This is a genomic window from Bacillus cereus group sp. MYBK95-2 (assembly GCF_051915225.1).
Taxonomy (GTDB): Bacteria; Bacillota; Bacilli; order Bacillales; family Bacillaceae_G; genus Bacillus_A; species Bacillus_A cereus.
Window position 1 is genome coordinate 115,343 of record NZ_JBQAEH010000007.1, and the last position, 56,811, is coordinate 172,153.

The following is a 56,811-nucleotide window of genomic DNA, read 5'->3' on the forward strand; positions in this document are numbered from 1 at the left end:
GAGCTATTTCATGATATAACCACCAAGCATTTTCAAAGTTTTCCGGCATAGAACAATTTGTTACTCCTATAAAGGTTACTTCAAGTTTATCAAATTCACTAAAAGTACCACTGCAATCTAATACGATAGACAAAGTATCTTCTGATTCTCTCTTTATTACTTTAATTACACTATCGTGTAGTGATGTCTTGTGTAACTGAGCGACATTTGACGGAAGTTTTTTCTCAATGGAATTAAAATATTCTACGTATGATTGATCTAATTGTGCCATTCTTTTCTCATAATCTGTTGTCCACTCTTGCATACGTTTTTTCAGTTCACCTGATGGATATTCTGAATTAATTGTGATGTTTTGTATAATTGAGTATATCGATTCAGGAAGGAATTTTAATAAATCTATTTTCCTTTCCTCTATTTCTTCCTTTAAACTTTGTATATCCATTTCCGACCATTCTTTTATAGACTCTATAAAACTTACAAATTCTAAAACTTGCATTTTTTTATACCATTCTCTTGTAAAATATTTCAATGACACCTCTCCTAAAATATCTTTACATCCAGTAAAAGCAATACATCCACTTATTATATCATTCCAATAACCATTTTTTCTAAAGAAATAATGTAAAAATGTAAATATTCCGCCTATTATTTCTAAAACTTCAGAATATTTACAAAAGTATAAAATTAGAATACATTTTAGCTGTACAAGATTCACCTGTACAAAAATTCAAACAAAAAGGGATGGTTATATGTTGAAGAAATTAGTAGCAGGGACATTAGTAGCGGGTTTTGCACTAACTGGAGGACTAGGTGCGGTAAGTGCTGAAGAAAAAAGTAACACAATTAAGTCATTTGATTATTTAAAAGTGGATGAACAAAATGTTAATTCATTTGCAAAATTAAGTGATCAGGATAAGAAAGATATCCAAATTACTATGGTATTACCTAAGCAAAATGAAAATGGAGATTGGCTAGCTTATGGTTTTACTAGCCGTGAAACATTAGATGCGTATATTGAAAAGGATAAAAAAGCAATTAAAAATAAAATTAATCCTTTAGGTAGCGGTGCTGGTAGTACTGATTTTTATGAACATAAAGATAAAGGTGGCCAATATATTTACTGGAGTAGCGGCTTTAAAAACTTACCATCTAGCTGGAATGACAGAATTTCTTCTGTAAGTACAGCGTCACCTTCTGCAAGTTATTCAACGACACTTTGGGAGCACACTTCAACACAAGGATATGGAAAAGGCGTTTTATTTAAACATGCTGATTGGTACGGTAAAACTGCTAATTTAGCTGCTGATTGGAACGATATTACTTCAGCGATTGAAATTAAATAGTAATAAGATATTTAATTTCTTCTATAAAAATTCAAACCACTATTCTCTCTTTCGTTTAGAGAATAGTGGTTTATCATATTTCCATTTAAGCATGTACAGCATGTCCTACCGCTTGCATTAACGCTTCATGAATCGCCTCAGATAAAGTTGGATGTGCTACAATATAATCTCTCATTATATCAGCGGTAACTTCTGTATGAATCATTACGGTTCCTTGACCAATAAGTTCAGTTGCATAAGGACCGATAATAGAAATCCCTACAATTTCTTGGTATTTAGGTTCCACAATGACTTTTACTTTCCCTACTTGTTCTCCTAAAATAAGAGCTTTTCCGTTCGCTGTAAAAGGAAATTCTCCGATGAGAATATCACCATATTGTTCTCTTGCACCTTTTTCACTTAACCCGACACTAGCTATTTCTGGAGCTGTGTATATACATCGAGGCACAGCGTGATAATTTACTTTCACGTCTTCTCCGCTTGCGTGTAATGCTGCTGTCGTTCCTTCATGGAAGGCAACGTGAGCAAGCTGAATTCCACCGATTACATCACCAGCTGCGTAAATATGCGATACGTTCGTTTGCATATGTTCATTCACAGCAATCCCTTTATTTGAAAACTGAACCCCTGCCTTTTCTAATCCTAATTGTTGCACTCGTGGTTTTCTTCCTACAGAAACAAGAACAAATTCTGGAGTTACTTCGTGAGTAATTCCCTCGTACTCAAATGAAGCTTGCTTCTTATAGTTATTTAATCCTTTTAAAACTGCTCCCGTAAAAATTTTCACACCATCTTTTTCTAATTTCTCTCTTAAAATATTCGCGATATCTTCATCTTCACCAGGTAGTAATTGCGGTGCCATTTCAACTATCGATACTTTTGTGCCAAGTCTACTATAAATACTTGCAAACTCACATCCTATTACACCACCGCCAACGATTAACAATGAAGATGGTACACTCTCAAGAGACATGGCATGGCTACTATTTAAAATCCATTTTCCATCAAACGGAGCGAATGGTAATTCTGTAGGTTCGGAACCAGATGCGATAATAAAGCTCTCTCCATCAACTACTTCTTCTTTATTTCCTTGTACAACTCGCACACGATGATCCGTTTCGAATTTCGCTTTTCCTTTTACAACTTTAATTTTATTTTTCTTCATTAAATATTGTATTCCTTGGACGAGTTGCATTACGATTTGTGATTTTCTCGCCTGTATTTGATCCCAATCAATTGATATACTTCCTGTATTAAGCGTAACTCCATAATCATTCGCTTTTCTCACAATGTCATGTATTTCAGCACTTTCTAACAGTGATTTCGTAGGCATACAACCAACATTTAAACACGTTCCGCCAAGTTCAGCTTCATCAATAAGAGTGACACCTTTGCCATTTTGAGCCGCGGTAATTGCGGCTACATATCCAGCTGGTCCGCCTCCAATTACAACTAGTTTACTCATTCTCTCACCTTCTCTTTATAAAAGAATTGTTATAGGTTCTTCTAAATAATGTTTAATTGTGCGTAAAAATGCAGCTGCTGGTGCACCGTCTAGTACACGATGATCGAATGTTAAACTTAAAGGTAACATACTACCTTTTTTTAATTTTTTCCCTTTATATACAGGAACATGTTCAATTGCGCCAATACCTAAAATGCCAGTCTCAGGTGTATTTAATACCGGTGTGAAATATTCAATACCAAAGCTACCTAAATTACTAATTGTAAATGTCGTTCCGTGCATATCATCACTACTTAAGCTACCTGCTCGCGCCTTTTGTGCCACATTCTTAATCTCTTTAGACAATTCTACTAAAGATAAATTATTTGCAAAGCGAATAGCTGGAACGATTAACCCTTTTTCTAATGCGACTGCCATGCCTAAATGCACATGTTCAAATTGATGAATTGCATCATCTATATAAGCGCTGTTCATTTCTTTATGCTCTCTAAGTGCTAATACAGCAGCACGCGAGACAAAATCCGTAATGGTTAATTTATTATCATCTCTTTTTTGTACAACTTTCGCTATTTCTTTATGTAAAGCAACTAAATCTGTTACATCTACTTTCATCGTTAACGTTAATTGTGCGCTATTTTGTAAGCTTGCGTGCATACGATTTGCGATCGCTTTACGCATACCAGTAACAGGAATCACGTTACTTTCTTCTTGTTCAGATATTTCCAGAACGTTTACTCTTACCTCAAGTGCTTTTAATACATCTGCCTTTGTAATCCTTCCGCCAGGACCTGTACCAACTAATGCCTTGATATCCAGATTTTCAGACTTTGCAATTTTCTTGGCTACAGGTGAAATTTTAATTCTTTGCTTCGATACTTCTTTCCCATTTGCTTCTTGATTTTGTACATTTTGTACTTCTATATTAGATGTTTTTTCTTCTACAACATGTGTGCTTTCCTGCATTTCTACCTTTTCATTCGGTTTACCGATGTAGCAAATTACAGTACCAGGCGGCACTCCTTCATCTTCACTTACAGCTATATCAAGTACTGTACCATCAGCTGGCGCTTCAATTTCCGTTTCAATTTTTTCTGAATTAATACTAGCAATTAGTTCTCCTTTTGCTACATTATCGCCTGCTTTAATATTCCAGCTCGTAATAATACCTTCTTTCATCGCCATACCTAACTTCGGCATTACAACTTCTACAGCCATGTCTCTCTCTCCCTTCTCATCGTTTTATTACACATGTAATAAAGATTGGTCTCCGATCATTTCTGATACGGTTTCAATTACTTTTTCTGGTGTTGGCAAATACAACTTTTCAAGTGGTGGTGAGAACGGAACGGGTGTATGTGGTGCTGTAATTCGTTTAATAGGTGCATCTAACAAATCAAAACCTTTATCCGCTACAATTGCCGCAATATCTGTTGCAATACTACATCTAGGATTCGCTTCGTCAATGACGATAAGACGATTTGTTTTTTCAACAGATGATAAAATAGTATCTTCATCAAGTGGTGATAAAGATCGTGGATCAATTACTTCTACTTCAAGCCCCTTTTTCGATAATTGCTTTGCAGCTGCAAGCGCTGTATGAACTTGCTTTCCGATTGCGACAATTGTTACATCAGAACCTTCCCGTTTAATATCTGCTTTTCCTAATGGAATTGTATAGTATCCTTCTGGCACTTCACCTTTCATATTGTAAAGTGTTTTATCCTCAAAGAAGATTACTGGATCATCATCTTCAATTGCCGCTAATAATAAGCCTTTTGCATCATACGGTGTGGAAGGAACAACAACTTTAATACCTGGTATGCTCGTAAATAATGCGTACAAACTTTGTGAATGTTGAGCTGCTGCACTAAAACCAGCGCCATGCATCGTACGTACTGTAACGGGTACTTTTGCTTTACCTCCAAACATATAACGGAATTTCGCACCTTGGTTTAATACTTGGTCAAGACAACTACCGATAAAATCATTAAACATTAACTCAGCTATCGGACGTAACCCAGTTGCAGCAGCTGCCATCGCAGCTCCCATATAACCCGCTTCAGAAATTGGTGTATCCAATATACGATTTCGGCCAAACTCTTGTACAAGTCCTTTCGTAACACCAAGAACACCACCCCAAGCTTCATCATCTTGCAGGTGATCAACTTGTGCACCGCCTGCAACATCTTCACCTATTAAAATTACATTTTCATCACGACGCATTGAGATTTTCATCGCTTCATTAATTGCAGTTGACATACTTACTGTTCTAGTCATAATTTTTCACCCTCCTCTTATTTGTAAGAAACGTATACATCTTTTAATAATTCTTCATCGTCTGGGTATGGACTATTTTCACTAAATTCAATGGATCTTTGTACTGCATCATCTACTGCTTTTTCCATATCAACAAGTTCAGATTCTGTTAATAAACCTTCATGAATTAAATGCTTACGGAAATTCACAATTGCATCTTTTTCGTTTAAATGTTCTTCTTTTTCTTCTGATGTTTTATATGTTTGCGCTTCACCTTCGAAATGACCATAATTACGATATGTCATACATTCAATAATTGTTGGACCATCACCATTACGCGCACGTTCAACTGCTTCTGCAGCAGCTTTATATACAGCTAGAAGATCTTTTCCATCTACTTGAACACCTGGAATATTATAAGCTTTTGCGCGATCAGCGATAGAATCACAACTTGAAGCATATTCAAATGTAGTTGCTTCACCGTAACCGTTATTTTCTGCAATAAAAATAACTGGTAACTTCCAGATCGCCGCTAAATTAACCCCTTCATGGAATGTTCCTTCATTATTTGCTCCGTCACCGAAGAAGCAAACACTTACATCTTTTGTTCCTTTATATTTAGCTGTTAATGCTGAACCGCAAGCAAGTGGGAAACCCCCGCCTACAATGCCATTCGCACCAAGCATTCCTTTATCTAAATCGGCAATATGCATGGAACCGCCTTTACCTTTACATAATCCTGTCGCTTTCCCGAAAAGTTCAGCCATCATACCATTTAAATCACAACCTTTTGCGATACAATGTCCATGACCTCTATGTGTACTTGTAATACTGTCACTATCCGTTAAGTGGGCACATACACCAACTGCTACCGCTTCTTCACCTGCGTATAAATGAACGAAACCTGGCAAAACGCCTTGCGCGAACAATTCATGCACCTTATCTTCAAACTTACGAATTTCTAACATTTTTTCGTACATCCAACGAGCTTGTTCTTTCGTAATTTCATTCCCTTTACTTTCAGTTGTTTTTAACATGTCCAGCCCTCCTATTTTCTTGTTCGTCCTTTATATTGCAAGTATTGTGCCAATTTCGAATCCTTGTTTTAATAGGTTTTCTCTATCTTTTAACAATAAAAAAGTGGACAAAATGAGACGTTTGTCTCGTTTTGTCCACCTTTGTTCCCTTAATAAGAGAATTGTTACTTTATTCATTATCAAAGTTTTTCTGTAATTTTCGGATGTAAATAATTTGACCAATATGATATGCATTATGAGTTGTTACATTCGCTAGCACTTCCCACCACTTTGCAGAAACAGGAAATCCCACTACATCACTTTCAACCTTTTCTTCATTTATGAGATTTTGCCATTGTAACAGTTTTTCTAGTAGTTTTTCCCGTAATTCATCGAAAGTTTGATTATCTGAGAGCATAAAACTTTTGTTATTATCTCCTATAGCGGGTACTGCATTCACATTTGATTCTTTATACCTAGTTTGCCACGTAGAGTTCCAATACAGTAAATGTTGTACGATTTCAGCTATACTATTACTCTCTTCATTCGGTTTCCAGAAAGCTTCCCTCTCAGATAAATCCTTAACTGCATCTGAAAATGGCATATACCAACTGGGATCATTTGCATTCGCTAATAGCTGATCTGCTAATACAGCTTTTACATGGACCATTTTTCTTCCCTCATTTCATTATCATATTAATATACACTACTCTATATACGCTGATTCCCTATAATCCCCTTTTTTTACATACAAATTGATTTCATAATGAATGTAAGAATAATAGATTTTCTTATCATAACTCGTTATGATAAAAGAAAAAGAAAGCTGGCGAAAAATGAATAAAAAAATCGCAATAATTACTGGAGCCTCAAGTGGATTTGGACTATTAACTACACTCGAACTCGCAAAAAAAGATTATTTAGTTATCGCTACAATGCGAAACCTTGAAAAACAAGGAACCTTACTATCCCAAGTTACTCAACTTAACTTACAGCACAATATAAAAGTTCAACAATTAGATGTAACAGATCAAAATTCTATACATAATTTCCAATTATTTTTAAAAGAAATTAATAGAATAGATCTCCTTATAAATAATGCAGGATATGCAAATGGGGGCTTTGTAGAAGAAATCCAAGTAGACGAATATCGAAAGCAATTTGAAACGAACCTTTTTGGAGCTATATCAATTACCCAGCTTGTTTTACCATATATGAGAAAACAAAGAAGTGGAAAAATCATTAATATAAGCAGCATTAGCGGCCAAGTTGGATTCCCTGGTTTATCTCCTTATGTATCTTCAAAATATGCATTAGAAGGCTGGAGTGAATCCCTTCGCTTAGAATTAAAAGCTTTCGGAATAGATGTCGCTTTAATTGAACCTGGTTCTTACAACACAAATATATGGGAGGTTGGTAAACAACTAGCTACAAACCAATCTGATACTACTTCTCCTTACAAAGAATATATGGACAAAATACAAAAACATATTAATAGCGGCAGTGATACATTTGGTAATCCAATAGATGTTGCTAAAAAAGTCGTTGATATTGCTGAAGCTAAGCGCACAACATTACGATACCCAATTGGAAAAGGTGTAAAATTTATGATCTTAGCAAGAAAAATTCTTCCTTGGAGATTGTGGGAATATCTTGTTTTGAGAAGCTTTAAGAAAATATAATTACCTTTATTGAAAACCATTTTGAAAGAGGTGCTAAACAAATGCTAGGTTTACCGTACGGGAAAGTATTTTTAGTTCCGTGGACTGAGGAATGGGAATTTGAGTTTATGAAAGAGAAACAATTCATTGAGAAACAAATTGGCGAACATATTTTAGCCATACACCATATTGGCAGTACTGCTATTCCGCATTTAAGTGCAAAGCCAATTATTGATATTGCAATCGAACTAGAAGATTATAAAGACGGTTTAAAATGTATTCAAAAGTTAGAACTATTAAATTATAAATATAGAAAGGATGTATTACCCGAAAGATATTATTTTAATAAAGGTGAACCAAGAACTCATCAAATTCATATGTATGAACAAAGGAATAAACATTTAATAGAACAATTACAATTTCGAGATTACTTAATAGACAATAAGACTGCTCGTATACAGTATGAACAGTTGAAGATTCAACTTTCAAAAGCTAATCCTAATGATAAACATCAATATGCAGAGGATAAAACAAATTTCATTAAATCCGTATTAGCGAAATTAAATGTTTAAATTAAATAAGAAACCATTTAGCAGTAAATGGTTTCTTATTTATTAGTTATCTCATTATTTATAATCAAATTTTTAATTATACAGCAGGTGGAACGAAATAAAATAGTATCGAGAGCATCAATATAAAAGAAACCATTCCCGTTATCGAAAGTATATATTCTTTTGATTTTCTATCATATTTCCATTCCATCCATGCTCTTAAAGTCCATGATATCCCTAAATAAGTGAACATGACATGAGCCATTTTAGCGTTTTCAAATTTAAACATATAATAACAACTACTTATTACATAAATAATAATAAGACCTATTTCTAATTTTACATGTAAACTATTCACATGCTTATATCCAAAGAAGCCTCTTTTCTCCATATTTAATTTTCTTCTTAAAAACTGTTCTAAAAAGTAACCACCTATACCCAGTCCAATAATAATAATTAAAATTGTAGAGGTATCCATTGTTATCCCTCCAATTACTTTATATATTTTTAGAAACAAAGTGGACTATATTATGGTTATTCTCTTCTAAATAACTTACAATTCCTTCAGGATATGTTGGCTTCTCCTTTAATTCCTCTATGCTCATCCATATTAATATAATATTCTCATGTTCTTTATGCCTTATTTCATTTGTAACCATCTCTTGAACAGTTCCCCAATGTATCAATGTACAATGATGTCCTTTTTCGTTGTTCCACTCGAAAATATGCTCATTTACAACAGCTAGCTCTTGGACATCAATTTTCAAATCGTATTCTTCCATTAATTCTCGTATTATCGCTTCTTTTGCTGGTTCCCCAAATTCAATAGAGCCTCCTGGAAAACGATAAAATGTTTCACTTAAATCACATTGTACTAGTACTTTAGTATGATCTTTATTTACAATCATTGCTTCAGCACGTAATTTAGGCATTTTCATTTTGTCTCCCCATTCATTCCATATATAATTAAATCCAATATCTATAAAAGAAAAGATTAAGCATAATTCCTGTTATTATTAATAACGGAACCGTTCCTAAAGAAATGACATATTCCCTCGATTCTTTATCAAATTTCCATTCCATATATGATTGAAAGCAGTATAAGGTTATTAAAAATAAAATGGGTAAATTACTAATATAAATAGGATTTAAAGTAGCACATATCAGCGTAACAATTATATAAGAAACGATAAGAGCCCTAGTGCCCCATTTATGAGCGTTGTTTACATATTTACTATTCCAGTCTGTTTGTTTCGGTATATTTAATTTTTTTCTCACTACTTTTTCCAAAACAACTAAGAATATGATCCATACTATTAATAAAATTCCTTTAACTAAAAACAGTGATGTCTCCTCCTTTACTTTTTATCTGGCTGATCACTCGGATAAGTAGCTTTTCCTTTATTATCAATGTCCCAACTAATAATCGTCGCACTATCTCTTCCTAATTGCAGGTGAACGTGTTCTAAAACATTATGGATATTTACTTTAAGTACGTTATTATTTCTATTCATATCACTATACAGATTTACAGGAGTTTCATACCGACGTTCCCCGCATTCTAATACTCCATCTGTCACCATTACAATTCGATTCTTTCCATTACGTAATTCACGAATGCCTGTTGAATAACAAGGAACAGGTAAATCAAATGTGTTTACATTTCCAATCCATTCGTAAAAATGACGTTGATTTAATGCATATTGTCCTAACTTATGTAACTCTTCATGAAATACATAAACTAAACAGTCTCCAATAGATAGCCACCATATATAATTTTCTTTTCTTACACATAGTAAGCAAGCTGTTTCACCTTTAATTCTTTGACACTTTTCCTTAAATGAAGAAGATTGAAAGATAGTAAGAATATGATTTTCAATAGATCGAAATACTATATCAATTGATTCATTCATCATTTCTTTTATATTTTCATATTCTTTTTGAATTGTATTTACTACTAAATCAACACTTTCTGCACTATTATGTCCATCTAATATAGCTGCAAATTCCCAATCACCATTTGACCAAACTAACGCACCATCTTCGTTCTTTTTTGCTCCAGCACTTATATTCCCACCATATGTACCGAGCACGATGTCACCATATTGTTTTACTGAAACTTCGTCTAAACACATTTCACTACTTCCAACCCATGAATGTTGTCTATTATTTGTTGTATGCATATTCACTCACCATATACTTTCGTAATCTTTCGCATAGTTTTTTGATTTTTCCTGCGTCACCATAAGGCGCACCGTTCCATTTCGCTACTTCAGTCGGTGACCAAAACTCTTTTGGTGTATTTTCATAACGCGGTATGATGTGCATATGCATATGTGGTACACCATTTCCTGAAACAAAAGTGTAAATATGTTCCGCACCTTCACTTGCTTTTAGCGCTTTACTTACTCTACTTGTTATAAGTCCGAACGCTTTCGCTTCTTCATCTGTTAGTTCAGCGAGGCCAGGTACATGCCTTTTTATATCTATCATTACATAACCCAAGTATGTTTCTTCACTACCCCAGTGGACATGTCCAACGTAAACCAGTTCATCTTCGTAAATAGCTCCACCTGGAACTATAATATTTCCTTTATGCTTTTCACAAATAAAACAGTTTAGTTTTACTTGATCGTTTGTTGACATATTCATCACCATCCTTTTCATATATAATATCATAAAAAAAGGAAAAACAGGATTTATATTCCGAAGATTCACTCTTTTGATACAGCAATTTTTGAAATGAATTTAAACCTCATTATTTCTTCAAAACCACAACTCCAATTACAATCCCAATCACAATTCCGATTACTAAATTATTTGTAAAATAACCTTGGACTACACCGATTACAACCCCTATACCGATGCCTATTGCCAAGGCATCATTGCTTTTTTTCTTTTTAGACAAAATAGCATCTCCTCTCATAATTTCTTCTAAAATAATATCTATTTACATGACTTCACTGTCTCCTAATATATTCGCTATTCCACTTAATAATTTCCAAAAAATGTACTTTATTACTTATACTTTTCCAGCACATAATCCTCTTCTTAAGAAGAGATTTTCAAGTCGCTATTAAACAAACATATCGTTATTCATCGAAGAGTTAAATCAATGAAATAAAAAAACAAGTTTGTGCGCCAGCTGGAGGTTCTGTTATCGTTCGTATGTGATCTGGATGCAATAAAAAACACACTTTGTATTATAAAAGTGTGTTTTTTGGTCATTATTTTCTTTTCGTATGGAACCCTTGTGTAATACGGTCTAATATAATTGCGATTACTACGATAGCTAATCCAGCTTCAAAGCCCATTCCGATATTAACTTGTGTTACAGAGCGATATACATCAACTCCAAGTCCTGGAGCTCCTACAAGTGATGCTGTTACAACCATCGATAACGAAAGCATAATGCTTTGGTTCACACCAGCCATAATCGTTCCGGTTGCAAGTGGTAATTGTACTTTAAATAGTTTTTGTGATGCAGTGGATCCAAATGCATTCGCTGCTTCAATTAAATCTTCTGGAACTTGTCTAATTCCTAAGTCAGTAAAACGAATTGTCGGTGGCATTGCAAAGATTACTGATGCAATAATTCCAGGTACTACACCTACTCCGAAAAATGTGATCGCTGGAATAAGGTATACGAATGCAGGCATTGTTTGCATAAAATCTAGTGTTGGTTTTAAAAATTTTGAGAAACGTTCATTTTGAGATGCTAATATACCAATTGGAATTCCGACAATAATTGAAATAATAACAGACGTAAGTACGAGTGCTAATGTTTGCATCGTTTGTGCCCAGTAGTTAATATTCAAAATGAATAATAATCCAATAAGCGTAAAAATGACTAAAGATAATTTCCTCGTTGTGTACCAAATGAAGAAACACAAGATAATAATCATCAATATGGCTGGTATTATTGTTAAAAAATTAGTGAGTAAATCAACGAATCCACCAATAATATAAGAGAATCCTCGGAATAAGCCTTCAAAGTGCTCATATAAACTTGCAACAAATGAGTCGACCCATTCCCCTAATGGAATACGTGGTATACTATTCATCGTCTTTCACCTCTTCCTCAATGTTTCCTGCAAGAGCTTGAATGACACTTTCACGTTTAATAATTCCTCTTAGCCTTTTCTTCTCATCGATTACTGGTAAGGGATATTTCATCTCTGCCATTTTTGCATATGTCTCTTCCAGTAAAGTATCCAAATACACATGCGGAATATCATTAAGTAATAAATCAGCAATCGGCCACTGTTTTTGTACTGCTTTACTCGCATCATCCGCAGTTAATATACCTAAAAACTCATACTTTTTGTTTACAACATATACAGTTGAGACGCCTGCATTCCTCATAATTTGAAGAGCCACACGAGGTCCACGATCAATTAATAAAGTTTCTGGTCGTTTTAAAATAGACTCAGCCGTAATTACTTTTCCTAAATTCACGTCCGCAACAAACTTTTCTACAAATTCATTTGCGGGGCTCATCATAATTTCTTCTGGCGTTCCAATTTGGACGATTTCTCCATCTTTCATTAATGCAATACGATCTCCAATTCGAAGCGCTTCATCTAAATCATGCGTAATAAATATAATCGTTTTTTCCATTTTATCTTGTAACTCTAACAATTCATCTTGCATTTCTTTTCGAATAAGTGGATCTAATGCACTAAATGACTCGTCCATTAGTAATACATCTGGATTATTCGTTAGTGCCCTTGCGATTCCAACGCGCTGCTGCATACCACCACTAAGTTGACTTGGATAATTATCTTTATGATGATCGAGTCCTACTAACTGTAGCGATTCTAACGCTTTTTTCTCTCGCTCTTCAACCGGAACTCCTTGTATTTCTAAACCATATGCAACATTTTGTATAACTGTACGATGCGGAAATAGAGCAAATTTCTGAAATACCATACTCATTTTCGTTCTTCTTACTCTCCGTAACTCTTCTTTTCCCATCGTTGCGATGTCTTCACCATCTATGTATATATGACCTGCAGTTGGTTTAATCAATTGATTTAACATACGAACTAGCGTAGATTTCCCGCTACCAGACAAACCCATAATAACGAAAATCTCTCCAGAGTAAACTTCAAACGTTGCTTTTTTCACCCCAACGTTCATTCCTGTCTCTTTTAAAATTTCCGATTTACTTTTTCCTTCTTTTAATAAGGAAAGGGCTCTTTGCGGATGTTTCCCGAATACTTTTGTTACGTTTTCAACACGCACCTTTGTATTATCCATGTCACTACTCCTTTTCTACCCATCTATTCACATAGTGTTGCGATTTTACAAAGAAATATTACATAAAAATGACATTCATAAGATTTCTTTAAAATTCTCGTTTCCGTTCATAATAAGAATGCTTACTTATACATTTATTTTATAAGGCAAACGTTACTTAGGAGGTTTTCGATGCGAAAGAAAATTTGGTTTATATGCCTTGCATTATTTATTACTATGATTTTCACTTCATGTAATGCAACAAATGCAAATTCGAAAGGAAAAATTAAACTTGGTGTAACAAGTTGGAAAGAAAATATTGCAACTGCAAACATGTGGAAAGTTTTATTAGAAGAAAAAGGCTACAAAGTTGAGCTCATGTATTTAGAAAAAGCCGCAATTTGGACTGGTGTCGCTCGTGGCGATGTTGATGCGAATTTAGAAGTATGGCTACCAGTTACAGATAAACCGCTAAACGATCGTTATAAAGATGATATTGTCTTAAAATCAAAATGGTACGAAGGTACTGGACTAGGTTTAGTCGTCCCTTCTTATATGAAAAACATAAACAGTATCGAAGATTTAAATGCTCATAAAGATGAACTAGATAATAAAATTGTCGGTATCGAACCCGGTAGTAGTCTTATGAATTTAACGAATAAAGCAATGAAAGAATATGATATAAAACTAAAACTTGTCCAATCCTCTGAAGCTGCGATGATGAGTGAACTAAAGAAAGCATATACAAAAAAGAAACCAATCGCTGTTACGCTTTGGAATCCGCATTGGGGGTTTTCAGAATTTGACTTGAAATATTTAAAAGACCCTAAGAAAGTATATGGTGAAAAAGATGACATTTATTACTCCGTTCGTAAAGGTTTCGAAAAAGATTACCCAGATGTTATAAAATACTTTGATAAATGGAAAATGAACGATGAACAGCTCGGTACGTTAATGGTCATGTTAAATAAAACAAAAGATCCTGAAGAAGCTGCGCGAAAATGGATTAAAAAAAATCAAGCATTAGTTGATGAATGGGTAAAGGATTAATAAAAAGGCTAGAGAATTAACATATCCTCTAGCCTTTTTCATCTTATTTTTTCGTAACAACATCATCTACAATCCCATATACCTTCGCTTCTTCTGCAGTCATAAAATAATCTCTTTCTGTATCATGTGCTACTCTTTCAATCGGTTGGCCTGTTTTTTCTGCAATCATTTTATTAATATCATGCTTTAACTTTAATATTCTTTTCGCAGTTATTTCAATTTCTGTTGCTTGCCCTTGTGCACCACCAAGCGGCTGATGAATCATAATTTCACTGTTAGGGAGCGCAAACCGTTTTCCTTTTGCTCCTGATAATAATAACAATGCACCGAATGATGCCGCAAAGCCCATGCATAGCGTTTGCACATCTGGTTTAATTAAATTCATCGTATCTAATATTGCAAAACCTGCTGTCGTTGAACCTCCTGGGCTATTGATGTATAAATATATATCTTTTTCTGCATCTTCTGCTTCTAAAAATAATAATTGCGCTACGACACTACTCGCTACTTGATCGTTAATTTCTGAGCCGATAATAATAATACGGTCTTTTAATAACCTTGAATATATATCATAAGAACGTTCTCCTAATTTTGTTTGTTCTACTACATATGGAATTGCATTCATTTTAAATCCCTCCAATACTTGTTATGCTGCGCAAAGCATACAACTGTAGGAAGAAGGTTTTTTCACATTAAATAATAACACTGGCTGTTTAGATGGTAACTTAGTAAAATCTATTGTCGGAAGAAGTTTCGTTAACAATTCTGGTCTTTCCTCACGAATAGATGTTACAACAACTTCAATATCCTCTGTGAATTCGACTATCTCAATCCCTTCTTCACTTACAGTTTTCAGCCTATTTCTACTCCGAAATAAAGAAGCCTTTACTGCACCTTCTGATACAGAACACACTTTAGCAATATCAGCGATACTATATTGAAAAACATCTTTTAATAATAAAATTGCGGATTGCTGTACATTTAATGAAGACAATACTTTCCCTACCATTTCATGCAAATCTGCAATGTTCTCATGTGGTTCTTCAAAAGTGATTTGTTCTCTTATTTTTTCATGAACAGACTTAGACTTTATCTGATCTAACCAACGATTTCTTGCTATTTTATAGACGAGTGTCATACAAATATCTTTATTTCTATATTTTTGAAGCACTTTACACACTGTTTCTTGGGCGAGATCTTCCCCATCCCATTTGTTTTTCGTTAAAAAAGTACAGTATCTTTTTAACTCTCCATATTGTTCAATTAAAAAGTTTATATTTGAATGATTCATATCGATATGGTTCTTTAAAACATGAGTTACTTTTGTGCACAAAATAACCACTCCTTTTCAGCGCTTACTTAATAAACGATTCAACATTAAAAAAAGTTACGGGGATATAAAAAAATAATGTTTATGTTCAATAATTCGCGGTCATAAATATGTTATGTACAATTTTACGTGAGGAGGAACAAATTTGCCAAAATTAACAATTGAAGGTGCGGGAACTTTTGATGTGAAAGAAGGAACAAAGTTAGTATTAGCAATTGAAGATAGCGGTGTCAACATTCTTCATCGTTGCGGCGGGAATGCACGTTGCACAACTTGTAGAGTAGAAATACTAGCAGGTGATTTCTGTGAAGCGAGTGCGAATGAGAAACATGCAATGACGGAAAAAGGAATTGAAGATCATTTACGATTATCTTGTCAAATGCGTGTACATAAAGATATAGTCGTTCGTCCGGTACTTACAGTTGAAAATTCAGGTCTTGATGCTGGGCCACGTCCGGCGGAGTAAAGCGATGAATTTAAAACAGCTCGCTGGCGAATATGCTGCTAACTTTGTAAACGATGGCATGAAAATTGGGCTTGGTACAGGTTCTACTGTATATTGGACAATACAAAAATTAGGTGAGCGTGTAAAAGAAGGATTATCATTTCAAGCTGTACCAACATCAAAGGAAACTGAAGCATTAGCACAGCAACTAAATATCCCCCTAATTTCGTTAAACGACGTACAAAGTCTTGATCTTACAATTGATGGAGCGGATGAAATTGATTCAAATTTACAACTTATAAAAGGCGGTGGCGGTGCATTACTTCGTGAAAAAATCGTTGCCTCTTCCTCTAAAAAACTAATTATCATTGCTGATGAATCGAAACTTGTAACACATTTAGGTACTTTTCCATTACCTATTGAAATCATCCCTTTTTCATGGAAACAAACCGAAAATAAAATTCAGTCTTTAGGATGTCAAACAACATTACGTTTGAAAAACAATGAAACCTATATAACCGATAACAATAACATGATTATCGATTGTATATTCCCTAATCATATTTCTAATCCTGCCCATTTACACACTCAATTAAAAATGATTACTGGTGTAGTTGAAACAGGGTTGTTTATAAGTATGACGAGTAAAGTAATTATCGGCGCTAAAAATGGGATAAAGGAATTGTAATAAAAGCTAACTTTTTAAAGTTGGCTTTTTAGTATGTTCTTCTCTTTATAGTGCATTATTATGATATACTATGAAAACACAAGCTGATTACACTAGAAAGGACTGAACATTTTGCAATCCAAACTTATAACAGAACTTACTGATTTAGAAACTGCCTTTCATATTCGAAAAGAAGTATTTGTAAAAGAACAAGGTGTTCCTCTTGCAGATGAATTCGATACATTCGATGAAATCGGAGAGCAATGTAAACATATTTTAGTTTATTATCATGAGCTTCCTGTAGGTACAGGGCGTATACGATTTGTTGATGGCGTCGGAAAATTAGAACGTATTTGCATTTTAAAAGATTATCGTACATACGGATTAGGTAAAGTCATCATTCAAACGTTAGAAGAACTTGCTCGTAACAAACAAGTTATAAAAGTGAAACTACACGGTCAAACACAAGCTGAAGGATTTTATACAAAACTAGGTTATCAAACTTCTTCTGATATATTTATGGAAGATGGCATTCCACATATACTTATGACGAAAGTATTATCATAATAAAAAGGTAGTGTATGAATCTTATGTATTCATACACTACCTTTTTTTATTAATAGAAAAGTGAATTCTCAAGATTCCCTTTTGCATCAAAGCCCATCATCTCTTAGTTCATACCTAAGTAAAGCTTACACTGTTTTCCATAATGATAATGCATAAATCCAGTTTGGATCACCATTTCCTTGATAACTCTGGACTGCTTCATATACTTTTCCTTCGTGCAGAACTCTATCTCCCTTTTTATATGCTTTTTTTGCATCCCACGCTTCATATGAAGCGTTTTCAGTTTTTGTAGTAATTGTGAATATATCACTCTGTACGGATTCATTTCCAGCTACATCAACAGCTTTCACTACATATTTATAAGTAGTATTAGCGAGCAGATTTTTATCCAAATAAGAAGTTGTATTGGATGTTGCAATCTTTTTCATTGCCCCTTCTGTTTCTCTATAAATATCATAATGGTCTACACCAATATTATCGTCAGATGGACTCCACATTAAATCCACACTTGACGCTGTCGTTCCCATACTATGTAATCCTTTTGGTTGTGTTGGTGCTTCTGTATCAGGAGTCTCAACTGTCGTTTTTACTGTAAGCGCTGCACTTTCTTTCGATACATTTCCAACTGCGTCAATTGCTTTTACAGTATAAGAGTATTCTGTACTTGGTTGTAATTTCTTATCAATAAAATGAGTGCCTAGTACTGTATCAATCATCTCTCCGTTACGGAAGATTTGATATCCTTTTACCCCTACATTATCCGTAGAAGCGTTCCATGTTAGTTCTACACTATTCGCTGTTACTTTTTGCGTCTGAAGTCCATTTGGAATACTTGGCGCTTCTATGTCTGGTTTCACATCATTAATAAGATTAACATCAATTACATTATAGAATGCATTTGCTGTATCAGCTACATCCCATACTGCTAAAATCACATGATATCCACTACGATCAGTAGGTACATTGATTTTATGAGTTAAATTATTTGAAGCTGCAGAACCATCATGTTGTACAGTTCCAATTGGTTCAAAATCTGCTCTTGTTAGCGCTTTATTTGGATTCCATCCTTTTTTAGTAATATAGTAATGCCACTTACTCGTTAAGTGAGGCGCAGTATACTTCCAAGTAAATGTATTTTCCCCACCAGTGATTGTATTTTTAAACCAACGATTTGCTGTTTGTTGATCTAAAATACCACCAAATTTTCCGCCTGCTGAAGCAATTTGTCCATCTACTGGACCACCTTGTGGGAACCCTTTTGGAGCTTCTAAACTTTGTGGTTCATACATAACACTTCCACAGTTTACATTTAGCGCACCATAAGTTGGACTACATAAAGCAGATCGGCTACCAGGCTTTTCAACAAAACCGTGCGCATAAGCATTTTGAGGAATAAGTGTCGTACTAATAATTCCAGCTGTTAATGCTACAGCTCCTAAACTTTTTTTGTTCATTTTCATATTTTGTAGTTGTTTTAAAAATCGATTATTCATGTTCATGTCTCCTTCTTGTTATACTTTGTAGTGGAATATGGGCTTTGATGTAAAAGAATAACAAGAGACAAACTTGTACCGATGTATGTGTTAATTATGCATACACCGCAGTGAAATTATATTTTTCTTGTGAAATATTTCACTTTATGAATATATCATGACATAGAAATTACCTGAGTATGTGCAGAAGTTGTGCAGAAACAGTGAAATTATTACTAACATGTAAAACTAAGTCCTAACATTTTAAAATAAAATTTGAATATATTTATCTATCATCTTTACTTCATAATTGACAATACATTTAACTAGTTAACTTTTATTCTTATACTTATATCTCTCAGTGCCTTAGTTTTAACCATACTAAATATTAAAAATAAGAATTATAAAGTTAAATAAAAAGCATCCTATTTAGATGCTTTTCTAATGTATAATTTCATTTTTTTACTGACCTACAAATATAAAAATTTCATCAACAGCTTCCTTATATCCACCTGATTTTTGGAAAGATTTCTTCAAATTCAAAGCAACTTCTTTAAATGACGGATTATTTAATACCATTTCTACACTTTCACTTAGTTGATCCGCAGTTAATCCTTGCATTTGTAATTTTATTCCTGCTCCAAGACTCTCCACTTGCTTTGCGACTACTGGCTGATCTGCACTTTGCGGTATTACAACGAGCGGAATCCCGTTATACAGTCCTTCATGCGCACTGTTCATCCCGCCGTGTGTAATAAATAGTTTCGTATATGTAAGCAGCTCAGTTTGGGGTACATAGTTTTTCACAATGAAGTTTTTAGGAATTTCGCCTAAATCACTTATTTTTGTTTTACTACCAATAGACATAACAATTGTATGCTCACTATTCTCAAAGGCCTTCATACACAGTTTATAAAAGTCAATCGCTTCATTAAAAACAGTACCTAATGAAATATAAATCGGACTTTTTTCTTCAATTGAAGTAAAATCAACGTCTCTGTTTTTCATTTGTGCAGAGATAGATGGTCCTACAAATTTATATGTTTCATCAAACGTATCACCAAAAGGCTGGAACTCCTTAATTGTATATACAATAGTAAGGGGTGCAGGATTACAGAAAACTTCATACGATGATTTTATTTCAACACCATATTTTTCAGCAATTCCCTTCGTTAAGTTTTGAAAATCATTCTGTATTTTATCATAAATTTCTACTGGGATATTTTTTGATAGATGACCTAACATTTGCTCAAAGGATTTTTCATCCTGCGCAAAAGATGTGCATGAATTTATGGCTGGAAGTTTAAGGATTTGAGCAATTAAATGGCCACAGCCAAACATAGAATCATGAATTATGTAATCAAAATGTTCACCTTCAATTTGTTCTAGAACGCTAGGTATGACAATATCCGCTGTATGTAGAAGGCCATTTATTCTCTCCTGTAAATAATTTCTGCCTCCAGATAGAAACGCTTTTATAAATTTTTGATCATCAATCGTTCGTACAGTAGCACCTGTCTTCTCAATCCGCTCCCTGAAAGCTTCTATTGAAAAATAAACGACCTCTTCACCACGAGAAATCAATTCTTCTACAACTTGTAAAGTTGGATTTATATGTCCTTCTGATCCAGCGTTAATAAATAAAACACGCGCCATAATAAACACTCCTTACGTTAAATCGTTTCTATGTTGGCAAGAGTACGGATTTTCTCCATACTCTTTTCTTAGTTGTTCGTAGCATGTTCCTACTAAATTGACCTAGCGAGTCTAAAACCGAGATCATCTATATGAAATGTAGGATGGCTTCGACGACGACAAGTAGCGCCGCAACCTCTCGCTGCTTCAGCCCAACTACCACCACGAAAAATGCGGTATGATCCGTATACTTTTTCATCATACAAATCATAGCACCATTCCCAAACGTTCCCTAGCATATCATAAAGTCCCCATGCATTCGGTTCTTTTTGGCCAACGTCATGAATTTCTCCATTTGAATTTTCATTATACCATGCTATATCATGAAGTTTCCCGTATGTATATCCGGTTGTACTTGCTTTACATGCATATTGCCACTCTGCCTCAGATGGTAATCGGTAGCCATTCGAATCTAAATTACATTTCACAATTTGACCACCATCACTAATAGAATAATATTCTTTTAATCCCGCTTTTTTTGAAAGTACATTACAAAACGCAATGGCATCGTTCCATGAAATATTGACAACTGGTTTATGATTTTTATCAAAATTATTTAATGTACTATTTGTAATAGCATCATATAGTTCCATTGTTACAGCATACTTTGCAAGAAGAAATGGTTGAATTTGCACTATCCATTCTTTTTTTATTCGATCATCTCTTAATACTACCTCTCCAACTGGAATATTTACCATTAATGAATCGATTGTTTGAATTAAATCATTAGTCATTTTCTATTCCTCCAAACGTTCATTTTATATGAACTTATAGTCATATACTCATTACAAAATACAATTTTCAAAAAGCGTTAAATTTTTCATAATAAAAAACGATTAGTTTAATTAAACTAATCGGTAAGATCCAAAAAGAATTGTTGTGTCACATTCTATTATTATATGTGCTCTAAAAATTTCCGAACCTCATTTGGAGATTTTAAAACAATAACCTTTTTCTCTTCGGACAATTGCTCTAACCCTTTTAAAATTGTAGGTCGTTTAGTATTAGGATATTCCCATATCCATTTAAAGAATTGCAAATCTTTCTTCACATCCCGCGCCCATATCTGGTCTTGTTTTATTCCGGTATTTTACAATTCTTTTAAAAGCACGATAAATACAAATTGTTCTATGCATATCAATGTACTCTTTATTCTTGCATAAAACCTTCGCTACTTTTGGTTGCATTACAGTAGCTGTGACATGTTCATTTTGAAACCAAAACTTTGCAATTTCCAGTGCTTGTTCCATTTACAAATACCCCTTTTGCAATTCTTATTTCTTCCGAAAAATAACCTCACACAGTATTCCCACTCCAACACCAATTGTATATGCCACTAAATCACTCCACAAAAAACCATATCCCAACACAAGTCCACCTAAAGTCGTTGCACGAATGCTGTCTATCCAATTTACATGATACAATTGGCTCACTTCAATCCCATAGCAAAACATTAAACTAATAAAAGCCAACTTCTTCGTCTCTGTTTTAGGAAACAAAAATCCAAAGCCAGTAAAAATCATTAATGCCCATAAAGCATCACCTAAATAATCATTTAATAGATGTGGTAGTGCAAAAGCAAACTTTCTTGAGCTAAGACCTAAAATAATAATAACTATAGTAAATAGTGCATATACTACTCTATTTCGTTTCGTATTCATTTTAAAGTCCCCTAATATGTAATGTAAAACTGTAAATATCTAGTAAAACAAAGTTATTTTACTAGCTATTTATTAGTTGCTTTAATGATAAGAAAATGTGGATTCGTATTTAGATAATAATATGATTTTTCGTCTACTTCTTTCATTTTTTCAATTGCCTTCGGTTCTACTATCTCTTCTAATACAAAATAATTTGTAGTTTCATTTAGTATGTCTTGTAATGATCTTCTAAAAAACTTGACTTCAATAGTAATATTCGGTTTAACCCAAGTATCTATTAATAACTGTTTTTCAAAATAATTTTCACATGGAAACTTTGTGAAATCCATAAAAGGATGATGAATAGAATAAATAAGTTCCCCACCTGGCTTCAATACACGACGAAATTCTTGAAATACTTGATTCCAATTTTCTAAGTAATGAAGAGTTAACGAACTTACAATCACATCATACGTATTATCTTCAAATGGCAATGTTTCTTGCAGATTATGACAAAGGAACGTTGCTTCTTCTCCTATATTTTCTTTTGCTGCTTTTACCATTTCAGGACTTACATCAATTGCTGTAACATTTGCTCCTCTTCCTATGAATTGAGAAGTATACCATCCAGCTGCACATCCAGCATCTAATATTCTTTTTCCTTCTAGTTCCCTTGGAATAAGCTCCATCATCGCCGGTCTTTCATAATAACTGTTATATGGATTTGCAAAATCTAGATTTTCTTTATATGTACTCGCTAATTTATCATACGTATCTTTAATCGAATCTTTCATTACACACACTCCTAATACATATTAATCCATTAACTCCTGCTGCTTTTTCTTTGAAAATGATTGTAGTACTAGATCATACGACCAATCAATCATTTTATTAATTTGCTCCTGCTCTATACCCTTATGAATATAAACGGTATTCCAATGTTTTTTATTCATATGATACCCTGGAATAATTGTTTCTGGATAATCTTCTCTTATTCTTAATGCGACTTCTGGATCATACTTCAATGTAATCGCAGCTTTTTCGCCTTCTTCATGATTTACTATCGCAAATATTTTATTATTAAGCCTCATACATGTTGCACTCCAGCCATCTGGAGAATCTTCTATCGCTTTTCTTTTCGATAAACAGTACGCTCTTGTTGCATTCATTTTAATTGGCACCTCTTATTCTTTCCCTGTTTGATTACGATGCATCACAATTTGCTTCGTTGCTTGAAATTGCTGCTCACCGTAAAACTTTATTAGCTTCTCACCGCAAAATAGACTAACAATATCAATATGAGATATTTCTCGAAGTAATATTGTAAGCATTTTCTCTCCAATACCTTTATTTCTTACACTCTCATGTACGACAACATCTTCAATGTATGCTCGAAAAACACCATCAGAAACGACTCTAGCAAATCCAACTAATTCATTTTCTTCCCATACTCCAATGCCTATACTATTCTTTAACATTTTTTCAATATCGACTTCTTTTCTTTCTGGCCACCAACTGACAGAATCATAAAGCTTCTTTATTTTTTCTGCACAGATTGGTTGTTCTTGTTGCAATTTATACGTGTACATATGCTTTCTCCCATCAACCAGTATACATAATACTATTATAATCTCTTTTCAAAAAAGTGCTGACTATGACCTTTCGGATGATCTTCAACGACACCATACTCCCTGTAACCGTGCTTTTTATAAAATTCTGGCGCTTGAAAACTAAATGAATCTAGCAATATTAATCTGCACTCTTTTTCCTTCGCAATTTCTTCAATTTTATGTAAAAGTTGGCTACCATAACCGTCATGACGAACTGATTTATCAACCCATAAAAAGTCGATATGAAGATGATAAAAATACATCGTACCTGTTACACCACCAAATATTTTCCCTTCTTCATTTTTTACTACGAGGCTTACTTTTTCCATCGGCTGTTTTACTTCATCTGTTAAGATGGACATATTATATTGAATAACTTTATTTTTAATGTATTCTCCTTCAATACGTGTACCATTCTCTATATGTTTCATATACATTGCTTCCTTTCAACTTAGTAAGCTACATTTTATTTTTCCCCTTTAAAATACTAATCAAAACGAATCCACCATATGTAACAAAGCATGAAAAGCCAATTATCCCTGGTACAGAGACATAGCCTACCCTTATGTAACTTATAACTGCAAAACAAGCGATAGACAATAAAATAGATGGCCAAAATATAACAGCTATTTTTCTTCGTCCTCGTTTCGATGTACTTTCTTTCTCTTCAGAAACACGTGTGCCAAAAAGCAATACAATACAAATAAGGATCGCTGCAAAGTAAATTGTATCTAATGACAAATTGTGATCATATAGTGCGATTCCAACTTCAAGAGCAATAACCGTTAAAATTAAAATAATGATTGTTGAAGTCTTTAAGTTTCTTTTCAATCGCTCACTCCTAGCATGCTTTCACTATATTCTTTGTATATGTACTTTAAAACTACTGCAAAAGCTTCATCTACCTCTTTATTTTCACGACGATTCGGTAAATCTTTTCCCCCCATCACATAAAGAAGCGGAAATTCGTTAAACATTCCTATTATACCAATAAATTCAATATCGAATATAAAAAAACTTTTCGGCAGCTCATATCAGCTATTTAAATAAGAAAAAGGTAGCATGAATTTTTTCTTGCTACCGAAAAATATTTATTCTTCTATAGGATTTTCAGGACCGTTAAGTTCCAGCTGATAAAAAGCTAAATCTAGCCATTTATTAAACTTATAACCAGCTTTTTTTATTGTTCCTGCATGAACAAATCCATAGTTTTGATGCAAGGCAATACTTTTCTCATTCTCTGCATCAATTCCAGCAATTAAGGTCATATACTCTCTTTCCTTTGCAATTTCGATTAATGTTTTCATTAAAGACGTCCCAATCCCATTTTTTCTATAATCCTTATCAACATACACCGAATGCTCAATTGAATATTTATAAGCAGGCCAAGCTCTAAATGGTCCAAATGTCGCAAATCCTACTACTTTATTATCTAATTCGTATACGAAAATGGGATAACCGTCAGCCTTTTTTTGTTCATACCAATCTATTCTATTTTCAAGGGTTACAGGTTTATACGCATATACAGCTGTTGTATAAAGTATCGCATCGTTATAAATATCTAAAATGTATGCTAAATCTCTTTTCGTTGCTTCCCTTATCATTGTTTTCTTCCTTTCATCATGTTCATCTTATTTCACTATCTTTTTAATAGTTTTATTTTATCGAAATTTCCGATTTTTATCTACATACGAATACTAGCTTTTCGGAAACCATCAAATATATTTATTGCAGCAGATAACATATAAAAGAAAATTCCTCCCCCAATGAGCCACGTTTTAAACTCCTCTGGGGAAATAGTAAATGCATTTGCCAAATACGTAATAAATCCTGCGTTAAATACATGTGGATTTACTACAATTACAATGAATACTATCGTCCCAGCTACTTGAAGAACAGCATTCCCAATCGCCAATCTTTGAGTCCATTGTCCCTGCACCAATTTATAAAGGGATATACATATTTCAAAAACGATCATAATTACAACGATTGGCCAGTACTGCAATAAAACATCTTGATTAAAAGTTGGCGAAACAAACTTCAGTCCATTTGCCGTACCGTTATATACGCCAACAAGATGATTCGCATAAAAGTAAAGTGTAGCCCAAACTGCTGTCCACATTAAACCTGCAAAAACTTCAAACTTCGAGATTGCTTTTTTCTTTGGGATATACGAGATGTTTTTCAAATCATCTGGTGTCCATTTTTTTAAACTTGTCGTCAACGGCTCGATACCTTTGTCTTTATCTGTTCTTTCTAAAATAACAAACACAAGTGTCAACCAGAAAAATACATGGAGGCCCACTTCAAAAATTTCCCCAATGCCTTTACCTATCAATTGCAAAATAACATTTAATACCGCTTGATCACCACTATAGCCTATAAAATTTTCTGCAACCATTGATATGAGTGCAATGACAGCTGCGATTGGTATAATCATTTTTAACAACGTTGTATATACATCAAAATAACGTGGTCCAATTAAATGCATCGGTCTATCCAAATAACCATTAGCCAATGAAACCGGACTCCCCAATTTTTTGAGAACGCTCTTTACATCTTCCTCACTATAATCTTCAGGTAACATATCCTCTATAGTTGACCTTAGTTCAAGTGTAATATCTTCACTATTTTTTTCAGGTAATCTCTTCGCAACCTCTTGGATATAGAGATCAATTAAATTCATTCTCTTCCTCCTTTAATAAGTTATAAAGTTCTTTCGAATCCTTTATCCATTCTTTTTTCAACTGCAAAAATATTTCTAATCCATAATCACTTAAAACATAATACTTACGAGGTCTACTCTCCGTTTTATCCCAACTACTCGTCACTAATTCCTGTTTTTCTAATCGGCGAAGTAGCGGATATAAAGTACTTTGATCAATTGTAATCCCTGATTGCTCCAATAACTGGACAAGTGAATATCCGTACTGCGGCGTTCTTAATTGACTTAAAACGGCTAACGTTAATGTCCCTCTTCTTAACTCAGTAATTAACGAGTTTAATAAAGTATCCATTTACTCACCTCATTTCCATTACTATATGTCATACAGTATGTGTTTTATACTATGTATCGTACAGTATTAATGTGACAAAAACTATATTTTTTACCGAAAAACGGATAATGAAAAGCGCAAATTATATGATTTGTACTTTTTTAGCTAAGTTATATATAACACTCTAAAAGATAGCAACCTTAACTACTAATTTTGAAGTTGCAGTAATGCTATATTAAGTGACAACTATCGTATACATATGATGTGAACATAACATCTCACTATAGGAAGCTAATAAAACGGAAAATTATCATGGTTGAATGATTCCTGTTTTATTCTTTAGGCACTGTTGATTTCACACCGTTTTCAGCACCTAATCAACGTTATTTCCTTCATAAACTTCATCTTGTTCAAAATCTCTGTTTTTGTTTGGTTTATTAAAGGAAAATAAAAAACAATTAAATTAGGTTAATTGTTTTTTAAATGCAAAATCTTTATTTTTTTAAATAATCTATGATATTCGAAAAGACAAACTCTCCAAATGCAAGTGGTATATAAATAAACCATAACTTTAATATTGCCTTTGTTTCTTTGTGATCAGAATCCCCCATTAAAACCAACCCTATCCTTTTTCTTCAAATATTTTCTTTTTAATTCCAATAACAAGGAAATTATACCATTTATTAATGTTATAGTCTATTTTTTCTAAAAATTAAATAAATAAAATCCTTGTATTACCTTAATATTCAGATAAATACAATAACTTTTTTACGTTTCATCTTCAAAGTCAATAATGAGTCCTGTTAGAACCGCTACATTACCAATCGATTGGATCCCGTGACCAATAAAATCCACCTTAAATTCTTCCCACTCTAACTGCTCTTTTGTGATTCATCGTCACATTATGATGAATCACTCATACATTATCTAGAAGTTAAAAACCCTAATTCACTTTTCTCTTAAAGAGCACAATTCAAATGTGCTCTTTTTAAGTCCGTTCGAATAAAATTCAAAATCCTACTGATAAACAAAAAAATCTCGTTTTTCAATAGGATTCATTAGCTATATATGGCGAACTCCATCGCCTATTACTAAAGTCGAACTGATTTAAGTAATATAAATTCCCCTTTTTCTTTAGAAAATGGAACAACCTCTACAATCGCCTCAACATTAATTACTCCGTAAACATGCGGATATTCTTGACCGTTAGAAGCAAGTTCATATTTTACTTCTGCTTTTAATAGAGCTGGATCAATTGTAAGTAATAAAACATCTTCTTCATGCTTGAAATATTTTTCTGCAACTTTTAAAGCTTGATCTACTAATGAACAATGAATAAACCCCTCTTCTATAAGGGAAGCTTCATTAATTTCTCCAATTATTTTTGCGATTTCCCAATTACTTTTCGTAATTACTTTTGTAATCATAGTAACTCTCCCTTTTTAATTTATGTAATGATATAATAACACTAAATTTTCAACACGTGCTTAATAGATTGGGGACTTATAATGGATAAACCTCTCACTGCATTACAAACTATTATTATACATATGAATACAACTGAGCATTGGCATGATTTTATTTGTTACTGTCAGCATCGCAAAGCGGGACTTCGAAAATTAGCTTATAAACATTTAGAGACATTTATTTCAAATGCAAAGAAATGGGAATCAAAAGATCAAGAAGAGTTTGCCATTTCACTGTTTACTATTTTAGATGCATTAAACGAAAAAGATGAGGTCTTAACTTTCTCACTAAATAGTTTTCTAATAGACATTCTATATAGATGGACAGAAAACAACCCATTTGATTCAAGACCTTTTAGATGGATAGGAATTTATATGGACTCTAGCAATAAAGAAGACGATTTAGAAAAATTCCTTCGAAAAGCGATTGAATTAGGTGGTGATACCGAACAAGAAGCTATGATATACCTAGTTTTTAATTACATCAATACTTTAGATTTTGGTACTCATGAATTCCCTTCAGGTTATTGCGGAGATTTAAGCAAATGTATAGAAAAACTTCCCTATATGCTTCAATTAATTAATAGAATTCAGAATAAGAACATAAAGGAGCAAAACATTGGTCAAATACAAGAACAACTACACTTAATTCTAGATTGGTTAAAACATACACAAATTCCAGTAGATGCTGTTCGTGTACGGAAAAAAGAACAAACTAAGGAATTAGAAAAGGTCATTGTATATTATTTACACAACAGCTCAAGTCGTTAGTTCATCTTGTACAGAGATAATAAAGTTGTTTAAAACATAATAAAATTGTTTAAAAAACGCCAGTCATATTATTAAACAATCGGGCTATATAACGGAATAAATTCTTGTAAAAATTAAAAATATCTGAAATAATCGTCATTAAGTTGAAGCAGAGCGATTGAAGAAAAAGGTGATACGACTTTTTCTTACTTAATAATCGTACGATAGTTAAAAAATTCAACTAATTATATTCCGAAAGGGTGTGTGTAGTATCTTATCAACTAATGTTTTTACTTATAAATCTAAGGATGGAAAAACAATACTAATTAGAGAAGCTAAAGAACAGGATGCAGAAAGAATACTAGATTCTGCTTCAAAAGCTTTAATAAACGCTCCATACATGCTAAGTACGGTTGAGGATGTAAAAAAGGTGCGTATCGATGCTATTCAAAAAACGTTAAAAGCTTATCATGAAAATCCAAATTATGTACAGTTTATTGCTGAAGTTGATGGTAAGTTAGTCGGCTCAATAGATTTTAAGAACGGAAACAAAGAAAAAATTAGTCATCAAGGGGCTTTTGCGATGACCATACTACCTGAATATCGAAATTATGGTATCGGAAGAGCTCTTCTAGAAACGTTAATCAATTGGGCTAAAAATAACAGTAAGATTGAAAAAGTTTGTCTTGAGGTAATGGAAGATAATCTAGGTGCAATCCAGTTATATAAGAATCTAGGCTTCTTTGAAGAGGGTAGAAAAGCAAAGGGTGTAAAATTGGATGATAGCTACCAAAATTTAATATTAATGGCTTTATTCGTTTAAAATTGAACATTAATTTCAATATAAAAAGAGGATCTTCATGGTCATCTCCCTGTTAAGTAGACAGTAATAGAAATCCTCTTTTTATATTTATCCCACATTAGCTTGCAGTAAAACTCCCCACTGATTATAGTTTTACTTTATTTTAATCCTTTAATTAAAGGTGACGCTTCCCCACTATGGAAAATCCATAAGTCATGAAGTGATCTCGTACATCCGACATATAGTAACTTTGCATCATGTTTTGTGTTTTTGTAATGTTCTTCATCCACATCAATTAAAAGCACCGCATCAAATTCTAAACCTTTCGCTAAATAGACAGGTACTACTGATATACCACCTTCATATTTACTTTGGTTTGCTTCAATTACGTTTACCGTTAATCCTGCATTTGTTAATTTCACATATATATCACGGCATTCATCTTCTGTTCTTCCGATTACCGCAATTGTTTTCACATCTGCATTTTGCAAATGTTTTACCGTCTTCACAATTTCAGTAAATTGATTTTCTGCATGAATTACTTTCACATCTTCTCCACTGCGGAAGACTGGTGTTGCGAGTCCTACTGGGATTTCTGCATTTTTAATTATTTCATTTGCAAATTCAATAATTTCTTTTGTAGAACGATAACTTCTTGTCAATTCATAATAACCGGTTTCTTGGAATACTTCCTTAAAAGCATTCCAATCTTCAATTCCTTGGTAATCATAAATCGCTTGCGATAAATCACCTAATATAGTGAAAGAATTACCTAATGTAATTTCTTTTAATACATAAACTTGGAAAGGCGAAAAATCTTGCGCTTCATCAATAACAACGTGATGAAACTTCTGCCCGATTTCGATCCCTGTTATACGATGATGTATGTATATTAAAGCTGGTAAATCTTCTACACACACTTCTTTTTTACGACAACTCTTTTCTGTTTCTTTAACAAGTTCTTCAGGTAATACCTCAAGTATTTCTTTACTTTTTACTATTGAACTATACAGTGAAAGAGCACTCATTTTCGGCCAAAACTTCATATATGCGTTCAGTCTCTTAGTCGCTTCTTTTTTTAGTAATTTTTTCTCGTTTGTTTCCCCGAATTTTTTAAGTTCAATTTCAATCCAGCGCTTCATTCGTCCTACTAATCGTTCTCTTCTTTTCTGTAAAGGATAATGTTTATATTCAACTTGCATCCATTTTTTAACATCTTCTAATGGAATAATTGCTCTATCCCACGCCTCAAAATCTTTTGTCGGAACTAACTCATTTTCAAATTGGATCATTCTCTCTTCAATAAACGTCTTAAATTCCAACGTACCCTTTAATTTACCTAGCATTACCTTCTTTTCATCACGATTAATTGAAAATGCTTCTTTCAATTTTTTTTCTGTCTGCTTTAGTTTCACTGAGTCATCTAACGTACGTAATGCCCAATCTGGAAACGTTGTTTGACTAATATTCCCTACACCTAATTCAGGAAGTACACTCGAAATATAGTCTAAAAACAGACTATTCGGTGCAAATACGATCATTCTTTCTGCTTCTAGTTGTTCACGATATTCATAAATTAAAAAAGCAAGGCGATGTAAAGCAATTGTTGTCTTTCCACTCCCTGCAACCCCTTGAATAAGTAATGGTAAATTTCTTTCCGCTCGAATAATATCATTTTGTTCCGATTGAATCGTTGAAACAATATCCTTTAGCTTATTATCTTTATTCTCACCTAATCGATATAGAAGAAAATCATCGGCATGTGATACATCTTCATTTCCTTTTACATATGTATCAACAACACGTTCAAGTTCTCTTTTTCGAATGGAAATGTTTCGTTTTAAATACACATCACCTTCTACTAACCCATCTGGTGATTGATAAAATGCTAATTCTTCTCCACCGGTAAATGAATAAAACATACTTGCGACAGGCGCTCGCCAATCAATAATGATTGGCTTCATCGTGTCCATATCCGAAACCCCTACTTTTCCGATATAAATCGGCATAACTTCTTCTTTTCCATCTTCCTGAAAATCTAACCTTCCAAAGTACGGCTCTTGCACACCAATACGTAAGTTTTGTCTATTAGACTCCCTCATACTTTCAAGAATTTGCTCTTTAAAATCTTCTCCATAATAAACCGGGATTTTTTCAAGCCTATCCAATTGCTCATCCATCGTATGTAAAGTATCCTTCATTTTTTGTAACTCATCTTCAAATATGTTGCTCATTTCGACGATTCCCTCCTGTCCGTTCTAATTTTTCAGTCGAAGTATCATTGTATTAAAAATCCAATCATAAAGTCAATAGTTTCCATTTAAATTTTCCGAAAAAACTTACTTTTCATCTTTCTAATTTAAAAAGAATATGCAACATCTAAATCACACACATACACATATAGTATAGTGATGCATGAAAAAGATACTTCTTTCTATTTGTCTCCTATTTAATTTATCTATTAAAAAACATTGTAAAAATTAAAGACTTTAATCAATGGGCGTTTTACTGCCCATAAATAGTAGGATAAATAAAAGTAAAGGAGGCTCTTCAAATGAATATTTTGAATCTATCTCAAGATTAAATATGCTTCTATCTGGCTGTATCCTTATGGTTTGTTGGTCAATTATGTATGTTGAAATATATAGACTTACAAAATCCGTCTGGCCATGTGTTATCATGCATGCGATCGAGGATGCTGTTCCTACTGTTTTAGTTACAATAACAGGGATTATTACTCTTACAAACAGTAGTGATTTTTGGTTAAATCCTACTAGCGGGGTCGCTGCTACTGTTTTATTTCTCGGAATTGGAACCGTACTAAGAACTATAAGAATAAAAAGAGAACGACAATTATTCACACAATAAAAAGCAGATAATGAATTCGTCATTATCTGCTTTCCAATTTTTAAAACTACCTTATTATATTTTTTGATACATAAGCCAGTCACCAGAGTCTATCACTTTCTTTAACATCTTTTTATCCTGAGCGATATACACATATGCCTCAATTTCCCCATCAGCAACATATACTGTTTGCGTGATTCGATCATATAAATCAGTCTCCGCATTGCCTCTATATTCTTCTAGTTCATCTAACTTACACAATATCTCATCATTTACTACATAAACTTCTCCATACACCTGTTCTTCAATCGAATAAGTCATGGCCGGATATCCTTCGTTCGTATCAAATAATTTTCCATATGTCCAAGCTCTGTCTGCGATACATGTTGCACCTAGCATATAATGAGCATTCGTTTGTTCTCTTCTTAACGTGCCATAAACGAAAACATGATACATAAATTCTTATCCCCTTTATATGCCTCTACTTTCTTATTTGTAAATAAGCACGAATCATAAAGTAACTCACTTCATTCGGAAGCTGTTCTTTAATAGATTTCAGACCACCATCTGCATTTTGAACGGCAGTTTCAATAAGAGATTCATACTCTGCTGGAACAAAGCTGTGCCAATCTACTTCCATTCCATCCTCATAGCAGCGAATTAAATGGTTTTCGATTGTTTGTCTTGATAAGTTACGTTCTTTTGCAATCTCATTCAAATCAATACCTTGTTTATACATTTCATACGTTTCTAAATGAGAATTTGCGGACGCTTTTCCTGACTTTTTACGCTCTGAAACTACTTCTGTCTTAATCGTTTCAGCATAATTTGGATTTTCCTCAATAAAATGCTGAACTGCTTGTAAGAAGTGCGAACCATATTTCACAAGTTTGTGTTCTCCGATACCTTTTACCGTCAACAATTCGGAATCACTTTGCGGCATTTTCACACACATATCTTTTAATGTTTGGTCAGAGAAAATAACGAACGGAGGTACACCTTCTCCTTGTGCAATTTCTTTACGTACTTCACGAAGCACTTCAAATAAAGGATGGTCTTGAACAATTTGTCTTGTCTCTACTCGTTCTTTTCGTAAAACATTCTCTTTACCAAGTAATACTTCTTTCCCTTTTTCAGTTACTTTTAACGTCGGATAAGTGCCATGTTCAACTGCAATTAACTCGTCTGAAATTAAAAACTCGATAAACTCACTGACCTCTTTTACACTACGGTTCGATAAAAGCCCATACGTTGGTAAAGTATGAAAATTAAATTCAATAACTTTCTTATTCTTCGCCCCCGTTAATACTTGCGCTATCATTTGCTTTCCAAAGCGTTGGTTCGTTCTAATCATGCATGATAAAACCATTTGTGATTCCCTTGTCACATCGATGCTCTCGCGATTGTCTGTACAATTACCACAGCGTCCACAATCTTCTTTCGGTTCTTCTCCAAAGTATTGCAAAATGAATGATTGTAAACATTGTTCTGTATGACAGTAATCGGTCATATTTTGCAATTTTTCAAGTTCATTTGAAAAACGTGATTCTCCAGTTGATTGATCAATTAAAAAACGCTGTACTTGTACATCTTGAGAAGAATATAACAATATACATGTACTATCTAATCCGTCACGACCAGCACGTCCTGCTTCTTGATAGTAACTTTCCATATTTTTTGGAAGCTGATAATGAATTACGTAACGAATATTCGATTTATCAATACCCATCCCGAATGCAGATGTTGCTACCATTACACTTACTTCATCTCGTAAAAAGAGTTCTTGTTGCTCATTTCGATCAATATCACTCATACCAGCGTGATATTTTGCTACAGAAACTCCTGCCTTCATTAAATCTTCATATAACTGATCGACTACTTTTCTAGTAGCTGCATATATAATCCCAGATTCCTTTTGATTTTGACGAATATAATCCGCCAAATATGCATTTCGATCTTGCCCTTTAATAACAGAAAACGATAAGTTCTCACGCTCAAACGTTGTCATAATTGTATTTTCTTGATTAATTTCAAGTGTATTACAAATATCATCACGTACTTGCGGTGTTGCTGTTGCTGTTAATGCTAATACGAGCGGCTTTTCTGGAAGATAATCTAATATGCGATATATATGTAAATAACTTGGACGGAAATCATGTCCCCACTGTGAAATACAGTGTGCTTCATCAATCGCAATCATAGGGATTTTCATATCGATAAGTTGGTCAACAAACTCCATTGAATCCAGTCGCTCAGGCGCTACATAAAGTAACTTATAATGGCCTTGTTTCGCTAATTGAATTCGTTGATTCGCTTCCGCAATCGAAATAGAACTATTAATATAGGTAGCTGAAATACCGTTTTGTACTAATGTATCTACTTGGTCTTTCATAAGTGATATTAAAGGCGATATAACTAACGTTGTTCCTTCAAATACTAATGCGGGAATTTGATAACAAATTGACTTACCACCACCTGTAGGCATAATACAGACAGTATCTTTCCCATCTAATACATTTTTAATTGTTTCATCTTGTCCTCTTCGGAATGACGAATAACCGAAATAAGACGCTAAAAGTTCTTGTGCTTTTGTAAACAAAAAAGAGTCACCTGCTTTTCTTTATCTTTCATCTACTCCTATTATATCATCTCTTATGCATCATGAAAGTGATGAATACATGACTAACAGCCTGCTTTTTCATTATTTTATGCTTCTTTACATTTTTGAGAATGATTAGCAATTATAACGAATTTCAAAATAAATACACATTTTATTAATTCTCCTTGAATACTACTAATCTTATACATATGAATTCAGGGGGTTACTATATGAAGCACCGTAATATTAGTTCCATCAAACAGAAAACGGTATCGAACCAACTCCAATTCTCAAATAATGAAGCGTGGAAATATGAATCATACTATAAGTACCAGCCATTACTCTCTTATAAAAAGCTTTTACATTTTCTTTCTCAACTTTTTAGACGTTAATATATGCGCAAAAAATGTATCATTCACAGAAGTTTTCTCAATATTAAACGTATAGACTTACTACAATTCAGTTGTTACCATATATAATAATCTGTTGGATAAATCCCTTAAGTTGACCTGCTTATATTAGCAGGTCTTTTTCATGATTACATACTTCTGTGTACCTCGATCTCACTTCCAAGTCTTTTCTCCATTTTATAACCATATTTAACTCCCAACAATTCATGATTATCATGAATTGTTGGGAGTTAAATTGTTCACATATAATTATGCAATTCTTCTTTCTCAATACACAAAAGACATTTTACTTGTTACTATAAAAGTACTCCAGATGAGTTTTTTGCTCATCGACATTATCTAGTTATTGGGGCCTGCCGCGGGAAGCAGGTCCCTTTGACTGTATGAAGGTCCTAATTTCATTTGGACACATTTACCAGGGTTTTTCAAAAGAATTTTATGATAACATTACGTAGTCGAGTCCGACATCTCGGCAATACCCTTTTGAGGGTCTGCAACTTCCCTTGCAGACCCTCTTTTACTTTATATTCAATTTATTCATATATACCACAACATCATTCATTGAATTTCTCCATTTCAAATTCCCTAAAAATAATCTAGGACACGTAACTAAAAATAAATCTTCATCATACTTTGAGTTATACATGTTCAAAGGAGTGTTACTATTTATGTATTCTTATTGGCAATCGTATTACTCCCCCTACCATAACCCTTATGTAAACTATGATTTATCCGTACGGAACTACCGAATTAGTAAAAATGAGAATTTTTTAAAAGGGTATATGCGTTCTTTATGGGAACAACACGTCGCTTGGACGAGATTGGCTATTATAAGTATAGTCTTTAATTTACCAGATGTTAACGTTACTATTGGACGACTTCTACAAAACGCAACACATATGGGACTATCACTTGAACCATTTTACGGTGAGGATGCAGTGAAAAAATATAGTGCATTAATTAAAGATCACTTAGTAATTGCAGCGGATCTTGTTAAAGCCGCAAAAGCTGGTAATCAAAATGCAGCGGCCGCTATAGAGAAAAAATGGTACGCTAATGGTGATGAAATTATTGAATTTCTTAACAGTATCAACCCATATATAGATAAAGAAGAATTTAGAAAAATGTTTTATGAACATTTAGCACTAACGAAAGCAGAAGCACTTGCCTTCCTAAATAAAGATTATGAAGCAGGAGTAAAACTTTACGATAAAATTGAAAAAGAAGCATTGGAAATGGCCGACATGATAACAAACGCAATCGTAAAACAATTCCCGCAAGTATTTCAATAAAGTGAAACTTTAATCAGAGTAGGTATTACTACTAAGTAATACTTGATAAAAATAAGTCGGTTTCCAAACATAAATCGGCTTATTTAGTTTTCTCTCCATGATATTTCACCTCTCCTCTTTACATTTAGCTTATATCGATATATTTTATTAATATCCGTTTTTTATAGGAGGAAATAGTTTGATTAACGCAATTGGTCTCGTTTTTATACTTACAAATAAACACGAGAAAAAAAAGAAAGTTTACTTAAATGAAAAATTTGCACTAATAGATATTATTGATTCTAAAGAAGTATTTGATGATGAAGGGAATCCTTTAGTAGAACTAACATGTAAATACAGTATATATTTAGATGAAAAATATTACTGTAAATCTCTCGATGATTATACCGGACAAGTATTTCCTTTCTTAAGTGCAAAAATAGGAAAAGGTCTTCTAAGAAACTTAAACTACTACTTTTCTTACGTTGATGCCTATGATAAGAAACCACCAGTTAAAGAAATAAGACCACTTATGAAACAAGTAACGAACAGATAGCCAAAAATACAAAAAAAGAAAGCATCTAACTCTGGATGTTTTCTTTTTTATTGAAAACTCATTAACTTTCATCCTCTTCTAAAAGTATGTATCCAAGCATATTTTAAATTAAAAACATTGGAGGATTAGAGTGAATGAAATACTCAGAAACAATTATAAGCAAACGACTTCGAATACTTAAAATGACGGGTATGTTTTTCATGCTAGTGTTAATAGCATGGATTGGCTATACAAAATTACTTTATGAAAACGGCTTTCTTCAAGAAAAAAAGAATTCAGTAGAAGTAATGAACACTAGCATTACAGGAGAAATAGAGCAGCTTTTTCATATAAACTTGCAAGGTTATCGAAAAACAAGCCTTGATGCTGTTATAGAAGCAAGCAAAACCGATCCAAGTGAACTATCCCTAATTGAACTGGTCAACAAATCCTGCTCGCGAGATTGCATAGGCGAACCAGTAACATATGTAAACTCAAACAATGGATATATCTTTTATAAGGAATCTAATGGAACTAATGTAGCTATAACGGTTAAAAAGAAAGACACATGGGTAATTGTAAAGAAATCTGTTCAAGATGGAATATAATCACCCAAAAAAAGAGTACGTATCGTACTCTTTTTTATTATTAATACCCTTCCTCTTCATGAATACAATGGCATTTCGGTTTTGTTTTACAATGACATTTTTCACACTCACATTTCGGTTTCTCTTTGCAACAACATTCGTGAAAATCATTGCGTTTACATCTACATCTCCCAAACATTAAATTATCCCAAAATGTATTACAATTTCGGGAATGCCCACAATGACAAGTATTCCCCATGAATCTGCTTCCTCCTTATTAGAATTCATCATATTCTATGTTTAAAAGTATACAAAGGCTTGTTTATTAGTCTATTTTCTCCATATTATAAGTAGAGTTAAAAGATTACATAAAAATAAAAAACCGTCACATGACGGCTTTTTATTTAGCAAACTACTCTTTTGTATAAAAATATTTAATTCCTTTCGTATCTAACCAAGCAGTTGCTTTGTCCAGTTCGTTCCCTTGACGATAATCTGTTTCGAAATACACAAGCCCTTGGTTATCTCCACGAGATATTATTTTAGAAGTATATCCAAGCTTATCCATCATTTGAATCATGTCAGGAACTAAATTTACACCAAATTCATAAGTAACTACTTTGTTATATTTATTCACTATAATTCCAACCCCTTCTTGTTTTTTTATCGGCTCAACAATTTGATTTGTAAACCAAGCTAACGGCTTATTTCCAATCAGCTTATTTAAATCACACTTGCCGATACCAGCCACATTGCCTGTTTCTGTGTATTGCCAAATATCACATGGATATGCCGGTTTGTTACCACCATAACGAGGAATCCATACAAAATCAGAATTGACATTTGCCATTCCAAATGGAGCATACATATGATGAGCAATATATAAACCAGCCTTCTTAGCTCCTAATCTGCGTAATTCATCAATAAAAGCTTGTGTACCTGCTCTCATATCGTTCATTGTTCTTACTTCTACGTCAGCTACCCAAACTGTTGCATTTTTATCACCACGGTTCCAAAAGTCTCTTGCTTCTATCCGTGCATCCTCTACTGAAACGAAACGACAGAACGCATAATTACCAAACGGAATATTTCTTGCTTTCATTGCTTGTACATAATTTTTATATAAAGGATCTACATAATTTGAACCATCTTGCACACGTGCAATTACAAAATCTAATTGTGGTGCTGCGATATCCCAGTTAATGTCGCCATTCCATTTCGAAACATCTACAATATAACCCATTATTTAACATCTCCTTTTTCATTATTATATTCAAAGCTTGTTTTTTTGCTATTATCAACTAATAAATAGTATGAGAGGTAGTATATTATTGAGTAATAATTTAAAATTCGGCTTATGTATTGAGAAAACAAAATATTATTACGGGTTGAATAAGTAAAGGTTTACAAAACTCTAAACTATATAAAGTGAAACTATAATTAGTAGGAGGCTACGAGCAGTGGAATTCCCACTTAATTTCTTAGCTTCATCCGAATTTTGAGGTGAGAATTTTACTACCCACAAATAGCTTGATAAATAAAACCACCTTTCTGACAGGTGGTTTTGTGTACTAATTTACATATTTTTATAGTTACATAATTATTGGTTACTTAATATACTTGTTAACTAAAAATAAGACAATTTTTAGTTTTTAATCAAACTAATTTTCATTTTATCTCACGTACTCATAGTACCATTTTCGTGCATCTAACCAAGCTGTAAATTTATCGATATTTCCAGACGGATAGCCATTCGTTATAGCATAACCAATGCCATCTTTCTGAACGACAATTTGTCCATCAATACCCGCATCTACCATAGCTTGAGCCAAAGCTTGTAAATTACTAAATGCTACACCACCAGTTTTTACTTTGAGCAAATCCGCTGCACCTCCTCCAGTTTGTCCTGTAAGAGCAAATACAATAGAATTAGCGATTTTATCAACATTCCATTTTGCCATGTCGGATTCATTATCAATAAACCCTAATTCAATAAGAATAGCCGGTGCCTTCGTTCCATTTAATACTGCTAAATCTGTACGTTGTTTCGCACCTCGATCACGCCATCCAATATCTTTTGCTAGTTGAGCTGAGATTTTAGCCGCCAAATCTTTCTGATCATAATATAAAACCTCAACACCCTGTCCATTTCCATCACTTGCATTAAGATGAAAAGAAATAACTAAATCCACAGCATGGGAATTGCTATTCCGAATGATATTATTTAAATTTTGTGATTGAGTTGCCCCTACCTCGTCCGTATCGTCATAAACCGTGTGTCCTAGGGCTCTTAACTTAGCCGCCACGGCATCTTTAACTTGCCTATCTAGAACGTGTTCTTTCCGATTCCCGAAATTAGCACCTTGAACAATACTATTGTGTCCTCCGTGCAAACTATATCTAGCCATTATTCATCAACATCTCCTTTCTTAATATCCTATTCAAAACTTGTCTTATTGCTATTCCCACTTACAATCTTAACTGTGCCCATACGTCCTATATTTTCTAAAAGTGACGCAATTTGTTTTCGATATAAAAAAGCTATCGCTTCATAAATCGAATGATTTATTCTCTAAATTACTTTTACATGAATGACGACACGAACAAAAAAGCATCACCCTTTCGGCGATGCCTAAAAACTCTATTTTACTTTTCAGCTCCCTAAATAAATAGAGTTTAAAATCACTGAAACTACACCTATATTTCCTCCCCTTCCTTCACAGCTTCTTTCAACCTCTGCAACATATATCCAATCCCTTTACACCCCTCTAGCGGATATGTAATCATTTCTTCTGGATATAACTTTGTCACTACTTTTTTATGCTTCTTCCCTGCTAGTAAGACGATTTCGTCAAACTGTAATAAACTTTTATCTACCATCTGTTTTTGTAATTGCTCTATATTTATTACCTCATCGCTTTTTGAATCAAATGCAAGATCATAGTTTTCTAATACAATATCATTTGGTCTTAAAAATCCATGTTTCGCCGATAATATAACCCAGTTTTCGAAAAACATAGTTGCGTACGCCTGACATGCTTTTCCGAACGGACTAATATACACATCTTTTGCTTCCATCGGTCCGTAGTCTGAATGTTTATCCCAAATTTTCTTTTTTCCACATGGAATTATACATATCCTTTTCATATATATTTCTACTCCCTTTACTTTGGTAAATAAAATTCGTTATTTTGTACATTTTTCTCTCAAAATACTATATAATAATTCTGAAAAGTTTAAATTACACATTTTACCATATATGTACTATGGATCACTCTCATTGCAAATATTATAATACCATAAAAATTTTTGTATTTTTTTCTTCAAATTTTTATAATTAAATTGAAATATTATGATTTACAAATTAAATTAGGAAGGAGGTCCATAAAAATGAAAAATATTATCCCTGCACTATTAGTCTATTTTATTGTTTGCGTTATTTCCGTTATCATCCCAGCATCTGAAGGCTATAATTATGTCGGCTGGAAGTTATTTGTTGGGCAAGTGTATGCGATACCTATTTTCTTCATTACTGCTATAATTACATTTTATATAAACAAGAAAAAATCTTACGAATAAACGATTATAAGGATAGCTAACGCTATCCTTATTTTAATTCGTTAATCAAATTTAGAATGACCCTTGCAGTACTTTATATCCTTTCTTCTAAAAAGTCAAACGCAACTTCTGTATTTCAGCGTTTAAACGTAGCTCCTCCGAGAGCCAGCTCTCTAATTCTGAAACCGACGTAATATTTCGTTCTAAAAGTGACTGTAATTTACTCTCCAAATCATTAAACATACACAATCCTCCCGTTTTTAATTTTCTGTTTTTTAGAGATAAAAAAGGACAAGTAGCCAATCTGACTACTTGTCCTTACTGTTCATCTGTACGCAATACGATTAAGCTTGGAATGCTTCTGTTAATACTGGTACGATTTGTTTTTTACGAGATACAACACCTTTTAAAGTAGCTGTGTTGTTTTCTAGTGATACGTTGTAAGCTTTCTCAACAACGTTTGCTGCTTTACCGATCGCAAGACCGACAGAATCATTAGTTAAGATATCAGTTACAACGAATAAGAATAGGTCTAAACCTTTTTCTTCTACTACTGCAGAGATTACTTTTTCAAGTTCCGCTTGGTGTACAAGAACGTCGTTTGTATCAACAGCGTTTACTTGTGCGATTTCAACTTTCGCATTACCCATTTGGAATTCTTTAGCGTCAAGAGAGATTAATTGCTCCATTGTTTTTCCGCTTAAGTCAGCACCAGCTTTTAACATTTCTAAGCCGTAGTTATCTGCATCTACACCAGCGATTTGCGCTAATTCACGAGCAGCTGCTACGTCTTGTTCTGTGCAAGTTGGAGATTTGAATAGTAAAGAATCTGAAATGATTGCAGATAACATTAAACCTGCAACTTCTTTACGAATTGTTACGCCATTTTCTTTGTACATTTTGTTTAAGATTGTAGCTGTACAGCCAACTGGCTCACAACGATAGTATATAGGATCGCTTGTTTCAAAGTTAGCAATACGGTGATGGTCAATAACTTCTAACACACGAACTGATTCGATATCGTTAGCACTTTGTTGACGCTCGTTATGGTCAACTAAAATAACGTTGTCCACTTCGCTTGCTACTGTCTCAACAAAACGCGGTCCTTCTACTTTAAAATAGTCTAACGCAAATTGAGTTTCACCGCTGATTTCGCCTAAACGTACAGGCTCAGCATTCATTCCTAATTCTTTTTTCAATTCTGCATAAGCAATTGCAGAACAAATTGCATCTGTATCTGGGTTTTTATGCCCGAAAACTAGTACTTTTTCCATGTTTTCCACCTCTTCATGAAAAGGATATCTTAAAGAAGCAAATATGACAATATTTAAAGCATATTTTTTTATAAATAATTGCACTTTCTTCTATATTTTTCATCATTTTCATAAAAAAAATCATCTAAAATGAATTAGATGATCGAAATGTATGTTTCAATTAAAATAGTGTAGGAGCTTGCACTACATTGTTAAAAGCGAAATTTAAGGATAAGCCATTATTCAAAAGGTTTACATCTATAACTTGATAAAACGCATTTCCAGTGTCTGCAATTTCCCAAACAGCTAAAATAAGATGGTATCCACTACGGTCAGTTGGTACATTTGCTTCGTGCGTTACTGTTGTCCCTGGTCTAGCTCCACCGTCATTTTTCACATAGAATGGCACTAAATCTAAATCCGATCGCGTTAAAGGTTTATTTGGATTCCAACCTTTTTTCGTAATATAATATTTCCACTCTTTTGTACTATGAGGAGCCGTTAGTTTCCACTTGAATGTATTCGTCCCGCCATTTAACGTAACTTTCTTCCACCTATCTACAGTTTGAACATCTAAAGCGGGAAAATGACCAGCCCCTGCAATTTGTCCATCAGAAGGTCCTAGTTGCGGAAATCCACCTATCCCTTCTACGCTTTGTGGTTCATATTGAATCGGTCCACAATTTACATTTACCCCTTGCTTACATAAATAAGATCGGCTCGCTGGTGATTCTACATATCCATGAGCTGAAGCCTTTTCTGAAAATCCAAATGTTAATAATCCCGTAAGTAATACTCCACCACTTAAAATAACTTTCTTCATCTTTTGTAAACTATTCTTTTTCATACTTTCATCCCCTTCCGATAATAAAGCGAAAATAACTATAGTTGGCTAGTCATCTTCTCTACATTTATTATAAGACGAGAATCATTACTAAAAGAACCCTCTAAAAAATTTCTCAAATTCATTTAGTGCGTTAATTAGATTATAATTAACTATTTTAACACCGCCAGAAAAATATAGACTGTGTTAAAAATAGTTGTTTATTATTCACTTACTAATAATTAAGCACTCTCCCCGTTTGATTATACCTTAAATGTTTTTATAATAAATAACCGTAGCATCTAACTTACCATTCGGAGAAATTGCATACCCTGGTATTGTTCCAACTTCTTGGTAGTCTAGTGATTTGTACAGTTTATTGGAAGGATCTCCTTCTCTAGTATCTAATACTAAAAGAGACCTGTTTTCTTGCTTTGCTCGTTCCTCTGCTTTTTGCATAAGCGATCGTCCAATACCGTTACGTCTAAAGTTTGGATGAGTCATTAATTTGCAAATCTCGGCTCTATGAATTCCGTTAGGCTTAGTAACTAATTGTAATTGAATACTCCCTGCTACTTCGTTGTTTATTTTAGCCACATACAATATCACTTCTGACGCTAATACTGTTTGCCAATACTTTGTTGCGTCTTTTTGTTCCAGTGGAGGCAAAAAACCAATTGATGCCCCATCATTTACAACCATTTTCAAAAGTTTCGAAAGTTCTTCCATATCATTTTCTAGTTGCTTTATTTCTTCAATTACTAAATTTCGCATTACTTTTCCCCCTTTTGTTTCATTGTAACAATTTTTAAAGAAGGAATAATGAAATAATAAGATGAATTTATAGAAAGATATGATTTTTTGTGAAAGGATAACGATATGAAATATATATTAGATAGAACGTACGCAAAAGAATTACTCGAATGGGCATATGAACAAAACCCGGGCCCTTGGTTTGAACATTCACTACATGTTGCTCATGCAACTGAAAACATAATTATAGAACTTATTAAAAATGGGTATAACCTAGATGCTGACACAGCATATAACGCTGCCCTTTTGCATGATATCGGAAGATACAAAGGTTTTACCAAATCGGTCATTCATTCCTATGATGGTTATATGTATATGAATGATTTAGGGTATACAGGAAACGCTGTTATTTGTGTGACACACTCATTCCCATGCAAAAATGAACATATAGATATCGCAGCGGAATGGAGTCTCGTTCCTGACCATATGAGAAGCCGGTTAGTTGAAATATTAAATGAACATTGTAACTACGACTTATACAATAAAGTAATTACTCTTTGTGACGCTCTTGCTGATGCGGGTGGCTTTACTACGCTGGAAAGAAGATTAATTTCTGTTGGTTTGCGTCATGGTACAACATCTCATACATCTTTACATTGGAAAGGGTTTTATGCGATTAAGAAAGAATTAGAAGCTTTAATCGGTAAGAGTATATACACAGTTCTTCCTGATGTAGAAAAATCTATTTATGAAGATATAGAATATTGAATTGAATACAAATTTAATTTCAAATAAAAAACGTTTTAAACATAAAGTTTAAAACGTTTTTTTATTCAATGCTTTTGATTTTTCAGTTCTGTTAAACACTCTTGCACTAAAGTTACCGCTTGACTCATCGCAGCTCCGCCAGCAAATGCTGCTGAAACACCACATGCTTCCAGAATCTCTTTATCTGAACATCCTTGATCAAGACAACCTTTTGTATGATAAATTGTACAATACTCATCTTGCGTTGCTAAACTAATTCCTAATGCAATAAGTTGCTTTTCTCTTTTTGTTAAAGCACCCTCTTGAAAACAAGCTTGCGTGAACGCATTATATGTCTCAGCGATTTCAGGAATTTGATTTGTAAAACTACCTATACCTTCTTTATAATGATGTAGAATATCATTTATCGAACTATGTTGCTCATGTTCCATCTTATTCCCTCCAGTCATATTATCCATACCTATTGTAGTATGTGATGAAATGGAGGCAATATACTTTCTTTTAAATTAAGAATTTTCAGTTAATTTACGTTATAATTTTAAATTATCATCTACAATAACTTTTTCTCTAGAACTTTTTCTTTCAACCTCTTTACTTCTTTCTTCCCAAAATGTTAATCCTTCAATCCCCACATTTTTAGGATTAAATACTGGATCTTTCCCTTCTTTTTTCTGCCTTTCATAGTCTTTTAACACTTTTAATGCGATTTTACTTAATAATAGAATCGCGATTAAGTTTAACCATGCCATACTACCGATTCCTAAATCTCCGAGATTCCATAAAAGCGACGCTGATTCAACACTACCGATGTAAACCATAATTAAAAATCCAAATTTTAAAACTGGTTTTAACCAGCCATACTTCAATTGACGATCTAAATAAGTAAGTGTCGTTTCAGCGATATAGTAATAAGCGAGTAACGTTGTAAATGCAAAAAAGAAAATCGCAATTGAAATAAATATTGGACCAAACCCTGTTATCACAGTTTCAACTGCTTGTTGTGTATAAATTGGACCAGCTTCCACATTTCCTATATTTTGTACAATAGCGGTTTTCCCTTCAGGTATAACATTATACATACCTGTTATTAAAATCATAAGAGCTGTCGCTGTACATACGACAATTGTATCGATATATACGGAAAACGCTTGAACTAATCCTTGTTTTGCAGGATGCGATACTTCAGCAGCCGCCGAACTATACGTCGCTTCTCCGACACCAGCAACGTTTGAAAATACAGCGCGTTTTACGCCCCATGCAATAGCTGCACCAACAATTCCACCAAACATTTCATTTACACCAAATGCACTAGAGAAAATTAAAGCAAACATACTTGGAATCTCCGTTACATTCGCAATTAATATGATACATGTAACAATTACATAACCAATTGCCATAAATGGCACAAGCATTTGAGAAACACCGGCAATTCTCTTTACACCACCAAAAATAATTGCTGCTAGTAACACGACTAAAAATATACCAGTTATATATTTGCTAATACCATTAGAGTTTTCGAATCCAACTGCGATACTACTAGATTGAATACCTGGTAATAACACGCCATATGAAAGTGTTACAACTACCGCTACAATGACTGCAAACCATTTCATTTTTAAACCTCTCTCAATGAAATATGGAGTACCGCCGCGATATTCATTCCCTACTTTACTTTTGTATACTTGAGATAATGTTGATTCTACAAACGCGCTCGCTGCCCCTAACAAAGCCATTACCCACATCCAAAATACAGCTCCAGGCCCGCCGAAAGCAATTGCTGTCGCTACCCCTGCAATATTACCAATTCCCACTCTTCCCGATAAGGCTAAACAAAATGCCTGAAAAGATGATATTCCCGTCTCTGAACTCTTTCCTTCAAATAATAGTTTAATCATCTCTTTAAAATAACGAATTTGCAAAAAGCGTGTTGCAATCGTGAAATATACGCCTGCCCCTAATGCAAAAACAACTAAACCGATACTCCACACTTGCCCTACTAACCATTCTACTAAATTCTCCATCCAAATCCCCCTTATCATTCTTTGGAAAAGCAATTTTGTATATAAGAAAACGGACAACTATTATCAAACTTTCTAGTTGTCCGCATCTTTCATTATTTCATCCCTCAATTTTTGTCAGTAAAACACCCTATTACTTTATATTTACCCAAACACTTTTCACTTCTGTATAATTATCAAGCGCATATGAACCTAATTCGCGGCCAATACCAGATTGTTTGTATCCACCAAATGGTGCAGCTGCATTTTCTAAGTTATAATCATTAATCCACACTGTTCCTGCTTTTAATTTATTTGCCACTTGATGACCCGTTTTGATATTTTGCGTCCATACACCCGCAGCAAGGCCATAGGATGAGTTGTTCGCTCGTTCAATTACTTCTTCTGTCGAATCAAATGGAAGTACAACAACAACTGGTCCAAATATTTCTTCCTTAACGATTGTCATATCGTCTGTAACATCTGTGAATACAGTTGGTTTAACGAAATAACCTTTTTCAAGCGCACGTTCGCCACCAGCCGCAACTGTAGCACCTTCTTTCTTCCCTTGCTCAATGTAATGTAACACACGCTCTTGTTGTTTCTTAGATACGAGTGGACCCATTTCCGTTCCTTTCTCCATACCTGCTCCAAGTTTTACGTTGTTCGCCATTTTCACAAGTGCATTTACTACAGTTTCATAATGTTTACGATGAACAAATACACGTGATCCTGCGCTACAATTTTGACCGTGATTATACATAATACCTTGGAATGCACCATTAATTGCTTCTTCCAAGTCCGCATCTTCTAAAATGATATTTGGTGATTTTCCGCCAAGCTCTAACGTTACATGCTTAATCATTTCTGCAGACTGACGCATAATATACTTTCCTGTAACAGTAGATCCTGTAAAAGCAACTTTATCAATGTCATGATGATTTACAATTGCCGCTCCTGCATCAGGACCAAAGCCTGGTACAAAGTTTACAACGCCGTTTGGAAATCCAGCCTCTTTAAAGAGTTTTGCTGTATATAGTAAAGATAAAGGCGTTTGCTCTGCTGGCTTTAATACGATCGTACAACCTGTCGCCAGTGCAGCTCCCATTTTCCAAGAAGACATAACGAGCGGAAAATTCCACGGAATAATCTGACCTACAACACCTACAGGTTCATGTCTCGTGTAATTTAAGTAATCTTTTGAAATTGGGATTGTTTGCCCAATAATTTTTGTAGCCCATCCTGCGTAATAACGATAATTTTCTACAGTTGCTGAAATATCATCATCAAGTGCTACTTGATATGGCTTTCCATTATCTAAAGCTTCTAGTTGCGCTAATTCTTCTCTATGTTCTTCAATTAAATCTGCTAATTTATAAATAAGATGCGCTCTTTCAGCAGTAGTCATTTCTGCCCACGGACCGGATTCAAATGCAGATCTTGCCGCTTTTACTGCAGCATCAATATCCTCTTCTTGCGCTTCACATACGACAGCTAGAACATCTTCTGTAGCTGGATTATACGTTTCAAACGTCTTTCCCCCAATAGCAGCAACAAATTCGCCATTAATAAACATTTTAATTTCTTCATTTAAAAACGCTTCCACTTTTGGTTTCAGCTCAATATTTGTCTTTAACATTATGTTCTCCTCCTTATTTAAACAGCTACATGAGCTGCAATATTTGATAAAATCGTTTGAAGCTTTTGATCTTCGTCAACAGTTAATCCTAGTCTTGGATAGCGAGAAGGTCCTCCCGCTTGCCCATGTAATTCCATGGAACGTTTAACGATTTGAACATATTTCCCTGATCCTTCAAGAAACTCGCAAAGTGGTAAAATAGCATCGTTTATTTCCCACGCCTTTTCTAATTCACCATTTTGAAAATGCTCATACATTTTTGTAACGAGACCGGGAACGATATTTCCTGCTACTGAAACCCATCCCGAAGCACCAACTAAATATGATTCCATAACTAAATCTTCAGAACCACAGAAGACTTGGAAAGCCCCTTCACTTTGTCTTACTAAATCTCTCGCTTTTCGAATATCTCCGCTAGATTCTTTAATATGTGTAACATTTTCACACTCTTTTCCAATACGGAGCATTAGCTTTGTACTCATATCAACACCAGAAGTAAATGGGTTATTGTATAGCATAATTGGTATATTTACAGAATTTGAGATTTCTTTAAAATGAAAATAAATCTCCTCTTCCTTCGGTTTACAATAGTAAGAGTTTATAATTAATGCACAATCCGCTCCGTGCGCTTCTGCATGTTTCGTATATTCAATTGTTTCTTTCGTCGTCTCTGCTGCAGTTCCAACAATGACTGGAATACGGCCATCAATTTCTTTCAACACGGTTTCTACCATTTTAAATCGTTCTTCTTTTGATAAACTTACAAACTCTCCTGTACTTCCATTAATGATGACACCTGCAACCTTTTGTTCGATAAAGTAATTTACATTTTGTTTTACCCCATCCCAATTAATTTCCTGAAATTCATCCATCGGTGTTATTAATACTGGAAATGCCCCTTTAATTTTTTGCATATTTATCTCTCCTTATCACATTTTATTTTAATAAGAAACCTGCCGGAAATGGATCCGTAGGGTCTAATAGAAACGTCTGCATTCCTGTAATAAATCCTCTACTTTCAAAACGGAAAATGTATCCTAGTTCCTCCTTCTTCACTTTTTCCACAGTTATAAAACTATTAAATATACTTTCATTTTTAAAAGGTTTATCCGCCATATAATCATTTTTAAATAACGCATGAACATAGGAAACGATAGTAGAAACAAAACCTGGAGAACGTACGATAAAGTTATCTTCATGAAATGTAATCGACTTTATATGGTTCTTTTCTTTTTGCGAAGGATCTACTAAAATAAGCCTTTTTATTAGCGACTGTTTTTGTATAGCCTGCAGTGTAGCTTCTCCCCATCTTTTCAATTCTGAAATGTTTTCAACACGAATTTCTGGCGAATACGCACCTTTTTCTACAACTGCATATACTTTATCTGCTTGTATGAGAGAATAACTTACATTACCAACCTGTAAATTTTCCTCAATCAAATAGCATAGTTTGCTTTCAAACGAAACCGATATAACTTCATCATTCTCTACATACGCATGAACTAAAAATATTCCAGATAACGTTTCAATTTTGTATTGATTGGACTCTCTCTTTTTTAAATACCCACTTTCGAGTAACATCGTTATTACTGCAACAATGCCTCCATAATGAAGCGGAATCGAACCTTCATGATTAAAAAATAATACAGCTGCATCCACTTCATTATGGATAGATGGAACGACAATACACCCATTCAAACCGATAAAACCACGTGGTTCATTTAATAAAAGCTTCATCTCTTCTGCTAATTCACCTGAAAATTGTTCATTTAATTGCTCCAAACTGTAGTAGTATTTGCATGGTACGTCTTTCATTACACGAAATGCCTCGCCATTTACATGTACGTCTACTGCTGTATACATTTTTTGAATGTTCATTTTATATCCTCCGTTTCATGTTCCATCGGCGGAATTAGCAAAAATCCTTCTTTAAGTGGATCCATTTCATTGTAAAAAAATCTATGCATACCCATAAGCCAAGCTGATCCCGTAATTTTCGTTATGACAGCTTCAATATTTTCAACATGTGTCGTATTCATGACATATCCTTTAAATAAAGAACCAACGATACTCTCATGAATGAACTCTTCACCAATTTCGATTTCTTTCTGAGCGTATAATACAGCTAGCTTCGCAGATGTTCCTGTACCGCATGGAGATCGATCTACTCCGCCTGGTGGTACAACAACTGTATTTTTCACATGCGCACATTCATGAGTAGGATCTGTATAAAATTCAACATGTGTTAATCCTCTTATAAACGAATACTCTGGATGAGTGATTTCAAACTTCTCATTAATTGTGTTTCTTATATGAATCGCCTTATCGATGATTGTAGATGCATTTTCTGGTACTAATTCTAGATCTACTGATTTCGCATCAATAATGGCATAAAAATTCCCTCCATACGCAATATCAGCTTCTATAGTTCCAATGTCTTTCACTTGTACAGTAATATTTTTTAATAAAAAAGCTGGTATGTTACAGAAAGATACTTCTTTTGCTTTTCCATCTTGAACAGCAATATCTACTTCAACTAAGCCAGCCGGTGTATCTAGTTTTAAAGAAGTAATTGGTTCAACTACCGGAATTAAACCTGATTCAACTAACGCTGTACATACACCGATTGTATCGTGACCACACATCGGTAAATATCCACCTGTCTCTATGTATATAACACCTATATCAGCCTCAGGATGACACGGGTCTGTTAATAATGCCCCTGACATTACATCATGACCACGCGGTTCATTCATTAACAATTTTCGAATCCAATCATACTCCTTTTTCATATGTAACATCTTCTCTGCCATCGTCTCTCCAATCAAATTTGGAAGTCCACTAATTAATGTCCTCGTTGGATTCCCACCCGTATGTGTATCAATTGTCGTAAAGACTCTTTGTGACTTCATCCGTTTAACACCCTTTCTGTAAAACGACTCAAACGAAGTGGTTCAATAGGAATAATTGTCTCTTTTTCATTTAATAACTCTTCAATTACTTTCCCAGTAACTGCTGCAAGACTAATCCCATCCCCTTCATGCCCAGCGGCAATGAAATAATTTGGAATATGTTCCACTCGTGAAATAATCGGTAAATGATCTTCTGTCCACGGACGTAAACCAGCGTAAGAACGAATTACCATCATATCTGCCATTTTCGGATAAAAGCGAATCGCTCTATTTGCAATACATTTAATGACTTCATTGTTTATTCTCGTATGAAACCCTACAAATTCACGGCTACTTCCAATTAAGAAATTTTGACTTTCAGTAGGCTCAAATACGAGCGCAACCCCGTATTTTTCAGTTAAAGCATCTACTTTTCGTTTTCCGCCAAATTTAGAAATTAAATAACCGAATTCCATTACTTTACGGCACCCTACGTGTTGTTGTCTTGATGCTACAATAATATGCCCTTTTCTCGGTTCAATTGGTATATTTACATTTAACATCTGACCAATCTTAGGAGCCCACACACCCGCTGCATTTACAACTTGTTGTGCTGTAAAAGTTCCATTCGTAGTTTCTACAACAAATGAACCATTCGTATCTATGTTTATACTCTTTACTTCGGTCTGTTTAAAGGCTTTTGTGCCAAACTTTTGTGCCTCTGACAGAAGCGAGAATGCAAGGAGATATGGATTCACAGTTGAATCCGTCGCACATTCTAAACCGCCTAATAAATCATCAGCAAAAAAAGGCGACTCTTCTCTTATATCTTGCCTATCAAGCATTCGAAACGGTAATCCAGCTTCTTTTTGCCGATTTACCCATTGCTGCGCAGCTTCCATCTCTTCGTCTGACTCACATACGAGAATACTTCCTGGTGCCCTATATTCAAATGAATGCTCTAATTCTTCACTTAAATCAGTTACTAATTTTTGACTTACTAAAGACATTTGACTATCAAACCCTGGGTCTTTATCAATGGCCAAAATATTCCCATCACACCGTGAAGACGTCCCGCTGACAAATTCTCCTTTTTCAATGATTGTTACATCTCTTCCGTATTTTGAAGTGTAATAAGCGATAGAACACCCTATTATTCCACCACCTATAATTAAAACGTCGCAGTGCCTCACACTATACTCCTCCTTTCCCTAAACCTCTCACTTTCTTTTATGCAATTGACGTGCCAATTCTGTACATATACAATTTTTATAAATAATATTTTTATTTGTAAAAATATTTTAAATTTATAGTAAATAGGTGTATTATTTTTTTATCACTGTCAAAATTTTTATACATAACAGGAGGACATTATGGCATTTTCATTTCCGACTATACAAGAATTTTTGGAAAGCGCTTTAATCAATCATACATGTAGCCTTGATCGCATTAAGAAAATAAACGAAAGGTTTTATTATCTCCCTTCTACTACAGAAGAATATAATTGCGCAATTATTTATGTAGATGACTCATTCACTGCATTAATTGACGCTTTTTCTTATGAATTAGCTGTTATCATCCTTAACGAAAACGATGAGCCGCTATGCTGTATAACTTCTCAGCAAATGATTCCATTTCTTTATAAGTCCTACAATGAACTACAGTCATTTTATGACACTGTAATACAAACAACTGACTCTTCTGTTACAGTCATTGATAGTAAAGAATACGTTCGAACTTGGACAGATGGCGCTGAAAAAATATTTTCAGTAAACCATAATGAGATTATTGGGCAACCGATTACTCGTTTTTTTGATTATAAAGACTTGGAAATTTTACAATCTTTACATGATGGAAAAAGCATAGTCGCTCAGTTCCATCAGCCTCGTCCCGATTTATTCGTATTAATTAATTCAAATCCAGTTTATTGTAATGATGAAATTATAGGAGCAGTCGTTTCAGAAACAGATGTTACAAATCAAGTCGCTTTAAATGAAAAACTATTTAATATGTCACATGAAATGCACCGTTTAGAACAAGAAGTGGCAAAGTATAAAGATGAATCCGATCCATTCCTTGCGATGAATGGGAAAAGTCCTGTTATACAAAGAACGATACAATTAGCTAGAAAAGTTTGTTCGGTAAAATCAACTGTTTTAATACTTGGGGAAAGCGGAGTTGGAAAAGAAGTATTTGCGAAAGCAATTCATGAAGCAAGTGAGGCAGCGAAGGCGCCTTTCATTTCGATTAACTGCGGGGCAATTCCAGAAGCGTTATTTGAAAGTGAATTATTCGGTTACGAGCGTGGGGCGTTTTCTGGAGCAAATAGTAAAGGAAAAAAAGGGAAAATTGAACTCGCGCAAGGCGGTACTTTATTTCTTGATGAAATAGGTGAAATGCCACTTGATATGCAAGTAAAACTGTTACGTGTACTGCAAGAGCGAAAGTATTACCGAGTTGGTGGTGAAAAAGAAATTAATATTGATTTCCGCATTATCGCTGCTACAAATCGTGATTTACAAGAAGAAATGAGAAAAGGAACTTTCCGAGAAGATTTATATTACCGCTTAAATGTAGTTAGCCTGCATATTCCACCGCTGCGCGAAAGACGCGAGGATATTATTGAATTAACTTATTCTTTCTTAAATGATTTTTCAATCAACTATAACCGACCAATTCGTGACCTACCTTCAAGCATTATGCATGAACTGCTTCATTACAATTGGCCAGGTAATATTCGCGAACTTCGAAACGTTGTTGAACGGCTTGTGGTATTCGCAACAGACGGAATTATAAAACAAGAATATCTACCATTTCATACGACTGAAACTTTAGACAACCATACAGCTCATTCCCTATTACTCAGCAACAATAATACAATCCTTTCTTTACAAGAAGAGATGGATGAGCATGAGAAAAAAGTTATTGAAAGGGCTTTACGAATTTTAAATGGGAATAAATTAGAATGCGCAAAACAACTTGGCGTAACAAGGGCTACTTTATATAACCGTTTAAAGAAACTTGGACTTCAATAAAGAATCATTATGCACCAATCAGGCGTTTACAGGTAGCCATCTCCTCTCTATATTGGCATGATTTTTGCATATATAATTTGTGAAAATCGAACTAGAGGAGGAATACACATGACAAATAAAAACAACTTAATCGTTTGTCGTTGTGAAGAGGTTACATATGGGCAACTTCAATCGACAATTGCTGAATATAACTGCTCGGCAAGAGAATTAAAACTAAGAACACGTGCTGGCATGGGATTTTGCGGTGGGCGCACATGCAGAATAATGATAGATCGAATGATTGAAAATGCGAATCCTGACGTAACTCTTAATGAACTACCGTTAAAATATCAACCACCAATACGTGCAGTTACTTTTGGATCAGTAGGTGAAAGTAAATGAGTAGAATTACACATCACCCTATTTTAGATACTTTACAAAGTAGTGAGCGTATTACCTTTCAATTTAACGGTCATCAATACGAAGCATATGAACATGAAACGATAGCTGCTGCCCTGTTAGCAAATGGAATACGGACATTAAGAGTTCATGAAGATAGCGGAACACCGCGAGGTATTTATTGTAATATCGGGCACTGTTCCGAATGCCGCGTGACAGTAAATAATCAAACAAATGTACGCGCATGCTTAACTGTTGTAGAAGAAAACATGGTTGTTGAAAGCGGGAAACAGCATCCGAATATCGTGAGAGAGATGGTGAAAAAGCGATGAGTGATGTAATTATTATAGGTGCAGGGCCAGCGGGATTATCTGCTTCTATCTCTTGTGCTCGTTTCGGACTAAAAGTGCTCGTTATTGATGAATTTATGAAGCCGGGCGGGAGATTGTTAGGACAGTTGCATCAAGAGACTACTGGAGAATGGTGGAACGGAATAGAAGAATCGAAGCGACTTCATGAAGAAGCAGAATCACTTTCAGTACATATCAGGTGCGGTGTTTCGGTCTATAATTTAGATAGAGATGAAAACAATTGGTTTGTACATACTAATATCGGTACGTTAGAAGCACCTTTCGTACTACTTGCTACTGGAGCTGCGGAATATTCTATTCCCCTTCCTGGCTGGACACTTCCAGGAGTGATGTCAATTGGAGCAGCTCAAGTTATGACAAATGTTCATCGCGTGCAAGTTGGAAAAAAAGGAATTATTATTGGTGCTAACATTTTGTCTTTCGCCATTTTAAGTGAATTGCAATTAGCGGGAATTACAGTGGATCATATTGTACTCCCTGAGAAAAGCGAGTTAAGTCAAAAAGCTGGTGAACCTGAAGAAGTTTTAAACTCTCTTTTAAATGCAGCTCACCTCGCTCCTTCTGCTTTCTTGCGAATAGGTAGCCACTTTATGAAATTTGATTGGATTCGAAAAGCTGGATTAACATTCTATCCAAACAACGGAATGAAAATAAACGGAACGCCACTTCACCTTCGGAAAGCAGCTCTTGAAATTATCGGAACAGATCAAGTTGAAGGTGTACGTATTGCTAATATTGACTCTAAAGGAAATGTTATTAATGGAACAGAGAAAATATATGAAGCAGATTTTGTATGTATTGCCGGGGGATTATACCCACTTGCCGAACTTGCAGCTGTAGCCGGTTGTCCCTTCCATTACATTTCAGAATTAGGCGGACACGTTCCTCTCCATTCCGAAACAATGGAAACTCCTCTTCCTGGTTTATTTGTAGCTGGCAATATTACAGGCATTGAAAGCGGAAAAATTGCGATGGCGCAAGGAACAGTTGCAGGTCTATCTATCGCAAAATATGCAAGTAAAAAACGTGATATAGTCGACCAACAATTATCTCACGCCATGCAAAACGTTCAC

Annotated in this window: 65 protein-coding genes and 4 pseudogenes (2 of these 69 only partly in view); 19 read left to right on the forward strand and 50 right to left on the reverse strand. The window is 34.2% G+C overall.

Features of this window, described 5'->3' with window-relative positions; all coding sequences use genetic code 11:
• Positions 1 to 529, reverse strand: the 5' portion of a protein-coding gene (locus ACTFN4_RS21725) for a DUF4085 domain-containing protein (RefSeq protein WP_000873453.1). 95 nt of this gene lie to the left of the window's left edge; the window shows 529 of its 624 coding nt (coding positions 1-529); the start codon lies at positions 527 to 529; the stop codon falls past the left edge of the window.
• Positions 530 to 749: 220 nt separating this feature from the next.
• Between ACTFN4_RS21725 and ACTFN4_RS21730 the strand changes: the two genes are divergently transcribed.
• A complete protein-coding gene (locus tag ACTFN4_RS21730) occupies positions 750 to 1,343 on the forward strand; it encodes a hypothetical protein (RefSeq protein ID WP_000914438.1) in 594 nt (197 codons plus the stop codon).
• A gap of 85 nt (positions 1,344 to 1,428) precedes the next feature.
• Here the strand turns inward: ACTFN4_RS21730 and lpdA are convergent, their stop codons facing one another.
• From lpdA to ACTFN4_RS21755, 5 genes are all read right to left on the reverse strand, one after another.
• On the reverse strand, positions 1,429 to 2,808 hold the full coding sequence (gene lpdA / locus ACTFN4_RS21735; RefSeq protein ID WP_322371305.1) for a dihydrolipoyl dehydrogenase: 1,380 nt from the start codon (positions 2,806 to 2,808) through the stop codon (positions 1,429 to 1,431).
• Between the two features lie 15 nt (positions 2,809 to 2,823).
• Complete coding sequence (locus ACTFN4_RS21740) at positions 2,824 to 4,023, reverse strand: dihydrolipoamide acetyltransferase family protein (RefSeq protein ID WP_060852070.1); 1,200 nt, start codon at positions 4,021 to 4,023, stop codon at positions 2,824 to 2,826.
• 27 nt (positions 4,024 to 4,050) lie between these two features.
• A complete protein-coding gene (gene acoB, locus ACTFN4_RS21745) occupies positions 4,051 to 5,085 on the reverse strand; it encodes an acetoin:2,6-dichlorophenolindophenol oxidoreductase subunit beta (RefSeq protein ID WP_000198898.1) in 1,035 nt (344 codons plus the stop codon).
• A 17-nt stretch (positions 5,086 to 5,102) separates the two neighbouring features.
• Positions 5,103 to 6,101, reverse strand: a complete 999-nt coding sequence (acoA, locus tag ACTFN4_RS21750) for an acetoin:2,6-dichlorophenolindophenol oxidoreductase subunit alpha (protein ID WP_000921275.1) — start codon at positions 6,099 to 6,101, stop codon at positions 5,103 to 5,105.
• 169 nt (positions 6,102 to 6,270) lie between these two features.
• Positions 6,271 to 6,750: a DinB family protein gene (locus ACTFN4_RS21755; RefSeq protein ID WP_060852067.1), complete on the reverse strand. Its 480-nt coding sequence runs from the start codon at positions 6,748 to 6,750 to the stop codon at positions 6,271 to 6,273.
• 166 nt (positions 6,751 to 6,916) lie between these two features.
• On the opposite strand from ACTFN4_RS21755, the gene ACTFN4_RS21760 reads away from it, so the two are divergent.
• Together ACTFN4_RS21760 and ACTFN4_RS21765 are read left to right on the forward strand one after the other, a co-directional pair.
• The gene (locus ACTFN4_RS21760; protein WP_060852066.1) at positions 6,917 to 7,762 is read left to right on the forward strand and encodes an oxidoreductase; all 846 of its coding nucleotides are present in this window, start codon (positions 6,917 to 6,919) and stop codon (positions 7,760 to 7,762) included.
• Between the two features lie 41 nt (positions 7,763 to 7,803).
• Positions 7,804 to 8,313 carry a GrpB family protein gene (locus tag ACTFN4_RS21765; protein ID WP_000901197.1) on the forward strand — a complete coding sequence of 170 codons (510 nt, stop codon included), beginning with the start codon at positions 7,804 to 7,806 and terminating at the stop codon, positions 8,311 to 8,313.
• A 76-nt stretch (positions 8,314 to 8,389) separates the two neighbouring features.
• On the opposite strand, the gene ACTFN4_RS21770 is transcribed toward ACTFN4_RS21765, so the two are convergent.
• The 8 genes from ACTFN4_RS21770 to ACTFN4_RS21805 form a co-directional block, all read right to left on the reverse strand.
• Entirely contained in the window at positions 8,390 to 8,770 is a 381-nt protein-coding gene (locus tag ACTFN4_RS21770) for a DUF4181 domain-containing protein (RefSeq protein ID WP_000381557.1), read from the reverse strand.
• Between the two features lie 19 nt (positions 8,771 to 8,789).
• Complete coding sequence (locus ACTFN4_RS21775; protein WP_000783751.1) at positions 8,790 to 9,230, reverse strand: NUDIX domain-containing protein; 441 nt, start codon at positions 9,228 to 9,230, stop codon at positions 8,790 to 8,792.
• A 28-nt stretch (positions 9,231 to 9,258) separates the two neighbouring features.
• Positions 9,259 to 9,582 carry a DUF4181 domain-containing protein gene (locus tag ACTFN4_RS21780; protein WP_002197847.1) on the reverse strand — a complete coding sequence of 108 codons (324 nt, stop codon included), beginning with the start codon at positions 9,580 to 9,582 and terminating at the stop codon, positions 9,259 to 9,261.
• 68 nt (positions 9,583 to 9,650) lie between these two features.
• Positions 9,651 to 10,475 (reverse strand): PP2C family serine/threonine-protein phosphatase, encoded by an 825-nt coding sequence (locus tag ACTFN4_RS21785; protein ID WP_000557581.1) that lies wholly within the window; start codon positions 10,473 to 10,475, stop codon positions 9,651 to 9,653.
• Positions 10,459 to 10,950 (reverse strand): HIT family protein, encoded by a 492-nt coding sequence (locus tag ACTFN4_RS21790; protein WP_002197849.1) that lies wholly within the window; start codon positions 10,948 to 10,950, stop codon positions 10,459 to 10,461. The genes ACTFN4_RS21785 and ACTFN4_RS21790 overlap by 17 nt, the downstream gene beginning before the upstream one ends.
• A 100-nt stretch (positions 10,951 to 11,050) precedes the next feature.
• On the reverse strand, positions 11,051 to 11,218 hold the full coding sequence (locus ACTFN4_RS21795; protein ID WP_002197850.1) for a hypothetical protein: 168 nt from the start codon (positions 11,216 to 11,218) through the stop codon (positions 11,051 to 11,053).
• A gap of 301 nt (positions 11,219 to 11,519) precedes the next feature.
• Positions 11,520 to 12,356 (reverse strand): ABC transporter permease, encoded by an 837-nt coding sequence (locus tag ACTFN4_RS21800; protein WP_001084759.1) that lies wholly within the window; start codon positions 12,354 to 12,356, stop codon positions 11,520 to 11,522.
• Positions 12,349 to 13,554 carry a quaternary amine ABC transporter ATP-binding protein gene (locus tag ACTFN4_RS21805; RefSeq protein WP_000370606.1) on the reverse strand — a complete coding sequence of 402 codons (1,206 nt, stop codon included), beginning with the start codon at positions 13,552 to 13,554 and terminating at the stop codon, positions 12,349 to 12,351. Before ACTFN4_RS21805 ends, ACTFN4_RS21800 begins: the two co-directional genes overlap by 8 nt.
• Before the next feature lie 171 nt (positions 13,555 to 13,725).
• On the opposite strand from ACTFN4_RS21805, the gene ACTFN4_RS21810 reads away from it, so the two are divergent.
• Positions 13,726 to 14,583 carry a glycine betaine ABC transporter substrate-binding protein gene (locus ACTFN4_RS21810; protein ID WP_065224862.1) on the forward strand — a complete coding sequence of 286 codons (858 nt, stop codon included), beginning with the start codon at positions 13,726 to 13,728 and terminating at the stop codon, positions 14,581 to 14,583.
• A 43-nt stretch (positions 14,584 to 14,626) separates the two neighbouring features.
• On the opposite strand, the gene clpP is transcribed toward ACTFN4_RS21810, so the two are convergent.
• Positions 14,627 to 15,208: an ATP-dependent Clp endopeptidase proteolytic subunit ClpP gene (gene clpP / locus ACTFN4_RS21815; RefSeq protein WP_025687604.1), complete on the reverse strand. Its 582-nt coding sequence runs from the start codon at positions 15,206 to 15,208 to the stop codon at positions 14,627 to 14,629.
• A gap of 21 nt (positions 15,209 to 15,229) precedes the next feature.
• The gene (locus tag ACTFN4_RS21820) at positions 15,230 to 15,916 is read right to left on the reverse strand and encodes an RNA polymerase subunit sigma-70 (RefSeq protein ID WP_006924302.1); all 687 of its coding nucleotides are present in this window, start codon (positions 15,914 to 15,916) and stop codon (positions 15,230 to 15,232) included.
• Positions 15,917 to 16,058: 142 nt separating this feature from the next.
• On the opposite strand from ACTFN4_RS21820, the gene ACTFN4_RS21825 reads away from it, so the two are divergent.
• The 3 genes from ACTFN4_RS21825 (at position 16,059) to ACTFN4_RS21835 (ending at position 17,592) form a co-directional block, all read left to right on the forward strand.
• Positions 16,059 to 16,379 (forward strand): 2Fe-2S iron-sulfur cluster-binding protein, encoded by a 321-nt coding sequence (locus ACTFN4_RS21825; protein ID WP_001125388.1) that lies wholly within the window; start codon positions 16,059 to 16,061, stop codon positions 16,377 to 16,379.
• Positions 16,380 to 16,383: 4 nt separating this feature from the next.
• Positions 16,384 to 17,046 (forward strand): ribose 5-phosphate isomerase A, encoded by a 663-nt coding sequence (gene rpiA / locus ACTFN4_RS21830; protein WP_001049991.1) that lies wholly within the window; start codon positions 16,384 to 16,386, stop codon positions 17,044 to 17,046.
• Positions 17,047 to 17,157: 111 nt separating this feature from the next.
• The gene (locus tag ACTFN4_RS21835) at positions 17,158 to 17,592 is read left to right on the forward strand and encodes a GNAT family N-acetyltransferase (protein ID WP_410989520.1); all 435 of its coding nucleotides are present in this window, start codon (positions 17,158 to 17,160) and stop codon (positions 17,590 to 17,592) included.
• 125 nt (positions 17,593 to 17,717) lie between these two features.
• Here the strand turns inward: ACTFN4_RS21835 and ACTFN4_RS21840 are convergent, their stop codons facing one another.
• The 16 genes and pseudogenes from ACTFN4_RS21840 to ACTFN4_RS21915 form a co-directional block, all read right to left on the reverse strand.
• A complete protein-coding gene (locus ACTFN4_RS21840) occupies positions 17,718 to 19,085 on the reverse strand; it encodes a lytic polysaccharide monooxygenase (protein WP_410989519.1) in 1,368 nt (455 codons plus the stop codon).
• 441 nt (positions 19,086 to 19,526) lie between these two features.
• A complete protein-coding gene (locus tag ACTFN4_RS21845; protein WP_410989518.1) occupies positions 19,527 to 20,720 on the reverse strand; it encodes a macrolide family glycosyltransferase in 1,194 nt (397 codons plus the stop codon).
• Positions 20,721 to 20,812: 92 nt separating this feature from the next.
• The gene (locus ACTFN4_RS21850) at positions 20,813 to 21,493 is read right to left on the reverse strand and encodes a formylglycine-generating enzyme family protein (protein WP_088362602.1); all 681 of its coding nucleotides are present in this window, start codon (positions 21,491 to 21,493) and stop codon (positions 20,813 to 20,815) included.
• 161 nt (positions 21,494 to 21,654) lie between these two features.
• Positions 21,655 to 21,904 (reverse strand): annotated as a pseudogene (locus tag ACTFN4_RS21855) (topology modulation protein); the annotation flags it as partial.
• 129 nt (positions 21,905 to 22,033) lie between these two features.
• Positions 22,034 to 22,420, reverse strand: coding sequence for a DUF2809 domain-containing protein (locus ACTFN4_RS21860; protein WP_025689370.1), 387 nt, complete (start codon positions 22,418 to 22,420; stop codon positions 22,034 to 22,036).
• 65 nt (positions 22,421 to 22,485) lie between these two features.
• A complete protein-coding gene (locus ACTFN4_RS21865) occupies positions 22,486 to 23,193 on the reverse strand; it encodes a class I SAM-dependent methyltransferase (protein WP_439962782.1) in 708 nt (235 codons plus the stop codon).
• A 21-nt stretch (positions 23,194 to 23,214) separates the two neighbouring features.
• Positions 23,215 to 23,568 (reverse strand): MmcQ/YjbR family DNA-binding protein, encoded by a 354-nt coding sequence (locus ACTFN4_RS21870; RefSeq protein WP_439962783.1) that lies wholly within the window; start codon positions 23,566 to 23,568, stop codon positions 23,215 to 23,217.
• A 15-nt stretch (positions 23,569 to 23,583) separates the two neighbouring features.
• Positions 23,584 to 23,988, reverse strand: a complete 405-nt coding sequence (locus ACTFN4_RS21875; protein WP_410989515.1) for a GNAT family N-acetyltransferase — start codon at positions 23,986 to 23,988, stop codon at positions 23,584 to 23,586.
• A gap of 35 nt (positions 23,989 to 24,023) precedes the next feature.
• Positions 24,024 to 24,440, reverse strand: a complete 417-nt coding sequence (locus ACTFN4_RS21880) for a GNAT family N-acetyltransferase (protein ID WP_439962784.1) — start codon at positions 24,438 to 24,440, stop codon at positions 24,024 to 24,026.
• Between the two features lie 28 nt (positions 24,441 to 24,468).
• On the reverse strand, positions 24,469 to 24,840 hold the full coding sequence (locus ACTFN4_RS21885; RefSeq protein WP_410989513.1) for a hypothetical protein: 372 nt from the start codon (positions 24,838 to 24,840) through the stop codon (positions 24,469 to 24,471).
• A pseudogene (locus tag ACTFN4_RS21890) lies at positions 24,837 to 25,001 on the reverse strand (serine hydrolase); the annotation flags it as partial. The pseudogene ACTFN4_RS21890 and the gene ACTFN4_RS21885, both read right to left, overlap by 4 nt.
• Before the next feature lie 99 nt (positions 25,002 to 25,100).
• Positions 25,101 to 25,613: a GNAT family N-acetyltransferase gene (locus tag ACTFN4_RS21895; RefSeq protein ID WP_025709479.1), complete on the reverse strand. Its 513-nt coding sequence runs from the start codon at positions 25,611 to 25,613 to the stop codon at positions 25,101 to 25,103.
• A gap of 80 nt (positions 25,614 to 25,693) precedes the next feature.
• Entirely contained in the window at positions 25,694 to 26,695 is a 1,002-nt protein-coding gene (locus ACTFN4_RS21900) for an HAAS signaling domain-containing protein (protein ID WP_410989512.1), read from the reverse strand.
• Complete coding sequence (locus ACTFN4_RS21905) at positions 26,682 to 27,026, reverse strand: PadR family transcriptional regulator (protein WP_000380294.1); 345 nt, start codon at positions 27,024 to 27,026, stop codon at positions 26,682 to 26,684. The genes ACTFN4_RS21900 and ACTFN4_RS21905 overlap by 14 nt, the downstream gene beginning before the upstream one ends.
• A 750-nt stretch (positions 27,027 to 27,776) precedes the next feature.
• Positions 27,777 to 27,851 (reverse strand): annotated as a pseudogene (locus tag ACTFN4_RS21910) (DUF6944 family repetitive protein); the annotation flags it as partial.
• 245 nt (positions 27,852 to 28,096) lie between these two features.
• Positions 28,097 to 28,432: a DUF952 domain-containing protein gene (locus ACTFN4_RS21915; RefSeq protein ID WP_016122662.1), complete on the reverse strand. Its 336-nt coding sequence runs from the start codon at positions 28,430 to 28,432 to the stop codon at positions 28,097 to 28,099.
• An 81-nt stretch (positions 28,433 to 28,513) separates the two neighbouring features.
• On the opposite strand from ACTFN4_RS21915, the gene ACTFN4_RS21920 reads away from it, so the two are divergent.
• Together ACTFN4_RS21920 and ACTFN4_RS21925 are read left to right on the forward strand one after the other, a co-directional pair.
• Positions 28,514 to 29,242 carry a hypothetical protein gene (locus ACTFN4_RS21920; protein ID WP_439962785.1) on the forward strand — a complete coding sequence of 243 codons (729 nt, stop codon included), beginning with the start codon at positions 28,514 to 28,516 and terminating at the stop codon, positions 29,240 to 29,242.
• 241 nt (positions 29,243 to 29,483) lie between these two features.
• Positions 29,484 to 30,044, forward strand: coding sequence for a GNAT family N-acetyltransferase (locus ACTFN4_RS21925; RefSeq protein ID WP_000337115.1), 561 nt, complete (start codon positions 29,484 to 29,486; stop codon positions 30,042 to 30,044).
• 137 nt (positions 30,045 to 30,181) lie between these two features.
• Here the strand turns inward: ACTFN4_RS21925 and ACTFN4_RS21930 are convergent, their stop codons facing one another.
• Complete coding sequence (locus ACTFN4_RS21930) at positions 30,182 to 32,257, reverse strand: HelD family protein (RefSeq protein WP_048558472.1); 2,076 nt, start codon at positions 32,255 to 32,257, stop codon at positions 30,182 to 30,184.
• A gap of 319 nt (positions 32,258 to 32,576) precedes the next feature.
• Between ACTFN4_RS21930 and ACTFN4_RS21935 the strand changes: the two are divergent.
• Positions 32,577 to 32,891, forward strand: a pseudogene (locus tag ACTFN4_RS21935) (CPBP family intramembrane glutamate endopeptidase); the annotation flags it as partial.
• Between the two features lie 54 nt (positions 32,892 to 32,945).
• On the opposite strand, the gene ACTFN4_RS21940 reads toward ACTFN4_RS21935, so the two are convergent.
• The gene (locus ACTFN4_RS21940) at positions 32,946 to 33,326 is read right to left on the reverse strand and encodes a gamma-glutamylcyclotransferase family protein (RefSeq protein WP_060852053.1); all 381 of its coding nucleotides are present in this window, start codon (positions 33,324 to 33,326) and stop codon (positions 32,946 to 32,948) included.
• 25 nt (positions 33,327 to 33,351) lie between these two features.
• The gene (gene recQ, locus ACTFN4_RS21945) at positions 33,352 to 35,469 is read right to left on the reverse strand and encodes a DNA helicase RecQ (RefSeq protein WP_439962787.1); all 2,118 of its coding nucleotides are present in this window, start codon (positions 35,467 to 35,469) and stop codon (positions 33,352 to 33,354) included.
• A gap of 1,078 nt (positions 35,470 to 36,547) precedes the next feature.
• Here recQ and ACTFN4_RS21950 point away from each other — a divergent pair.
• The 3 genes from ACTFN4_RS21950 (at position 36,548) to ACTFN4_RS21960 (ending at position 38,293) form a co-directional block, all read left to right on the forward strand.
• Positions 36,548 to 37,171 carry a hypothetical protein gene (locus ACTFN4_RS21950; protein ID WP_063536586.1) on the forward strand — a complete coding sequence of 208 codons (624 nt, stop codon included), beginning with the start codon at positions 36,548 to 36,550 and terminating at the stop codon, positions 37,169 to 37,171.
• Between the two features lie 178 nt (positions 37,172 to 37,349).
• On the forward strand, positions 37,350 to 37,706 hold the full coding sequence (locus ACTFN4_RS21955) for a hypothetical protein (protein ID WP_000606231.1): 357 nt from the start codon (positions 37,350 to 37,352) through the stop codon (positions 37,704 to 37,706).
• 134 nt (positions 37,707 to 37,840) lie between these two features.
• Positions 37,841 to 38,293 (forward strand): hypothetical protein, encoded by a 453-nt coding sequence (locus tag ACTFN4_RS21960; protein WP_000877572.1) that lies wholly within the window; start codon positions 37,841 to 37,843, stop codon positions 38,291 to 38,293.
• On the opposite strand, the gene ACTFN4_RS21965 is transcribed toward ACTFN4_RS21960, so the two are convergent.
• The 4 genes from ACTFN4_RS21965 to ACTFN4_RS21980 form a co-directional block, all read right to left on the reverse strand.
• Positions 38,294 to 38,467 (reverse strand): hypothetical protein, encoded by a 174-nt coding sequence (locus tag ACTFN4_RS21965; protein WP_000503004.1) that lies wholly within the window; start codon positions 38,465 to 38,467, stop codon positions 38,294 to 38,296.
• 217 nt (positions 38,468 to 38,684) lie between these two features.
• Positions 38,685 to 39,515, reverse strand: a complete 831-nt coding sequence (locus tag ACTFN4_RS21970) for a GH25 family lysozyme (RefSeq protein WP_410989508.1) — start codon at positions 39,513 to 39,515, stop codon at positions 38,685 to 38,687.
• A 430-nt stretch (positions 39,516 to 39,945) separates the two neighbouring features.
• Positions 39,946 to 40,680, reverse strand: a complete 735-nt coding sequence (locus ACTFN4_RS21975) for an N-acetylmuramoyl-L-alanine amidase (protein ID WP_044584544.1) — start codon at positions 40,678 to 40,680, stop codon at positions 39,946 to 39,948.
• A 289-nt stretch (positions 40,681 to 40,969) separates the two neighbouring features.
• A complete protein-coding gene (locus tag ACTFN4_RS21980) occupies positions 40,970 to 41,419 on the reverse strand; it encodes a DUF6884 domain-containing protein (protein WP_000820903.1) in 450 nt (149 codons plus the stop codon).
• Between the two features lie 243 nt (positions 41,420 to 41,662).
• On the opposite strand from ACTFN4_RS21980, the gene ACTFN4_RS21985 reads away from it, so the two are divergent.
• Complete coding sequence (locus ACTFN4_RS21985) at positions 41,663 to 41,851, forward strand: DUF4017 family protein (protein ID WP_000789485.1); 189 nt, start codon at positions 41,663 to 41,665, stop codon at positions 41,849 to 41,851.
• 87 nt (positions 41,852 to 41,938) lie between these two features.
• Here the strand turns inward: ACTFN4_RS21985 and ACTFN4_RS21990 are convergent, their stop codons facing one another.
• The 4 genes from ACTFN4_RS21990 to ACTFN4_RS22005 form a co-directional block, all read right to left on the reverse strand.
• Entirely contained in the window at positions 41,939 to 42,073 is a 135-nt protein-coding gene (locus tag ACTFN4_RS21990) for a hypothetical protein (RefSeq protein WP_000481362.1), read from the reverse strand.
• 101 nt (positions 42,074 to 42,174) lie between these two features.
• Positions 42,175 to 43,104, reverse strand: coding sequence for a manganese-dependent inorganic pyrophosphatase (gene ppaC, locus ACTFN4_RS21995; protein WP_000416873.1), 930 nt, complete (start codon positions 43,102 to 43,104; stop codon positions 42,175 to 42,177).
• A gap of 160 nt (positions 43,105 to 43,264) precedes the next feature.
• Complete coding sequence (locus ACTFN4_RS22000) at positions 43,265 to 43,930, reverse strand: lytic polysaccharide monooxygenase (protein WP_410989507.1); 666 nt, start codon at positions 43,928 to 43,930, stop codon at positions 43,265 to 43,267.
• Positions 43,931 to 44,176: 246 nt separating this feature from the next.
• Complete coding sequence (locus ACTFN4_RS22005; protein ID WP_410989506.1) at positions 44,177 to 44,680, reverse strand: GNAT family N-acetyltransferase; 504 nt, start codon at positions 44,678 to 44,680, stop codon at positions 44,177 to 44,179.
• A gap of 105 nt (positions 44,681 to 44,785) precedes the next feature.
• Between ACTFN4_RS22005 and ACTFN4_RS22010 the strand changes: the two genes are divergently transcribed.
• The gene (locus tag ACTFN4_RS22010) at positions 44,786 to 45,427 is read left to right on the forward strand and encodes an HD domain-containing protein (protein ID WP_410989505.1); all 642 of its coding nucleotides are present in this window, start codon (positions 44,786 to 44,788) and stop codon (positions 45,425 to 45,427) included.
• Between the two features lie 65 nt (positions 45,428 to 45,492).
• On the opposite strand, the gene ACTFN4_RS22015 is transcribed toward ACTFN4_RS22010, so the two are convergent.
• From ACTFN4_RS22015 to ACTFN4_RS22045, 7 genes are all read right to left on the reverse strand, one after another.
• The gene (locus ACTFN4_RS22015) at positions 45,493 to 45,885 is read right to left on the reverse strand and encodes a carboxymuconolactone decarboxylase family protein (RefSeq protein WP_001999958.1); all 393 of its coding nucleotides are present in this window, start codon (positions 45,883 to 45,885) and stop codon (positions 45,493 to 45,495) included.
• Positions 45,886 to 45,957: 72 nt separating this feature from the next.
• Positions 45,958 to 47,448, reverse strand: a complete 1,491-nt coding sequence (locus ACTFN4_RS22020) for an alanine/glycine:cation symporter family protein (protein ID WP_000429527.1) — start codon at positions 47,446 to 47,448, stop codon at positions 45,958 to 45,960.
• A 130-nt stretch (positions 47,449 to 47,578) separates the two neighbouring features.
• Positions 47,579 to 49,063, reverse strand: coding sequence for an aldehyde dehydrogenase family protein (locus tag ACTFN4_RS22025; protein WP_135277833.1), 1,485 nt, complete (start codon positions 49,061 to 49,063; stop codon positions 47,579 to 47,581).
• Between the two features lie 17 nt (positions 49,064 to 49,080).
• Complete coding sequence (dapA, locus tag ACTFN4_RS22030) at positions 49,081 to 49,977, reverse strand: 4-hydroxy-tetrahydrodipicolinate synthase (protein ID WP_001169456.1); 897 nt, start codon at positions 49,975 to 49,977, stop codon at positions 49,081 to 49,083.
• A 22-nt stretch (positions 49,978 to 49,999) separates the two neighbouring features.
• Positions 50,000 to 50,941 (reverse strand): proline racemase family protein, encoded by a 942-nt coding sequence (locus ACTFN4_RS22035; RefSeq protein ID WP_001025560.1) that lies wholly within the window; start codon positions 50,939 to 50,941, stop codon positions 50,000 to 50,002.
• Positions 50,938 to 51,975 carry a proline racemase family protein gene (locus ACTFN4_RS22040; RefSeq protein WP_410989502.1) on the reverse strand — a complete coding sequence of 346 codons (1,038 nt, stop codon included), beginning with the start codon at positions 51,973 to 51,975 and terminating at the stop codon, positions 50,938 to 50,940. The genes ACTFN4_RS22035 and ACTFN4_RS22040 overlap by 4 nt, the downstream gene beginning before the upstream one ends.
• Positions 51,972 to 53,147, reverse strand: coding sequence for an NAD(P)/FAD-dependent oxidoreductase (locus tag ACTFN4_RS22045; protein WP_025689383.1), 1,176 nt, complete (start codon positions 53,145 to 53,147; stop codon positions 51,972 to 51,974). The genes ACTFN4_RS22040 and ACTFN4_RS22045 overlap by 4 nt, the downstream gene beginning before the upstream one ends.
• Before the next feature lie 180 nt (positions 53,148 to 53,327).
• Here ACTFN4_RS22045 and ACTFN4_RS22050 point away from each other — a divergent pair, with 180 nt between their 5' ends.
• The 4 genes from ACTFN4_RS22050 to ACTFN4_RS22065 form a co-directional block, all read left to right on the forward strand.
• Entirely contained in the window at positions 53,328 to 54,989 is a 1,662-nt protein-coding gene (locus ACTFN4_RS22050; protein ID WP_000885732.1) for a sigma-54 interaction domain-containing protein, read from the forward strand.
• Positions 54,990 to 55,097: 108 nt separating this feature from the next.
• On the forward strand, positions 55,098 to 55,370 hold the full coding sequence (locus ACTFN4_RS22055; protein WP_000182619.1) for a (2Fe-2S)-binding protein: 273 nt from the start codon (positions 55,098 to 55,100) through the stop codon (positions 55,368 to 55,370).
• Positions 55,367 to 55,699, forward strand: coding sequence for a (2Fe-2S)-binding protein (locus ACTFN4_RS22060; RefSeq protein WP_088362612.1), 333 nt, complete (start codon positions 55,367 to 55,369; stop codon positions 55,697 to 55,699). The genes ACTFN4_RS22055 and ACTFN4_RS22060 overlap by 4 nt, the downstream gene beginning before the upstream one ends.
• Positions 55,696 to 56,811: the 5' portion of an NAD(P)/FAD-dependent oxidoreductase gene (locus ACTFN4_RS22065; RefSeq protein ID WP_439962788.1), read on the forward strand. The gene runs 120 nt beyond the window's last position; the window shows 1,116 of its 1,236 coding nt (coding positions 1-1,116); it begins with the start codon at positions 55,696 to 55,698; its stop codon lies beyond the right edge, outside the window. Before ACTFN4_RS22060 ends, ACTFN4_RS22065 begins: the two co-directional genes overlap by 4 nt.

Bases quoted from the DNA above. Each gene is read 5' to 3' on its own strand.
- ACTFN4_RS22010 (WP_410989505.1), top strand. From the start codon at position 44,786: ATGAAATATATATTAGATAGAACGTACGCAAAAGAATTACTCGAATGG.
- ACTFN4_RS21770 (WP_000381557.1), bottom strand. From the start codon at position 8,770: ATGGATACCTCTACAATTTTAATTATTATTATTGGACTGGGTATAGGT.
- ACTFN4_RS21990 (WP_000481362.1), bottom strand. From the start codon at position 42,073: ATGTTTAATGATTTGGAGAGTAAATTACAGTCACTTTTAGAACGAAAT.
- ACTFN4_RS22020 (WP_000429527.1), bottom strand. From the start codon at position 47,448: ATGGAGAATTTAGTAGAATGGTTAGTAGGGCAAGTGTGGAGTATCGGT.
- acoA (WP_000921275.1), bottom strand. From the start codon at position 6,101: ATGTTAAAAACAACTGAAAGTAAAGGGAATGAAATTACGAAAGAACAA.
- ACTFN4_RS21895 (WP_025709479.1), bottom strand. From the start codon at position 25,613: ATGATAAGGGAAGCAACGAAAAGAGATTTAGCATACATTTTAGATATT.
- ACTFN4_RS21810 (WP_065224862.1), top strand. From the start codon at position 13,726: ATGCGAAAGAAAATTTGGTTTATATGCCTTGCATTATTTATTACTATG.
- ACTFN4_RS21980 (WP_000820903.1), bottom strand. From the start codon at position 41,419: ATGAAAAGGATATGTATAATTCCATGTGGAAAAAAGAAAATTTGGGAT.
- ACTFN4_RS21795 (WP_002197850.1), bottom strand. From the start codon at position 11,218: ATGAGAGGAGATGCTATTTTGTCTAAAAAGAAAAAAAGCAATGATGCC.
- ACTFN4_RS22005 (WP_410989506.1), bottom strand. From the start codon at position 44,680: ATGCGAAATTTAGTAATTGAAGAAATAAAGCAACTAGAAAATGATATG.
- ACTFN4_RS22000 (WP_410989507.1), bottom strand. From the start codon at position 43,930: ATGAAAAAGAATAGTTTACAAAAGATGAAGAAAGTTATTTTAAGTGGT.
- ACTFN4_RS21730 (WP_000914438.1), top strand. From the start codon at position 750: ATGTTGAAGAAATTAGTAGCAGGGACATTAGTAGCGGGTTTTGCACTA.
- ACTFN4_RS21800 (WP_001084759.1), bottom strand. From the start codon at position 12,356: ATGAATAGTATACCACGTATTCCATTAGGGGAATGGGTCGACTCATTT.
- ACTFN4_RS22025 (WP_135277833.1), bottom strand. From the start codon at position 49,063: ATGTTAAAGACAAATATTGAGCTGAAACCAAAAGTGGAAGCGTTTTTA.
- ACTFN4_RS21960 (WP_000877572.1), top strand. From the start codon at position 37,841: ATGAAATACTCAGAAACAATTATAAGCAAACGACTTCGAATACTTAAA.
- ACTFN4_RS21970 (WP_410989508.1), bottom strand. From the start codon at position 39,515: ATGGGTTATATTGTAGATGTTTCGAAATGGAATGGCGACATTAACTGG.
- ACTFN4_RS21915 (WP_016122662.1), bottom strand. From the start codon at position 28,432: ATGATTACAAAAGTAATTACGAAAAGTAATTGGGAAATCGCAAAAATA.
- ACTFN4_RS22040 (WP_410989502.1), bottom strand. From the start codon at position 51,975: ATGAAGTCACAAAGAGTCTTTACGACAATTGATACACATACGGGTGGG.
- ACTFN4_RS22055 (WP_000182619.1), top strand. From the start codon at position 55,098: ATGACAAATAAAAACAACTTAATCGTTTGTCGTTGTGAAGAGGTTACA.
- ACTFN4_RS22015 (WP_001999958.1), bottom strand. From the start codon at position 45,885: ATGGATAATATGACTGGAGGGAATAAGATGGAACATGAGCAACATAGT.
- ACTFN4_RS21905 (WP_000380294.1), bottom strand. From the start codon at position 27,026: ATGGATACTTTATTAAACTCGTTAATTACTGAGTTAAGAAGAGGGACA.
- clpP (WP_025687604.1), bottom strand. From the start codon at position 15,208: ATGAATGCAATTCCATATGTAGTAGAACAAACAAAATTAGGAGAACGT.
- ACTFN4_RS21975 (WP_044584544.1), bottom strand. From the start codon at position 40,680: ATGGCTAGATATAGTTTGCACGGAGGACACAATAGTATTGTTCAAGGT.
- ACTFN4_RS21760 (WP_060852066.1), top strand. From the start codon at position 6,917: ATGAATAAAAAAATCGCAATAATTACTGGAGCCTCAAGTGGATTTGGA.
- ACTFN4_RS21860 (WP_025689370.1), bottom strand. From the start codon at position 22,420: ATGAATACGAAACGAAATAGAGTAGTATATGCACTATTTACTATAGTT.
- ACTFN4_RS21805 (WP_000370606.1), bottom strand. From the start codon at position 13,554: ATGGATAATACAAAGGTGCGTGTTGAAAACGTAACAAAAGTATTCGGG.
- ACTFN4_RS21740 (WP_060852070.1), bottom strand. From the start codon at position 4,023: ATGGCTGTAGAAGTTGTAATGCCGAAGTTAGGTATGGCGATGAAAGAA.
- ACTFN4_RS21880 (WP_439962784.1), bottom strand. From the start codon at position 24,440: ATGAAACATATAGAGAATGGTACACGTATTGAAGGAGAATACATTAAA.
- ACTFN4_RS21900 (WP_410989512.1), bottom strand. From the start codon at position 26,695: ATGAATTTAATTGATCTCTATATCCAAGAGGTTGCGAAGAGATTACCT.
- ACTFN4_RS21920 (WP_439962785.1), top strand. From the start codon at position 28,514: ATGGATAAACCTCTCACTGCATTACAAACTATTATTATACATATGAAT.
- ACTFN4_RS22035 (WP_001025560.1), bottom strand. From the start codon at position 50,941: ATGAACATTCAAAAAATGTATACAGCAGTAGACGTACATGTAAATGGC.
- ACTFN4_RS21790 (WP_002197849.1), bottom strand. From the start codon at position 10,950: ATGGTGATGAATATGTCAACAAACGATCAAGTAAAACTAAACTGTTTT.
- ACTFN4_RS21755 (WP_060852067.1), bottom strand. From the start codon at position 6,750: ATGGTCCATGTAAAAGCTGTATTAGCAGATCAGCTATTAGCGAATGCA.
- ACTFN4_RS21875 (WP_410989515.1), bottom strand. From the start codon at position 23,988: ATGTACACGTATAAATTGCAACAAGAACAACCAATCTGTGCAGAAAAA.
- acoB (WP_000198898.1), bottom strand. From the start codon at position 5,085: ATGACTAGAACAGTAAGTATGTCAACTGCAATTAATGAAGCGATGAAA.
- ACTFN4_RS21785 (WP_000557581.1), bottom strand. From the start codon at position 10,475: ATGCATACAACAAATAATAGACAACATTCATGGGTTGGAAGTAGTGAA.
- ACTFN4_RS22050 (WP_000885732.1), top strand. From the start codon at position 53,328: ATGGCATTTTCATTTCCGACTATACAAGAATTTTTGGAAAGCGCTTTA.
- ACTFN4_RS21930 (WP_048558472.1), bottom strand. From the start codon at position 32,257: ATGAGCAACATATTTGAAGATGAGTTACAAAAAATGAAGGATACTTTA.
- ACTFN4_RS21845 (WP_410989518.1), bottom strand. From the start codon at position 20,720: ATGGCGCGTGTTTTATTTATTAACGCTGGATCAGAAGGACATATAAAT.
- ppaC (WP_000416873.1), bottom strand. From the start codon at position 43,104: ATGGAAAAAGTACTAGTTTTCGGGCATAAAAACCCAGATACAGATGCA.
- ACTFN4_RS21775 (WP_000783751.1), bottom strand. From the start codon at position 9,230: ATGAAAATGCCTAAATTACGTGCTGAAGCAATGATTGTAAATAAAGAT.
- dapA (WP_001169456.1), bottom strand. From the start codon at position 49,977: ATGCAAAAAATTAAAGGGGCATTTCCAGTATTAATAACACCGATGGAT.
- ACTFN4_RS22060 (WP_088362612.1), top strand. From the start codon at position 55,367: ATGAGTAGAATTACACATCACCCTATTTTAGATACTTTACAAAGTAGT.
- ACTFN4_RS21985 (WP_000789485.1), top strand. From the start codon at position 41,663: ATGAAAAATATTATCCCTGCACTATTAGTCTATTTTATTGTTTGCGTT.
- ACTFN4_RS21870 (WP_439962783.1), bottom strand. From the start codon at position 23,568: ATGAATGCAACAAGAGCGTACTGTTTATCGAAAAGAAAAGCGATAGAA.
- ACTFN4_RS21765 (WP_000901197.1), top strand. From the start codon at position 7,804: ATGCTAGGTTTACCGTACGGGAAAGTATTTTTAGTTCCGTGGACTGAG.
- ACTFN4_RS21850 (WP_088362602.1), bottom strand. From the start codon at position 21,493: ATGACTAATGATTTAATTCAAACAATCGATTCATTAATGGTAAATATT.
- ACTFN4_RS21940 (WP_060852053.1), bottom strand. From the start codon at position 33,326: ATGTATCATGTTTTCGTTTATGGCACGTTAAGAAGAGAACAAACGAAT.
- ACTFN4_RS21950 (WP_063536586.1), top strand. From the start codon at position 36,548: ATGTATTCTTATTGGCAATCGTATTACTCCCCCTACCATAACCCTTAT.
- ACTFN4_RS21865 (WP_439962782.1), bottom strand. From the start codon at position 23,193: ATGAAAGATTCGATTAAAGATACGTATGATAAATTAGCGAGTACATAT.
- lpdA (WP_322371305.1), bottom strand. From the start codon at position 2,808: ATGAGTAAACTAGTTGTAATTGGAGGCGGACCAGCTGGATATGTAGCC.
- rpiA (WP_001049991.1), top strand. From the start codon at position 16,384: ATGAATTTAAAACAGCTCGCTGGCGAATATGCTGCTAACTTTGTAAAC.
- ACTFN4_RS21840 (WP_410989519.1), bottom strand. From the start codon at position 19,085: ATGAATAATCGATTTTTAAAACAACTACAAAATATGAAAATGAACAAA.